Source organism: Nonomuraea sp. NPDC050783 (assembly GCF_040802095.1).
In the GTDB taxonomy this organism is placed as follows: Bacteria; Actinomycetota; Actinomycetes; order Streptosporangiales; family Streptosporangiaceae; genus Nonomuraea.
In genome coordinates, this window is sequence record NZ_JBFAHK010000032.1 from 1 (window position 1) to 57,235 (window position 57,235).

General features: G+C 74.8%; 46 protein-coding genes (1 of these 46 cut by a window edge). 13 read left to right on the top strand and 33 right to left on the bottom strand.

Annotation, left to right across the window (positions count from 1 at the left end; all coding sequences use genetic code 11):
- Positions 1-4,959: beta-ketoacyl synthase N-terminal-like domain-containing protein (locus AB0H75_RS44935; protein ID WP_367807172.1), on the bottom strand; the 4,959-nt coding region annotated here is incomplete at its 3' end.
- Between the two features lie 274 nt (positions 4,960-5,233).
- On the opposite strand from AB0H75_RS44935, the gene AB0H75_RS44940 reads away from it, so the two are divergent.
- Together AB0H75_RS44940 and AB0H75_RS44945 are read left to right on the top strand one after the other, a co-directional pair.
- Positions 5,234-6,646: a condensation domain-containing protein gene (locus AB0H75_RS44940; protein ID WP_367807174.1), complete on the top strand. Its 1,413-nt coding sequence runs from the start codon at positions 5,234-5,236 to the stop codon at positions 6,644-6,646.
- Positions 6,647-6,666: 20 nt separating this feature from the next.
- On the top strand, positions 6,667-8,187 hold the full coding sequence (locus AB0H75_RS44945; RefSeq protein ID WP_367807176.1) for an amino acid adenylation domain-containing protein: 1,521 nt from the start codon (positions 6,667-6,669) through the stop codon (positions 8,185-8,187).
- A 118-nt stretch (positions 8,188-8,305) separates the two neighbouring features.
- Here the strand turns inward: AB0H75_RS44945 and AB0H75_RS44950 are convergent, their stop codons facing one another.
- Entirely contained in the window at positions 8,306-8,557 is a 252-nt protein-coding gene (locus AB0H75_RS44950; RefSeq protein ID WP_367807178.1) for a phosphopantetheine-binding protein, read from the bottom strand.
- A gap of 194 nt (positions 8,558-8,751) precedes the next feature.
- Here AB0H75_RS44950 and AB0H75_RS44955 point away from each other — a divergent pair, with 194 nt between their 5' ends.
- Genes AB0H75_RS44955 through AB0H75_RS44965 form a run of 3 tightly spaced genes read left to right on the top strand, consistent with a single transcriptional unit; the run spans position 8,752 to position 12,506 of the window.
- The gene (locus tag AB0H75_RS44955) at positions 8,752-10,389 is read left to right on the top strand and encodes a condensation domain-containing protein (RefSeq protein WP_367807180.1); all 1,638 of its coding nucleotides are present in this window, start codon (positions 8,752-8,754) and stop codon (positions 10,387-10,389) included.
- A gap of 6 nt (positions 10,390-10,395) precedes the next feature.
- A complete protein-coding gene (locus AB0H75_RS44960; protein WP_367807182.1) occupies positions 10,396-11,301 on the top strand; it encodes an LPD16 domain-containing protein in 906 nt (301 codons plus the stop codon).
- 5 nt (positions 11,302-11,306) lie between these two features.
- Positions 11,307-12,506 (top strand): cysteine desulfurase family protein, encoded by a 1,200-nt coding sequence (locus tag AB0H75_RS44965; protein ID WP_367807184.1) that lies wholly within the window; start codon positions 11,307-11,309, stop codon positions 12,504-12,506.
- Between the two features lie 15 nt (positions 12,507-12,521).
- Here the strand turns inward: AB0H75_RS44965 and AB0H75_RS44970 are convergent, their stop codons facing one another.
- The 19 genes from AB0H75_RS44970 to AB0H75_RS45060 all read right to left on the bottom strand — a co-directional run bounded on the left by AB0H75_RS44970 (position 12,522) and on the right by AB0H75_RS45060 (position 30,518).
- On the bottom strand, positions 12,522-13,355 hold the full coding sequence (locus AB0H75_RS44970) for a hypothetical protein (protein ID WP_367807186.1): 834 nt from the start codon (positions 13,353-13,355) through the stop codon (positions 12,522-12,524).
- Positions 13,352-14,248, bottom strand: a complete 897-nt coding sequence (gene rfbA, locus AB0H75_RS44975; protein WP_367807188.1) for a glucose-1-phosphate thymidylyltransferase RfbA — start codon at positions 14,246-14,248, stop codon at positions 13,352-13,354. The genes AB0H75_RS44970 and rfbA overlap by 4 nt, the downstream gene beginning before the upstream one ends.
- Positions 14,249-14,264: 16 nt before the next feature.
- The gene (locus AB0H75_RS44980; RefSeq protein WP_367807190.1) at positions 14,265-15,524 is read right to left on the bottom strand and encodes an ABC transporter permease; all 1,260 of its coding nucleotides are present in this window, start codon (positions 15,522-15,524) and stop codon (positions 14,265-14,267) included.
- Complete coding sequence (locus tag AB0H75_RS44985; RefSeq protein ID WP_367807192.1) at positions 15,521-16,699, bottom strand: ABC transporter permease; 1,179 nt, start codon at positions 16,697-16,699, stop codon at positions 15,521-15,523. Before AB0H75_RS44985 ends, AB0H75_RS44980 begins: the two co-directional genes overlap by 4 nt.
- Positions 16,700-16,701: 2 nt before the next feature.
- Positions 16,702-17,688, bottom strand: a complete 987-nt coding sequence (locus tag AB0H75_RS44990; RefSeq protein WP_367807194.1) for an ABC transporter ATP-binding protein — start codon at positions 17,686-17,688, stop codon at positions 16,702-16,704.
- Positions 17,685-18,740: a nitrous oxide reductase family maturation protein NosD gene (locus tag AB0H75_RS44995; RefSeq protein ID WP_367807196.1), complete on the bottom strand. Its 1,056-nt coding sequence runs from the start codon at positions 18,738-18,740 to the stop codon at positions 17,685-17,687. The genes AB0H75_RS44990 and AB0H75_RS44995 overlap by 4 nt, the downstream gene beginning before the upstream one ends.
- Complete coding sequence (locus AB0H75_RS45000) at positions 18,737-19,345, bottom strand: hypothetical protein (RefSeq protein WP_367807198.1); 609 nt, start codon at positions 19,343-19,345, stop codon at positions 18,737-18,739. Before AB0H75_RS45000 ends, AB0H75_RS44995 begins: the two co-directional genes overlap by 4 nt.
- Positions 19,342-20,124, bottom strand: coding sequence for an alpha/beta fold hydrolase (locus tag AB0H75_RS45005; RefSeq protein ID WP_367807200.1), 783 nt, complete (start codon positions 20,122-20,124; stop codon positions 19,342-19,344). The genes AB0H75_RS45000 and AB0H75_RS45005 overlap by 4 nt, the downstream gene beginning before the upstream one ends.
- A 62-nt stretch (positions 20,125-20,186) precedes the next feature.
- Positions 20,187-21,029 (bottom strand): ester cyclase, encoded by an 843-nt coding sequence (locus AB0H75_RS45010; RefSeq protein WP_367807202.1) that lies wholly within the window; start codon positions 21,027-21,029, stop codon positions 20,187-20,189.
- A 1-nt stretch (position 21,030) separates the two neighbouring features.
- Positions 21,031-21,624 (bottom strand): hypothetical protein, encoded by a 594-nt coding sequence (locus tag AB0H75_RS45015; protein WP_367807204.1) that lies wholly within the window; start codon positions 21,622-21,624, stop codon positions 21,031-21,033.
- Positions 21,621-22,529 carry an ACP S-malonyltransferase gene (locus tag AB0H75_RS45020; RefSeq protein WP_367807206.1) on the bottom strand — a complete coding sequence of 303 codons (909 nt, stop codon included), beginning with the start codon at positions 22,527-22,529 and terminating at the stop codon, positions 21,621-21,623. Before AB0H75_RS45020 ends, AB0H75_RS45015 begins: the two co-directional genes overlap by 4 nt.
- Positions 22,530-22,546: 17 nt before the next feature.
- The gene (locus AB0H75_RS45025) at positions 22,547-23,419 is read right to left on the bottom strand and encodes an alpha/beta fold hydrolase (RefSeq protein ID WP_367807208.1); all 873 of its coding nucleotides are present in this window, start codon (positions 23,417-23,419) and stop codon (positions 22,547-22,549) included.
- On the bottom strand, positions 23,416-24,663 hold the full coding sequence (locus AB0H75_RS45030) for an FAD-dependent oxidoreductase (RefSeq protein ID WP_367807210.1): 1,248 nt from the start codon (positions 24,661-24,663) through the stop codon (positions 23,416-23,418). Before AB0H75_RS45030 ends, AB0H75_RS45025 begins: the two co-directional genes overlap by 4 nt.
- The gene (locus AB0H75_RS45035) at positions 24,660-25,436 is read right to left on the bottom strand and encodes a nitroreductase family protein (protein ID WP_367807212.1); all 777 of its coding nucleotides are present in this window, start codon (positions 25,434-25,436) and stop codon (positions 24,660-24,662) included. Before AB0H75_RS45035 ends, AB0H75_RS45030 begins: the two co-directional genes overlap by 4 nt.
- Positions 25,433-27,847 carry a beta-ketoacyl synthase N-terminal-like domain-containing protein gene (locus tag AB0H75_RS45040; RefSeq protein ID WP_367807214.1) on the bottom strand — a complete coding sequence of 805 codons (2,415 nt, stop codon included), beginning with the start codon at positions 27,845-27,847 and terminating at the stop codon, positions 25,433-25,435. Before AB0H75_RS45040 ends, AB0H75_RS45035 begins: the two co-directional genes overlap by 4 nt.
- Before the next feature lie 29 nt (positions 27,848-27,876).
- Positions 27,877-28,941, bottom strand: a complete 1,065-nt coding sequence (locus AB0H75_RS45045) for an aminomethyltransferase family protein (protein ID WP_367807216.1) — start codon at positions 28,939-28,941, stop codon at positions 27,877-27,879.
- 2 nt (positions 28,942-28,943) lie between these two features.
- Positions 28,944-29,435: a 3-hydroxyacyl-ACP dehydratase FabZ gene (gene fabZ, locus AB0H75_RS45050; RefSeq protein WP_367807218.1), complete on the bottom strand. Its 492-nt coding sequence runs from the start codon at positions 29,433-29,435 to the stop codon at positions 28,944-28,946.
- Positions 29,432-29,734, bottom strand: coding sequence for an acyl carrier protein (locus AB0H75_RS45055; RefSeq protein WP_367807220.1), 303 nt, complete (start codon positions 29,732-29,734; stop codon positions 29,432-29,434). Before AB0H75_RS45055 ends, fabZ begins: the two co-directional genes overlap by 4 nt.
- Positions 29,735-29,768: 34 nt before the next feature.
- A complete protein-coding gene (locus AB0H75_RS45060; RefSeq protein ID WP_367807222.1) occupies positions 29,769-30,518 on the bottom strand; it encodes a 3-oxoacyl-ACP reductase family protein in 750 nt (249 codons plus the stop codon).
- Positions 30,519-30,661: 143 nt separating this feature from the next.
- On the opposite strand from AB0H75_RS45060, the gene AB0H75_RS45065 reads away from it, so the two are divergent.
- The gene (locus AB0H75_RS45065) at positions 30,662-32,350 is read left to right on the top strand and encodes an FAD-dependent monooxygenase (protein WP_367807224.1); all 1,689 of its coding nucleotides are present in this window, start codon (positions 30,662-30,664) and stop codon (positions 32,348-32,350) included.
- A gap of 258 nt (positions 32,351-32,608) precedes the next feature.
- Here AB0H75_RS45065 and AB0H75_RS45070 read toward each other — a convergent pair whose 3' ends face one another.
- Together AB0H75_RS45070 and AB0H75_RS45075 are read right to left on the bottom strand one after the other, a co-directional pair.
- On the bottom strand, positions 32,609-34,054 hold the full coding sequence (locus AB0H75_RS45070) for a BTAD domain-containing putative transcriptional regulator (protein ID WP_367807226.1): 1,446 nt from the start codon (positions 34,052-34,054) through the stop codon (positions 32,609-32,611).
- Positions 34,051-35,250 carry a macrolide family glycosyltransferase gene (locus AB0H75_RS45075; RefSeq protein ID WP_367807228.1) on the bottom strand — a complete coding sequence of 400 codons (1,200 nt, stop codon included), beginning with the start codon at positions 35,248-35,250 and terminating at the stop codon, positions 34,051-34,053. The genes AB0H75_RS45070 and AB0H75_RS45075 overlap by 4 nt, the downstream gene beginning before the upstream one ends.
- Positions 35,251-35,417: 167 nt before the next feature.
- Here AB0H75_RS45075 and AB0H75_RS45080 point away from each other — a divergent pair, with 167 nt between their 5' ends.
- Entirely contained in the window at positions 35,418-36,518 is a 1,101-nt protein-coding gene (locus AB0H75_RS45080) for a DegT/DnrJ/EryC1/StrS family aminotransferase (protein WP_367807230.1), read from the top strand.
- Between the two features lie 34 nt (positions 36,519-36,552).
- Here the strand turns inward: AB0H75_RS45080 and AB0H75_RS45085 are convergent, their stop codons facing one another.
- The 3 genes from AB0H75_RS45085 to AB0H75_RS45095 are packed head-to-tail and all read right to left on the bottom strand — an operon-like array spanning position 36,553 to position 39,016.
- Positions 36,553-37,122, bottom strand: coding sequence for a dTDP-4-dehydrorhamnose 3,5-epimerase family protein (locus AB0H75_RS45085; RefSeq protein WP_367807232.1), 570 nt, complete (start codon positions 37,120-37,122; stop codon positions 36,553-36,555).
- A gap of 3 nt (positions 37,123-37,125) precedes the next feature.
- On the bottom strand, positions 37,126-38,346 hold the full coding sequence (locus AB0H75_RS45090) for a methyltransferase domain-containing protein (RefSeq protein ID WP_367807234.1): 1,221 nt from the start codon (positions 38,344-38,346) through the stop codon (positions 37,126-37,128).
- Between the two features lie 49 nt (positions 38,347-38,395).
- On the bottom strand, positions 38,396-39,016 hold the full coding sequence (locus AB0H75_RS45095) for a DUF1707 domain-containing protein (protein ID WP_367807236.1): 621 nt from the start codon (positions 39,014-39,016) through the stop codon (positions 38,396-38,398).
- An 88-nt stretch (positions 39,017-39,104) separates the two neighbouring features.
- Between AB0H75_RS45095 and AB0H75_RS45100 the strand changes: the two genes are divergently transcribed.
- Entirely contained in the window at positions 39,105-40,568 is a 1,464-nt protein-coding gene (locus AB0H75_RS45100) for an NDP-hexose 2,3-dehydratase family protein (protein WP_367807238.1), read from the top strand.
- Here AB0H75_RS45100 and AB0H75_RS45105 read toward each other — a convergent pair.
- Positions 40,549-41,400, bottom strand: a complete 852-nt coding sequence (locus AB0H75_RS45105) for a TIGR03621 family F420-dependent LLM class oxidoreductase (RefSeq protein ID WP_367807240.1) — start codon at positions 41,398-41,400, stop codon at positions 40,549-40,551. The genes AB0H75_RS45100 and AB0H75_RS45105 overlap by 20 nt on opposite strands.
- A 2-nt stretch (positions 41,401-41,402) precedes the next feature.
- Positions 41,403-42,119, bottom strand: a complete 717-nt coding sequence (locus AB0H75_RS45110; RefSeq protein ID WP_367807242.1) for a 4'-phosphopantetheinyl transferase — start codon at positions 42,117-42,119, stop codon at positions 41,403-41,405.
- Positions 42,120-42,429: 310 nt separating this feature from the next.
- Here AB0H75_RS45110 and AB0H75_RS45115 point away from each other — a divergent pair, with 310 nt between their 5' ends.
- Positions 42,430-43,395: an aldo/keto reductase gene (locus tag AB0H75_RS45115; RefSeq protein WP_367807244.1), complete on the top strand. Its 966-nt coding sequence runs from the start codon at positions 42,430-42,432 to the stop codon at positions 43,393-43,395.
- Here AB0H75_RS45115 and AB0H75_RS45120 read toward each other — a convergent pair.
- The 3 genes from AB0H75_RS45120 to AB0H75_RS45130 all read right to left on the bottom strand — a co-directional run bounded on the left by AB0H75_RS45120 (position 43,371) and on the right by AB0H75_RS45130 (position 46,129).
- On the bottom strand, positions 43,371-44,039 hold the full coding sequence (locus tag AB0H75_RS45120) for a response regulator (protein ID WP_367807246.1): 669 nt from the start codon (positions 44,037-44,039) through the stop codon (positions 43,371-43,373). The genes AB0H75_RS45115 and AB0H75_RS45120 overlap by 25 nt on opposite strands.
- Positions 44,020-44,805 (bottom strand): sensor histidine kinase, encoded by a 786-nt coding sequence (locus AB0H75_RS45125; RefSeq protein ID WP_367807248.1) that lies wholly within the window; start codon positions 44,803-44,805, stop codon positions 44,020-44,022. The genes AB0H75_RS45120 and AB0H75_RS45125 overlap by 20 nt, the downstream gene beginning before the upstream one ends.
- A 397-nt stretch (positions 44,806-45,202) precedes the next feature.
- Positions 45,203-46,129 (bottom strand): UbiA family prenyltransferase, encoded by a 927-nt coding sequence (locus AB0H75_RS45130; RefSeq protein ID WP_367807251.1) that lies wholly within the window; start codon positions 46,127-46,129, stop codon positions 45,203-45,205.
- A 292-nt stretch (positions 46,130-46,421) separates the two neighbouring features.
- On the opposite strand from AB0H75_RS45130, the gene AB0H75_RS45135 reads away from it, so the two are divergent.
- Positions 46,422-48,290, top strand: coding sequence for a 2-isopropylmalate synthase (locus tag AB0H75_RS45135; RefSeq protein ID WP_367807253.1), 1,869 nt, complete (start codon positions 46,422-46,424; stop codon positions 48,288-48,290).
- A gap of 56 nt (positions 48,291-48,346) precedes the next feature.
- Complete coding sequence (locus tag AB0H75_RS45140; RefSeq protein ID WP_367807255.1) at positions 48,347-51,061, top strand: AAA family ATPase; 2,715 nt, start codon at positions 48,347-48,349, stop codon at positions 51,059-51,061.
- Between the two features lie 57 nt (positions 51,062-51,118).
- Here AB0H75_RS45140 and AB0H75_RS45145 read toward each other — a convergent pair whose 3' ends face one another.
- Positions 51,119-51,403: a DUF5988 family protein gene (locus AB0H75_RS45145; protein ID WP_367807257.1), complete on the bottom strand. Its 285-nt coding sequence runs from the start codon at positions 51,401-51,403 to the stop codon at positions 51,119-51,121.
- 19 nt (positions 51,404-51,422) lie between these two features.
- Positions 51,423-52,898 (bottom strand): acyl-CoA carboxylase subunit beta, encoded by a 1,476-nt coding sequence (locus AB0H75_RS45150; protein WP_367807259.1) that lies wholly within the window; start codon positions 52,896-52,898, stop codon positions 51,423-51,425.
- 175 nt (positions 52,899-53,073) lie between these two features.
- Here AB0H75_RS45150 and AB0H75_RS45155 point away from each other — a divergent pair, with 175 nt between their 5' ends.
- Both AB0H75_RS45155 and AB0H75_RS45160 read left to right on the top strand, forming a co-directional pair.
- Positions 53,074-56,283 carry a GH92 family glycosyl hydrolase gene (locus tag AB0H75_RS45155; protein ID WP_367807261.1) on the top strand — a complete coding sequence of 1,070 codons (3,210 nt, stop codon included), beginning with the start codon at positions 53,074-53,076 and terminating at the stop codon, positions 56,281-56,283.
- Positions 56,284-56,389: 106 nt separating this feature from the next.
- Positions 56,390-57,235, top strand: partial view of a glycosyltransferase family 9 protein gene (locus AB0H75_RS45160; protein ID WP_367807263.1) — the 5' portion only. Its footprint extends 102 nt past the window's final position; the window shows 846 of its 948 coding nt (coding positions 1-846); the start codon lies at positions 56,390-56,392; the stop codon falls past the right edge of the window.

Genomic DNA, 57,235 nt, shown 5'->3' on the forward strand with positions numbered 1-57,235 from the left:
CACCACCTGCGCCGCCACCCCCGCCGCCGCCCACACCCGCGCCAGCGACACCATCACCGCCCACAACACCGGCTGCACCACCGCCGACCCCACCAACTCCGGCGCCCCCGCCTCCCCCCGCAACACCCCGGCCACCGACCACCCCGTCAACGACCGCACCACCGCATCACACCGCTGCAGCGCCTCCCGGAACACCGCACACGAATCCAGCAGCTCCACCGCCATCCCGGCCCACTGCGACCCCTGACCCGGGAACACCAGCACCGTCCCGGTCTCGCCCGAGGTCACGCCCGTGATCACCGAGCCGTGCGGGCGGGCGTCGGTCACGGCGTCCAGCGCGGCCAGCAGCTCCTCGCGGCCGGCGGCGACGACCACGGCCCGGTGGGCCAGTTGCGCGCGCCGGGCCAGCTCCCGGCCGGCCGCGGGCAGCTCGTCGTCCGCCAGGGACGCGGCGTACTCGCGCAGCCGTGCCGCCTGCGCCCGCAACGCCCCCGCGCTCTTGCCCGACACCACCCACACCAGCACACCAGCACCGGCCAGCGGCACCTCCCCCGAACCCACCCCCACCGGCTCAGGCGCACTCTCCACGATCACATGCGCATTCGTCCCACTGACCCCGAAACTCGACACCCCCGCCCGCGCCGGCCCCGCCAACTCCACCGGCTCCACCAGCAACCGCACCCCACCCGCCGACCAATCCACATGCGAAGTGGGCTCCGTCACGTGCAACGTCCTGGGCAGCACCCCATGCCGCAGCGCCATCACCATCTTGATCACACCCGCCACCCCGGCCGCCGCCTGCGTGTGACCGATGTTGGACTTGACCGAGCCCAGCCACAGCGGCCGGTCCGCCAGGCGCTCCCGGCCGTAGGCGGCGATGACGGCTTCGGCCTCGATGGGGTCGCCGAGCCGGGTGCCGGTGCCGTGCGCCTCCACCACGTCCACGTCGGCGGGCGCCAGCCCGGCGTCGGCCAGGGCGTGCCGGATGACCTCCTGCTGGGCCTGCCCGCTGGGGGCGGTGAGGCCGTTGCTGGCGCCGTCCTGGTTGACCGCGCCGCCCCTGATCACGGCCAGGACGGGGTGGCCGTTGCGGCGGGCGTCGGACAGGCGCTCCAGGAGCAGCACGCCGGCGCCCTCGGCCCATCCGGTGCCGTCGGCCGTGGCGGAGAACGCCTTGCACCGGCCGTCGGCGGCCAGGCCGCCCTGCCTGCTGAACTCCACGAACATGCCGGGGCTCGACATCACGGTCACCCCGCCCGCCAGCGCCATCGAGCACTCGCCGCGCCGCAGCGCCTGGGTGGCGAGCACGATCGAGACCAGCGAGGACGAGCACGCCGTGTCCGTGGTGATGGCCGGGCCGCGCAGGCCGAGCGTGTAGGAGACGCGGCCGGAGACGACGCTGAGCGCGGTGCCGGTGAGCAGGTGGCCGTCGGCGGTGCCGGTGGGCTGGTGCAGGCGGGGGCCGTAGTCGGGGGCCATCGCGCCCGCGAACACGCCGACGGGCGCGCCGCGCAGCGCGGCGGGGTCGATCCCGGCCCGCTCCAGCGCCTCCCAGCAGACCTCCAGCAGCAGCCGCTGCTGCGGGTCCATGGCGGCGGCCTCGCGGGGGCTGATGCCGAAGAAGGCGGGGTCGAACAGGTCGGCGTCGTGGACGAAGCCGCCGTGCCGGGTGTCGCTGGTGCCGGTACGGCCGGAGCCGGCGGCGAAGAGCGCGTCGAGGTCCCAGCCGCGGTTGGCGGGGAAGTCGCCGATCGCGTCCGTGCCGGACAGGACCAGCCGCCACAGGTCCTCGGGCGAGGTGACCTGCCCGGGGTAGCGGCAGCCGATGCCGATCACGGCGACGGCGTCACCGCCCGAGGAGTCGGAGTCGCCACCGGAGGAGGAGGCGGCGGCGGAGGCGAAGGAGGCGGCGGAAGCGGTGGCGGAGGCGGGAGCGGCCGACGCGGCTTCGGCGGCGGGTGCCGCGTCCTGGAGGGAGGCGGCGGCGAGCAGGGCGTGGAGGTGGCCGGCGAGCCGGTCGGGGGTCGGGTGGTCGTAGAGCAGGCCGGTCGGGAGCCGCAGCCCGGTCGCGGCACGCAGCCGGTCGCGCAGCTCGACGGCGCCCGCCGACTCCAGCCCCAGGTCCTTGAACGTGCGCCCGGCCGGCATGTCGGCCGGGTCCTCGTAGCCGAGCAGGCGCGCCGTGGCGGACAGGACGAGGCCGCGCAGCTCCTCGCGGGAGCGTGCCGCCGTGGCCGCGCCGTCCTGCACCGGCCCGGCCTCGACCGCCGCGCCGCCGGCCGGTGACGTGCCCGTGCCGGGCACGCGCGGCCTGGGGACGGCGGCCTGGGACGGGGCGTGGTGGCGGCGCTGGAAGGGGTACGTCGGCAGGTCCACGAGCCGCCCCTGCGGGCAGAGCCGCGCCCAGTCCACCGGGGCGCCCCAGGCGTGGGCCTGGGCCAGCGAGCGCACGAACCGGTCCGGGCCGCCGTCGTCGCGCCGCAGCGTGCCGGTGGCGGACACGTCCAGGCCGGCCTCCTCCGCCGTCTCCTCCACGCCCGCCACCAGCACGGGGTGCGGGCTGCACTCGACGAACAGCTCGCAGCCGGCGCCGAGCGCCGCCCGCACGGCCTGGGCGAAGCGCACGGGCCGGCGCAGGCTGCGGTACCAGTAGCCGGCGTCCAGGCCGGCGGTGTCCATCGGCTCGCCGGTCAGGGTGGAGACGAACGTCGTGGCGGTGCTCACCGGCCTGATCGGGGCCAGCGCCGCCAGGACCTCGTCGCGGACCTGCTCGACCTCGGGCGAGTGGGAGGCGTAGTCGACCGGGAGGATCTTGGTGGGGCAGCCGTCCAGCCTGGCCGCGAGCGCGGTCAGGGTCTCGCGCGGGCCGGACACCACGACGGCGCGCGGCCCGTTGACGGCGGCGACGTGCACGGGCTCCGGCAGCCCGGCGGCGGCCTCCTCGACCGCGGCCAGGGGGGCGGCGACGGACATCATGCCGCCGCGGCCGGCGATGCCGGCGATGGCGCGGCTGCGCAGGGCGACGACGCGGGCGGCGTCCGGCAGGGACAGGGCGCCGGTGACGGTGGCGGCGGCGATCTCGCCCTGGCTGTGCCCGACGACCACGGCGGGCTCGACGCCGTGGGCGCGCCACAGCCCGGCCAGGCCGACCATGACGGCCCACAGGGCGGGCTGGACGACGTCCACGCGGTCCAGGCCGGGGGCGCCGGGGCGGGCGCGCAGGACGTCCAGGAGGGAGAAGTCGGTGAAGGGGGCCAGCGCCTCGGCGCACTCGGTCAGGCGGGCGGCGAACTCGGGCGAGGACGCCAGCAGCTCGCGGGCCATGCCCGGCCACTGCGAGCCCTGCCCGGGGAAGACGAACGCGTGCCCGCCGCCGGTGGCGGTCCCGGTCACCAGGGCGTCGTGGGGCTGCCCGGCGGCCAGCGCGCGCAGGGCGGACAGGCGCGTCCCCCGGTCCGGCGCGAGGACGACCGCGCGCCGCTCGAACGCGGACCTGCTGGTGGCCAGGCTCAGGGCGACGTCGTCCGGCCCGGCGCCGGGGTCCGCGGCCAGCGCGGCCAGCCGGCCGGCCTGCTCGCGCAGCGCGCCCTCGGTCCGCGCCGACACCACCCACGGCGCCCGCCCGGGGGCCTGCGCCTCCGGGTCGGTCGCGGGTGTCGCGGCGGGGGGCGGGGGCTCGGCCAGGAGGAGGTGGCAGTTGGTGCCGCCCATGCCGAACGAGCTGACCCCCGCCACCGCCGGCCGTCCCGCGCCGCCGGGCCAGGGCCTGGCCTCGCGTACGACGTCGAGGCGCAGCTCGTCCAGGGGGATCTCGGGCGGCGGCGTGGTGAAGTGCAGGCTGGGCGGCAGCTCGCGGTGCTTGAGCGACAGCACCACCTTCAGCAGCCCGGCGACGCCGGCGGCGCCCTCCAGATGGCCGATGTTGGTCTTGACCGAGCCCACCAGCAGCGGGTCGCCCGCGGGGCGGGCCGAGCCGTAGGCGGCGCCCAGGGCGGCGGCCTCCACCGGGTCGCCGACCTTGGTGCCGGTGCCGTGCAGCTCGACGTAGCGCACCTGCTCGGGCCGCACCCCGGCGCGGGCGCAGGCGAGCGTGATGACCTCCCGCTGGGCGGGGGCGCTGGGCACGGTGAGGCCGTCGCCGCCGCCGTCGTTGTTGACCGCGCCGCCGAGGATGACCGCGTGCACCGGGTCGCCGTCCGCCAGCGCGTCCGCCAGCCGCCGCAGGACGACCAGCGCGCCGCCCTCGCCGCGCACGTACCCGTTGGCGCGCTCGTCGAAGACGTGGCAGCGGCCGTCGGGCGACAGCGCGCCGAAGTTGCCGATGGCGGTGGTGGTCTCGGGCAGCAGGTTGAGGTTGACGCCGCCGGCCAGGGCCAGGTCGCTCTCGCCGCGGCGCAGGCTCTCGGCGGCCATCCAGACGGCCACCAGTGACGACGACTGGCCGGTGTCGAGGGTGAGGCTCGGGCCGCGCAGGCCCAGCACGTACGACACGCGGTTGGCGATCATCGCCCGGTTTGCGCCGGTGTAGGCGTGGCGGCCGAGCGCTTCGGGGCCGAGCCGGTCCTGCAGGGCCGCGTAGTCGTTGGAGATGGCGCCGAGGAAGACGCCGGCGGCGCTGCCGCGCAGCGTGGCGGGCACGGCGCGGGCGCTCTCCAGGGCCTCCCAGGCGAGTTCGAGCGCCAGCCGCTGGTGCGGGTCCATGACGGCGGCCTCGTTGGGGGAGATGCCGAAGAAGGCGGCGTCGAAGCCGTCCACGTCGTCGAGGAACCCGCCGCGCGGGTAGGCCGTGCCGGGCCCGCGGCGGCCCTCGGGCGCCTCGGTGACCGCGTCCACGCCCGCGCGCAGCAGCTCCCAGAAGCTCTCGGGGCCGGCGGCACGCGGCAGCCGGCACGCCATGCCGACGACCGCGACGGCGGCCGGCTCGTCCTGTACGGCCCGCTGCGTCGACTCACCAGCCATGAATGCGCCACCTCAAAAAGCCTCGGGAATCGTCGTTTCACGACGCCGACGGTTTATCCGGACGGCTGCGCGCAATTACTCGACAGCCGTGGAGTTCGCGGCTATTACATAGACAGTGCGACCTTAAGGTGGCGGTCCGCCCCGGCACACGCCCGCGCCAGCGGCATGAAGTTGCCACCATTTGTGGCCACCGTCCGCCGCCGCGCCGGCCTTGACCCCGGCCATTCACCTCCGCGATGAATGACGGACGGAGAAAGCTGCGGAGGGGGATGACATGGCCGTCGAGGCGCGGCTCAGCCACGGCCAGCTCTTCAGCTGGCGGGAGGTCGAGCGGTATCCGCGGGACTGGCTGGCGGAGGCCAACCTGCCCAGCACCTGGGACCTGCGCGGCGCCTCCACGGACGGGGTCATGCGGGCGCTGCGGCGGCTGGCCGAGCGGCACGAGGCGCTGCGCACCACCTACCACGAGGTCGGCGGCACGCCGGTGCAGCGGGTGCACGAGGGGGCCGAGCCGCCGGTCGAGCTGGACGACCGGGTGGTCACCGACCCCGGCGAGCACGAGCGGGTCAAGAACGAGATGCTGGCGGTGCCGTTCGCGGTGGAGGGCGACTTCAACTGGCGGGCCCGGCTGGTCAGCTCGCGGGGCGCCCCGCTGTACATGGCGCTGACGTTCTCGCACCTGATCGTGGACCTGTGGTCGATCCACCACCTGCAGGACCAGTTCAAGGCGCTGCTGGCCGACCCGGGGGCGACGGCGGTGACCGGGCCCGCGCCGCGCGAGCTGGCGCGGCGGCAGCGGGAGGAGCCGTGGCGGGCCCGGCAGGAGGGCTCGGAGCGCTATTGGCGCGGCGTGCTGGCCGAGGGGCTGATGGACGCCCTGCCCACGCTGCCGGCCCGGGTGAAGCGCGACCGGCTGGAGCTGACGCTGCACTCGCGCGCCCTGGGCGGGTACGCGGCCGAGGCCGGCCGGATGCACGGCGTGACGGCCCCGGCGGTGCTGATGGCGTTCGTGGCCGCGGGCCTGGCCCGCCACCTGGACACCGAGCGGGTGACGTTGAGCCTGATGTCGTCCAACCGGTTCGCGCCCGAGGACCAGCACAACGTGGGCACGATGAACCAGCTCATCCCGTTCGTCGCGGGCGTGGACCCGCGCGCCACGCTCGCCGAGCACGTCAAGCGCCTGCACTGGGCGAGCGCCAGGGCCTACCGGCACTCCAGCTACGACTTCGACCGGATCGCCGTCATGGCGGGCGAGCTGGGCGAGCGGCCCGGGCACGACTGCTGGATGAACCACCTGTTCCGGGCCTGGTTCAACTACATCCAGGTGGACCGCAGACCGAGCGACGCCCGCGACCCGGCCCCGGCCGAGCTGGCCTGGACGCCGCTGGCCCAGCAGTACGGGCAGGCGTTCCGGGTGCGGGTGGAGGTGCGCGGCGGCCGGACCAGCGTGCTGCTGCTGGCCGATCCCGAGGTGCTGCCCGCCGCGGCGATGACCGACATCATGCGGACGGTCGCCGCCGGCGTGCGGCTGGCGGTGACCGACCCGGGGCGCGCATTGAAGGACCTGTGGGGCGCGGGCACGGCGCCGCCCCCCACGCTGTTCCCGCCCGACGTCCCCGATCCCCACGCCCCCGATCACGGCGTCCCCGATCCCCCCGCCCCCGATCCCGACGTCCCTGACCAGTGAGCCCGCATCGTGGAGGGGCCATGCCACGCACGCTCTACCGGTGGTTCGCCGACTCGGCGGCCCGCCACAGCGACCGGATCGCGCTGGAGGCGGGCGGCGGCCGGCACAGCTACGCCGAGCTGGACGCGCTGTCGCGGCGGCTGGCCGCGGAGATCGCCGGCGCCTGCGGCGGCCCGCCCGCCCGGGTGGGCCTGTACGCGGCGCGCGGCCTGTTCGCCTTCGCCGGCTACCTGGCCGTCCAGCGGCTCGGCGCGACCGCCGTCCCGCTGAACCCGGCCGCGCCGGACGCCCGCAACCGGGCGGTGGCCGCGGCCGCCGCGCTGGACCTCGTGCTGGCGGACGCGGCGCTCCCCCCGTGCGTGCTGCCGGCCGCGACGCTGTCGGTGCGCCTCGACCGGCTGGACGCCGGGCCGCGCGGCGTCCCCGACACCGGTGACGCCGACCTCGACGCGCCCGCCTACGTCCTGTTCACCAGCGGCTCCACCGGCGTGCCGAAGGGCGTGCCGGTGCGGCACCGCAGCGTGGACGCGTACCTGTCGCACGTCGTCCCCCGCTACGGGCTGGGGCCGGGCTGCCGCCTGTCGCAGACCTTCGACCTGACCTTCGACCTGTCGGTGTTCGACATGTTCGCCGCGTGGGGCGGCGGCGCGACGCTGGTCGTCCCGGGCCCGTACGACCTGCTCAAACCGGCCACGTTCGTGGCGCGCGAGCGGCTGACGCACTGGTTCAGCGTGCCGTCGGTGGTGTCGCTGGCCGCGCGGCGGCGCCGGCTGGCGCCGGGGTCGATGCCGTCGCTGCGCTGGAGCTTGTTCTGCGGCGAGCCGCTGACGCTGGAGCAGGCGCGGGCGTGGCGGGCCGCCGCCCCTGGCGGCGTGCTGGAGAACCTGTACGGCCCGACGGAGGTCACGATCAGCTGCACGCAGTACCGCCTGCCCGCCGAGCCGGAGCGCTGGCCGGAGACGGCCAACGGGACGGTGCCCATCGGGCTGCCCTATCCCGGGGTGGAGCACCTGGTGCTGGACGGCGCCGGCCGGCCCGCGGCGGAGGGCGAGCTGTGCCTGCGCGGCGTGCAGCGCTTCCCCGGCTACACCGACCCCGAGGAGAACGCGGGCCGCTTCGCCCGCTCCGACGGCACGCCCGCCGAGCCGCCCGAGGACGGCCGGGTGCCGCCGGAGCTGTGGTACCGCACCGGCGACCGGGTGGCCTGGCGCGACGGGCTGCTGGTCCACCTGGGCCGCCTGGACCAGCAGGTGAAGATCTCCGGCCACCGGGTGGAGCTGGGCGAGGTCGAGGCGGCCCTGCGCGGCCGGCCGGGCGTGCACGAGGCGGTGGTGCTGGCGGTGCCGGACGCCGACGGCGAGCCGCGGCTGGCCGCGGCCTGCACGGGCACCGGGCTGGACCCGGCGGCGCTGGCCAGGGGCGTGGCCGAGGTGCTGCCCGGCTACATGGTGCCGCGCTCGATCACCCTGCTCGACGCGCTGCCGCTGAACGCCAACGGCAAGGTGGACCGCCGCGCCACGGCGGCCGCCCTGCGCCCCTGACCCCGGCCTGCTCCCCGCACCCCGCACGCCGGACGGCCGCCCCCGCGAGGGTGGGGCGGCCGTCCGGGATCGGCGTGCTCAGCGCAGCGTCGGCGTGCTCAGCCCAGCGTCGGCGTGCTCAACGCAGCGGCGGCCACACGGTGGCCAGCGTCTGCCAGAGCGAGCCGACCGTGGCGAAGGTGGACTCGTTCAGCAGCTCGTCGGGCAGCTCGATCCCGTACGCGTCCTCGACGTCCACCAGCAGCCGCACGACCCCCATCGAGTCGAGCCCGAGCGCGCCCAGCTCGTCCTGCGGGGCCAGCGTGCCGGAATCGGCGTACGGCAGATGCGTCCGCAGAATGCTCTGAAAACCGTCGGGTATGTCCAGCATGGCCCAGCCCCCATCTCCAGGATCAACCCTTTTTATCGAAGGCTGCCGAAATCCAGGGGCCCCGGTCAATATGCCGGCCGCTGACAGGTTGTGCCGTGCCGAACCGGCCATCGCGCACCCGTTGCCCCGGGGCCGGGTGACGGCCAATTCTCGTGGTATTCGGATAGCGCGAATTCCGCTGGGGTGAATGCCTGATGAAATCCGCGAGCCTGTGCTGGGGGCAGCGCTACATGTGGCTGCGCGTCCATCAGCTCCCGCCCGAGCACCAGCACGAGACGCACGTGGTGCTGCGTTTCGAGGTGCCCGCCGGGCTCACCGTCGTCCAGTGCCGGGCGCTGCTCAGCCATCTCGCGCGCCGCCACGAGATCCTGCGCACGACCTACCACCTCGACCCGGAGCCCGGGCAGCGGGTGGACCCGCCGGGCCCGCTGCCGGTGACCGTGGTCACCACGGAGCGGGACGGCACCCCCGCCCCGGCCGGCGTGCTGGACGAGCTGGGCCGCCGGCCGTTCGACCTGTCCCGCGAGTGGCCGGTCCGGGCCTGCCTCGTCACCACCGGGGGCGTGCCCCGGCAGTGCGTGCTGGTCTTCAACCACCTGGCGGTGGACGTCTGGACGCTGGGCGAGATCAAGCGGGAGCTGCGCGCGCAGTCCACCGGCCTGGCCGCCCGCCGCCCGGCCGCGCTGGCCCCGGTCCGCGCCCAGCCGTCCGACCTGGCCCGCCACGAGGCGTCGGCGGACGCGGCGATCGTCGCGGCCCGGTCGATGGCGTACTGGCAGGAGGGGGTGGCGCGGCTGCCGCGCGACCCGTTCGCCCGCCGGCGCCGGCCCGCCGAGGGCGCCGGCCACGCGACGCTGGTCTCGCCCGCGCTGCTCGCGGCCGGGCGGCGGGTGGCGGCCCGGCACGGCGTGTGGCCGTCGCTGGTGCCCGTGGCGGCGTACGCGGCGATGATGGCGCTCTACACCGGGCAGCGCACGGTCGGCTGCCAGGTGTTCGCGGGCAACCGCGAGGCGCATCCCTACCCGGACGTGCTGACCTGCATGTTCTCCCCGATGCTGGTGACCGTGGACGCCGCGGGCGACCCGCCGTTCGGCGTGCTGCTGCGGCGGCTGGCCGAGGGCTTCGAGCGGGCGAAGGAGCACTCGTACGTGCCCTACGACAAGGTCGTCGAGATGATCTCCCGCGAGGGCTCCCGGCGCGGCGGCGAGGTGCGGCTGGGCTCGGAGGTCAACTTCATCAAGCAGCGCACCAAGGAGTACCGCGGCCGCCGCACCGCCTTCACCTGGAACCCGGCGCCGCTGTCGTGGGCCCGCTGCGGCCTGGACACCTACCTGCGCGTGGACGAGTGGTGCGACGCGGTCTCCCTGTCGCTGCACGCCGCCGCGGCGGTCATGGGCCCGGCGGACGTCGAGTGGTTCCTGCGCGGCATGGAGTCCCTGGTGCTCGCCCACGACGCCGCCGCGGGCGACGAGACCGGGGCCGCGGCGCGGGCCGCCGGGCCGCCCCCGCCCGCCCCTCCCCCGCTTCCCGGGCACCCGGACCCCGCCGCCCCCGTCCCCGTCCCCGCCCCGGACGCGGCCCTGCGGGCGCTCACCGACGCCGTACGGGAGACGCACGGCCTGTCCCGCGTCGATCCGTCCGACAGCTACGTCCTGGCCGGCGGCCAGGCCCTGCGCATCCCGCAGGTGCTGGCCCGCCTGAGCGGCCTCGGCTGGGAGGGCCTGACCCTCCACCAGCTCAGCGGGCCCACCCCGCTGGGGGTGCTGGCCACCCGGCTGGCGCCGGGCCCGCGAAGCCCGTCCTCCACCCAGATCCCTAGCAACTCGGAGTAGATGGTCATGGACAACACCCTTACCGGCCAGGTGGCCAAGAGCCGCCGCCTGGTCGCCTCGGAGCAGGAGCTGCGCCAGGCGATCGCCCGCGAGCTGCCCGCCGGTGACCTCGGCGACCTGGTGGTCATGGGCGGCCACTTCATGCTGTTCGAGGACCCGTCGTCCGGCCGGCTGACGCCGGGCGTCATCGAGGAGCAGCAGGACGAGACCATGCGCGGCCGGATCGCCGGCCGGGTCGGGATCTTCCCCGGCTACACCTGGCGGATGTCGATCGAGCTGCTGAACGAGTACGCGGCGGCGGGCGCCGACGCCCGGCTGCTGCTGCTGATCAACGACTGGCAGTACGTGCCGACGGGCGGCCGCCCGGCCAGTGAGCTGCGGGCGGAGTTCTTCGAGGGCCTGACCGCGCTGCCCGCCTCGTACGAGAAGGCGCTGTGCGAGGCCGGCCTGTCGCAGGAGAGCGTCCTGCCCAGCAGGAAGCATCCGCTGGCCTTCCCCGAGACCTGGCTGAAGTACCGCTTCCAGAAGGCCGCCGACCGCTTCGTCAAGGAGGGCCGGCTGGAGAAGCGTTACCTGGACCCCGGCCCGCGCGAGACCGGCTCCCGGGACACCGAGGTGGCCTTCCTGGACGCCGACGGCAACTACCGCACGCTGATCAGCTGCGGCATCACCGGCTGCGCCGGCGAGATCACCGAGATGGTGTCGGAGGTGTACCGGGCGGGGCACCGCAACCTGCTGATCTTCGCGCCGGGCGAGTGCCTGATGCCGGTGGAAACGGGCGTGGACATCGCGCTCAGCCTGTACGACCTGCCCGGCATGCGGGTGGTGATCGCCGACCCCGGCGGCAGCGGCGAGATGTCCGCCGACGAGATCTACGGCAACCTCGTCACCGTCAGCACCTTCCGGCGGTGACGGCGATGACGGAGACGACAGGGACGACGGGGACGACGGGGACAAAGGTCATCTACCTGGACGGCTGCGCCACGACCCGCGTGGACGACGAGGTGCTCGACGCGATGCTGCCGTTCCTGCGGGAGGAGTACGGCAACCCGGCCTCGCCGCACGTGCTGGGCAAGCGGGCCCGGCGCGCGGTGGACGGCGCGGCCGAGTCGGTGGCCCGGCTGATCGGCGCGGACCCCGGGGACGTGGTGTTCACCTCGGGCGCGACGGAGAGCAACAACATCGCGCTGCTCGGCGCGTTCGGCCACGACGAGCGCGCCCCGGTCAACGCCTTCTTCTGCCCCATCGACCACAAGTCGTCGCTGGCCGTCGGGCAGGCGCTGGCCGCCCGCGGCGTCGGGGCGCGCACGATGCGGGTGCGGCCCAGCGGGCAGGTGGACCTGGACGACCTGGCCGCCCGGCTCGACCTGCACACCCGGCTGGCCACGGCCGCCTGGGTCAACAGCGAGATCGGCGTCGTGCAGCCGGTGGCGGCGATGGCGGGCCTCTGCCACGCCGTCGGGGCCCTGCTGCACGCGGACGCGGCGCAGGCGGCCGGCCGCATCCCGATCGCGGTGCGCGAGGCGGGCGCCGACACGCTGGCGCTGTCGGCTCACAAGATCCACGGCCCGAAGGGCGTCGGAGCGCTGTACGTGCGGCCGGAGGTCCGCCACCGGCTGCGGCCGGTGACGTACGGCGGCGGGCAGCACGCGCTGCGCAGCGGCACCGTCCCGACGCATCTCGTGGTCGGGATGGGCAAGGCGTGCGAGCTGGCCGCGGCCCGGCTGGACGCCGAGTGGCGGCGGGTCAGGGAGCTGCGCGCGACGGCGCTGGACGTGCTGGCGGCCGGCGTCCCCGGCCTGCGGGTCAACGGCGACCCGGACGCGAGCGTGCCGCACGTGCTGAACGTGGTGCTGCCCGGCGTGCGGGGCGAGAGCCTGGTCTCCAGCCTGCGGACGGTGGCGGTCTCCACCGGGTCGGCGTGCAACTCCGGCTCGCAGGAGCCCTCGTACGTGCTGACCGCGATCGGCGTCCCGGCCGAGGACGCCAACTGCTCGGTGCGGATCTGCCTGGACCCGGCGATGAGCTTCGCGGACCTGGTGCTCGGGGTGGAGCTGCTGGTGGAGCGGGCCCGCGCCCTGGCCGGCGTGGCGGTCGCGACGCGCGGCCGGGCGTGAGCGGATGCCCGGGGTTCAGCCCCCGCCGGGGCCCCCGTTGAGGAAGGTCCTGGCCGCCTGGACGCCCGCCTGAAAACGGCTGGTGGCGTCCAGGTCGCGCATCATGGTCGCGATGTGGCGGCGGCAGCTCCGTACCGACATGCCGAGCTTCCTGGCCACCACCTCGTCGGTGTACCCCTTGGCCATCAGCGCGGCGATGGACTGCTGCAGGTCGTCGGCGACGCCCGCGTAGCCGAAGTCGATGCCCTCCAGCGGCGTGGCCGTCTCCCACAGGTGGGTGAACAGGTCCAGCAGGAACTGGGCGATGCCCTGGTTGTGCACGCGGGCCACGTTGGCCTCGGCCGCCTCCCCCACGCCGAACAGCACGACCAGCGAGCGGTCGAACACGATCGCCGACCTGGGGACGTGGCTGACGGTGTAGATGATCGCGCCGGCGTCGGTGAGGCGCTTCAGCCGCATCCGGGTGGCCACGTCGGCCCGGTTGCGGTGCTGGCAGATGATGCGGACGGTCACGCCCCGGGCGACCAGCCCGACGTAGGTGTCCGACAGCTCCTCGACCACGCCGCCGGCCTGGAGCACCAGCACCTCCTCCCGGCAGCCGTCGGAGGCGGTCTTGAGGAAGCCGCGCACCTCCAGCGTGCCCGCCAGGTACTCCACGGTGCCGCCGGCCTCCCCCTCGCCGCCCTGCCGGGGCCCGAACAGGGTGATGCGCTCGCGGATCTGGTCGATCAGCTCCCGGCGGCGGTAGATCTCGTGCTCCAGGTCCTGGACCGCGCGGCGCAGCTCGGCCGTCCCGGACTCGCCCTCTCCCGCGGGCGGCCCGCCCGTGTACGGCATGGTCAACGTCATGGTCGTGCCTCCTGCTTTCTGTTCCCGAACTGCTCGGCCACCGAGATGACGTACTGGCCGTAGGCGGATGAGCCGAGCGCGACGCCGAGCCGGTGGCAGTCCTCGGCGCCGATGTAGCCCATGCGCAGGGCGATCTCCTCCAGGCAGGCGATCCGGACGCCCTGCCGCTGCTCCAGGAGCTGGACGTACTGGCCGGCCTGCAGCAGGGACTCAGGCGTCCCGGCGTCCAGCCAGGCGAAGCCGCGGCCCAGGTGGACCAGGCTCGCCTTGCCGCGTTCCAGGTAGGCGCGGTTGACGTCGCTGATCTCCAGCTCGCCCCGGCCGGAGGGGGCGAGGTTCTTGGCGATGTCCACGGCGTCGTTGTCGTAGAGGTAGAGGCCGACGACGGCCAGGTTGGAGCGGGGGGCGGCGGGCTTCTCCTCGACCGACAGCAGCCGCCCGGCGGCGTCGGCCTCGGCGATGCCGTAGCGGTGCGGGTCGCTGACCGGGTAGCCGAACAACACGCAGCCGTCCACGTCGCGGCAGGCCTGCCGCAGCAGCTCCTGGAAGTTGTGGCCGTGGAAGACGTTGTCGCCGAGGACGAGCGCGACGGGGTCGTCGCCGATGTGGTCGGCGCCGATGACCAGCGCCTCGGCGATGCCGTTCGGCTCGGGCTGCTCGGCGTAGGAGATGGACAGGCCCAGGTGGGAGCCGTCGCCGAGGAGCCGCTGGAGCTGCGGGGCGTCCTCGGGCGTGGTGATGAGGAGGATGTCGGTGATGCCGGCCAGCATGAGCACCGACAGCGGGAAGTAGACCAGTGGTTTGTCGTTGACGGGCAGGAGCTGCTTGGAGACCGCCAGCGTGGTGGGCAGCAGCCGCGTACCTCTCCCCCCGGCGAGCAGGATGCCCTTCATCGTGTCCCCGTCCTTTCTAGATCACGGTCAGTGCGCGCCGGCGGAACAGGGCCAGCGCGGCGCCCAGCAGCAGCGCGGCCATCCCGGCCAGCACGGCGAGCTGGGGCAGGATGGCGGCCGGGCCGGTGCCGGGCTGGGCGAGGGTCAGCAGCGCGTCCATGCCCCAGGCGTGCGGGAACAGGTGGCCGATGGCGTTGATGACCTCGCCGGACGACTCGCGCGGCCACAGGCAGCCGCCGAGCATGCCGAGGACCACGCCGAGCGGCGGCCCGATCGCGGGCGCCTGGTCGGGGCTGCGCAGCAGCGTCCCGACCAGCAGCGCGGCGCCGGTGGCCACCAGCGAGAACGTCACCACCACGGCCGCCACGCCGACCGGGTCCCCCCAGGAGACGCCGAACGCGGCCGCGCTGACCACGACGATGAGCCCGGCCTGGGCGAGCGCCACGAGGAAGCGGCTCAGCGCCTCGCCGAGCAGCACCGACGAGCGCCGCACGGGCGCGGTGAGCGCGCGCTGGAGCAGGCCGAGGCGGCGGCTCTCGACGAGCGCGGCGGCCACGGCCATGGAGTTGATGAAGGTGAACAGCAGCAGGTTGGCGGGCGCGGTGTAGGCGAAGCCGCGCGGGTCGGCGGCGCCGGCCGCCGAGCCGGTCACGGCGACCCGGCCGGACCGCTCCTGCGCGCGGCGGACCAGCTCGGCGGCCTCGGCCGGGCCGGCGCCCGCGGCCTCGGCGGCGCGGGTGGCCTCGCGGACGGCGGCCACCTTGCCGACGGCGACGTCGAGCGCGCTGCGGGCGGCCAGGCCGCTGCCGTTGGTCTGGGTGACGACGAGGCCGAGCCGGGTGGAGCCGGGCGGGATCACCAGCCCGGCGGCCAGCGCGCCGGAGCGCACGCCCGAGCGCAGCTCGGCGGCCGAGCCGGCCGGGACGACCTCCAGGTCGGGGCGGGCGCGCAGCTCGGCCAGCAGGGCGGCGGTGAGGGGGTCGGAGCCGGGGGCGACCACGCCGACCGGCAGCCGGTCGGTGGTGTTGCCGATGGCCATGCCGACGAAGACGATCGAGACGAACGGCATGACGACCATGAAGAACAGGCCCACCCGGTCGCGGGCGTGCCGCCGCAGGTTGGCGGCCACCAGCGCGAGCACGGGCCGGGGCGTGCCGGGCCTGGGCGTGCCGGGCCTGGGGGCGGCGGGCCCGGAGGCGGGCCCGGAAGTGGGCCCGGAAGTGGGCCGGGGAGTGGGCCCGGAAGTGGGCCGGGAGGCGGGCCGGGGAGCGGTCACAGGAGCATTCCCTTCTTCAGCCCGGCCACGGCGAGCCCGCCGGCGGCCAGCGCGATCGCGCACAGGACGGCGATCGGCCCGGCCACGTCGGCCAGGCCCGTCCCGCCGCCGGCCAGCTCGGTCAGCGCGGCCGAGGTCCAGCCGTTGGGGGTGAGCCGGGCCGCGGCCTGGAGCACGCCGGGCAGGTTGTGCATCGGCACGAGGCTGCCGCCGAGGAAGGCCATCACGAACGAGACCACCATGATCACGCCGTCGGCCTGGGCGTCGGTCCGGACGCGGGAGGTCACCAGCATGGTGATCGCCGCGGCGGCCAGCACGTGGGCCACCAGCACGGCCAGCACGGCCGGCGGATCGCCCCACGTGGCGCCGGAGACCAGGACGGAGGCGGCCCAGGTGACGCAGACGCTGACCAGGGCCAGCGCGAAGCCGACCACGGCCTTGCCGGCGAACGGCACCCAGACGGCCAGCGGCCCGGCCCGCATCCGGTCGAGCGTGCCGAGCTTGCGCTCGGTGAGCAGGCCGCGGAAGGAGGCGCCGACGACGAAGAACGCGAACAGGGCGGCCATGCCGGAGCCGTAGTAGACCGACAGGTCCACCTTGCCGCCGGCCAGCGGGTCGCCGCCGAGCGTCAGCGCGGGACCGGCCGCGCCGTTGCGCTCCACCAGCTCCTTGACCTGGCCGCCGGGCACCCCGGCGAGCAGCACGGCCCGCACGGCGAGCGTCCTGGCGTCCACCAGGGCGGAGATGCGGTCCACGACGGCCCGCGCCACCACGCCGGCGAGCGGCGAGCGGGGCGAGGTGAGCACGTCGATCCGGCCGCCCTCACCGGCGCCGACGCTGCCGCTGAACCCGGCGGGGAAGACGATGGCCGAGCCGATCTCGTCGGCGTCGAGGGCGCGCGCGGCGGCGTCCCTGCTGGGCAGGTCGCGCAGCGTCACGCTGCCCTTGAGCTCGGCCGAGGCGGTGACCTCGCGGCGCACGCTGGCCGGGAACTCGCCGCGGTCCAGGTCCACGATGCCGACGGTGGCCTTCAGCGGCGGGTCGTCGCCGCCGAGGGCGAGGCTGAACAGCGTGGCCAGCGCCACCGGGACGACCACGGCGATGACCAGGGCCGTGCCGTCGCGCAGCCGGGTGCGCAGCTCCAGCGCGGCGATCGTGAGAAGGGCTCGTCTCATGGTCAGTCCCGCAGGGTGCTGCCGGTGAGGTGCAGGAACGTGGCCTCCAGGTCGGGTTCGATGACCCGGGTGGCGGTCACGGTGGCGCAGCCGTCCACGGCGGTGATGAGCGAGGGCAGCAGCCTGCGGCCGCCCTCGGTGATCAGCCGGATGGAGGTGCCGCCGGTCCTGGCGCCCTCGACGACGCCCTCGACGGCGCGCAGCTTGGCCAGGGCGGTCTCGACGTCGCCGTCGAGCGACAGCTCCACCTTGTCGTGGCTGCCGACCAGGCTGATCAGCTCCTCGCGGGTGCCGTCGGCGATGATGCGGCCGTGGTCGATGATGGCCACGCGGTCGCAGACCCGTTCGACCTCCTCCATGTAGTGGGAGGTGTAGAGCAGCGACATGCCGCCGGCGACCAGGCGCTCGACGCCCTCCAGGATGGCGTTGCGGCTCTGCGGGTCCACGCCGACGGTGGGCTCGTCCAGGATCAGCACCTCGGGCCGGTGCAGCAGCGCGGCGCCGATGTTGATGCGCCGCCGCATGCCGCCCGAGTACGTGCCGAGCTTGCTGTCGGCCCGGCCGGCCAGCCCGACCAGGTCGAGCACCTCCTCGATGCGGCCGGGCAGCTCGCGCCGGGACAGGCCGAACAGGCGGCCGAAGAAGCGCAGGTTCTCCCGGCCGGTGAGCTCCGGGTAGAGGGCGACCTCCTGCGGGACGTAGCCGAGCCGGGCCTTGGCCCGCATCGGCTCGGCGGCCAGGTCCACGCCGCCGACGGTGACGCCGCCCGCGTCCGGGCGCAGCAGGCCCACCAGCATGGAGATGGTGGTGGTCTTGCCGGCGCCGTTGGGGCCGAGCAGCCCGTACGCCTGGCCGGCCGCGATCGAGAAGCCGACGTCCTGGACGGCGACCAGGTCGCCGTAGCGTTTGGCGAGGCCCTGACAGGCCAGCGCGGGCGTGGTCACGGTGGTCGCGGTGGTGCTCGTGGCGGTGCTCGTCGGGGGGGTCATCGCCGCCACCCGGGGGTGTCGGGCGGGTCGCCCTTGCCTGCGGTGTTGGCGGCGAAGCACTGGCGGGCCAGGTCCGCGCCGAGCTGGTGGTCGAGCGGGGTGTTGTCGTGGACGCGGTTCCACAGCGCGTGGGTGTCGAGGACGTCGTCGCCGCCCCACTCCCTGGAGCTGCCGAGGACGAGGCCGGCGCCCATGACGGACTCGCCGCTGGGGTGGTTGTCGTGGATGTGGTTGTCGACGACGGCGACCCGGTGGGTGCCGATGAGGGCGAGGCCGACGCCGGAGATGGGCGGACCGGCCGCGCCGAGGCCGTCGGGCTCGGCGCCGGCGGCCAGGTCGTTGCCGTGCAGGTCGTTGCCGGCCACCAGGCAGTCGGTGACGCCGCCCGGCGGCTCGCCCTCGTAGACCTGGTTGAGCAGGAGCATGCCGATGGCGTTGCCGTGGCAGGTGTTGCGCACGGCCCGGACGCCGGAGGAGTTGTCCACGAACAGGCCGAAGGCGTTGCCGTGCAGGTCGTTGCCCTCCACCAGGTGGTCGGACAGGGGGCAGAAGCTGAGGGCGGCGCCGGCGTACTGGCTGCCGCGGGCGCGGCAGGCGGTGATCCGGCAGTCCGTGGACTCGCGCAGGTAGACGCCCCAGACCGCGTTGTCCTCGGCGGCCACGTCGTGGACGGTGACGCGGGCGGCGGAGTGGGCGTACACGCCCGCGCCGGTGAAGCCGCGCACGGTGAGGCCCGCCACGCGGACGTCGGCGACGCCCGCGCCGTGCCCCTTGGCGGGCCCCTTGCCGTGATCCTTGCTGTGGACGGTGACGCCGCTGACCACCTCGGGCCCGGCGTCGTGGAGGCGGGGCACGTCCGGTGCCGCGCCGGACGGGGCGTCGCCGGGGACCAGGACGGTCCGGCCGGGGCCCGCGCCGGTCAGGGTCACGCCGGGGTGCCCGATCCAGACGGCGCCGGCGTGGACGCCCTCGGCCAGCTCGACGTGCGCGCCCGGCCCGGCCTCGTCCAGCACCCGCTGGACCGGCTCGCCGGCCGCCACTTTGATGGTCATGAGGGGGTCCCCTCCTCCTCGACGTAGACGATGGCCAGCGAGACGAACAGCCCCCCGCCCTCGCCCCAGCGGGCCGCACCCGCCACCGGGCCTGCCGTGGGGCCGGGGGCGAGCCTGGCGCGGGCGGCCAGGGCGCTGGCGCCGCGCACGGCGTAGGCGGTGCCGGCGTCCAGCGGCACGCCGGTGGAGCCGGCGAGCTCGCCCGCGGCCTCCTCCAGGAGCCGGGCCGCCCAGCCGGACGGCGGGACGGGCAGGGCCTCGAAGTCGTGCCAGGTGAAGCCGGGCGGGCGTACCCCCACGGCCTTGATCAGGCTCTCCTTGACGGAGAAGGCCGCCACGCCGGGGCCCCGGCCGCGCTCGGCGGGGGTGGTCAGGCGGCGGGCGAAGACGGAGCCGCCGCGCGCCGCCGCCCGGGCGAGCCGGTCGCCGTCCACGATGTCCACCCCGACGAGCACGGTGTCCGCGAGCAGGGTGTCCATGAGCACGGTGTCCGTGAGCGCCGGGCCCGCGAGCGCCGGGCCCGCGAGCGCCGGGCCCGCGAGCGCCGGGCCCGCGAGCGCCGGGCCCGCGAGGCCGCCCTCGGGGGCGCTCGCCAGGGCGCTCATGCGAGCGCTCCCGCGCAGCGGCCGGTGAAGTCGCGCAGCGCGGCGGTGTACTGCTCGGCCCGCTCGACCATCGGGATGTGACCGCTGCCCTCGACCACCAGCACCTCGTTGTCCGGGTACGCGGCCAGCAGCTCCAGCCACGGCCCGACCGGCGTCATGCGGTCGTGGCGGCCCCATACGAAGAACGCCGGGCAGCTCACCCGCTCCAGCGCCGGCCTGACCTGGTAGCGGCGGGTGGCCTTGAGGCTGCGGGCCATGCTGACCATGGACTCCGGCTGCCGCAGCAGGTCCCCGGCCTCGGCCATGCGCTCGGGCGCGAAGTGGCTGCGGCCGCTGTGGAACAGGGCGGCCACCATGCGCTCGCCGAAGTCGTCGCCGAAGGGCCGCACGCTGCCGCGCCGGTCGAAGCTCAGCCCCACGTCGGGGTCGGCGGTCAGGCCGGGCGCGCCGCTGACCACGATGCCGCGCACCCGGTCGGGGCAGCGTCCGGCCAGGTCGATGGCGACCAGGCCGCCGAGCGAGTTGGCGCACACGACGGCCTCCCCGACGCCCGCCCGGTCGCAGGCGCGCAGGAAGGCGTCGCCGAGGCGTTCGATGGAGCCGGCCACCTGGCGGTCCAGCGCGCAGATGGCCTCGTTGGTCCGCAGCACCGGCAGGCCGTCGGCGGCCAGCGCGTGGAAGGGGTGGTCCCAGATCCAGCCGCCGGCGAACAGCGCGGACATGAACACCACGGCCGGCCTGTCGTCGCCGGGCAGGTGCTCGGCGGTGAACTCGTGCATCGGATCTCCAGTCCAGGTTCGCGGGTCGCGGGGTCGCGGGCGCCGGGGGGCGCTGGGGGCGGTCAGAGGGTGGGGACGGCGGCGGGGGTCCAGCCGCAGCCGCAGGCCGCGTCCGTCCGCACCGGGGTGGCGCACTCCGGGCAGCGGGCGTAGTCGCGCGCGCTGACCGGACGCCAGACGCTGGTGTGGACGCGGGTGCACAGGCCGGACTTGAAGAACCGGCGCATGGCCCGCTGGTGCGGCCGGGCGTGGACGGCCCGGACCGACTCCAGGCGGTCGTAGGCGCTCAGCGTGTACTTGCGGTCGCCGAGGTCGAACGTGGTCACGCCGAGGAAGCCCCGGGCGGCGCGCAGCGACTTGACGATCTCGACGCTGAGCAGGTCCACCTCGGCGGCCTCGGCGTCGTCGCGCACCTCCAGCCAGGTCAGGACGAGCGCGCCCGGACGCTCGGTGCGGGCGGTGCCGGCGCGGGCGCTGACGCCGAACTCGCGGGTCTCGTCGGCGGCGGGGACGAAGCGGGCGGTGTGGCCCAGGGAGCCGGCCAGCGCCAGCCGGTCGTAGGAGCGGCGCACGTGGGCGCCGGCGGCGTCCACGGTGACCAGGTCGGTGCCGGTGACCTCGGCGCGGCCGCCGGTGGCGGGCATGCCCAGGTAGGCGGCGCGGTGGTCGGCGCGCAGCGTCCAGCGGACGGCGGCGGCGTCCGCGTCGCCGATCACGCGCTCCACCTCGAAGCCCGGGTCGCGGAAGCGGTCCAGCGTCGCGGCGGCGTGCGCGGCCAGGTCGGGGCCGGTCAGGACGCCGCCGGAGTCGGGGTCGGCGTAGCTGGCGGCGGTGGCGGCGACCGCCTCGGGGTCGCCGTCCCGCCATGCCTGCAGGTGGTCCTGGGCGAGCTTGCGGGCGTCCATGTCACCGTCCTCCTCGCGACTCGAACAACATGACGGGCGGGAGCACCACGCCCTCCCGCCCGGACCCGCCCTCCGGCGAGGAAGGCTTGGGCCCCAGGACAGGGAGCGCGGCCGCTTCGGCGGGCGCGGGTCCCGCGGGGCGGGGCGTGGGCGGGGCGTGGAGGGCGACGGCGAGGGCGTGGGCGGCGGTGTGGCTGAGGGACAGCCGGATGTGCTCCCCCGCTCCCGCCAGGCCGGCCAGCTCGCCGGTCAGGCGGACGGCGGGCGGGTGGCCGTCCAGGCAGGCGGCGTCGCCGCGGCAGGCGCGGGTGGGGCGCGGCAGCACCTCGACCAGGCCGAGCCGGCCGGGCGTGGCGGGCAGGCCGAGCAGCCGCAGCACGGCCCGCTTGCCGGCCAGCCGGCCCGCCCAGTGCTGCAGGGTGCGGCCCCGGGCGGAGCGCACGCGCTCGGCGACGGTGAAGACGTCCCCCAGCGGCACCCTCCCGGGCGGACCGCCATGAAGGTCGCCATGAAGGTCGCCGGGCAGGTCGCGGAGCAGGTCCTCCGGCCGGGCCAGCCCGGCGTGGCCGACGACGGCGCTGCCCCAGCGGTTCACGCCGCCACCGCCTTGGCCAGGCGGCGCAGGGTGCCGGGGTCGGACATGCTCAGGCAGCGGGCCTCGGCCCGGCGCGACAGCCCGGTGAGCACCTTGCTGTCGCCCACCTCCACGCCGGTGGCGATCGCGTCCACGGCGGCGACCGTACGGGTCCACAACACCCGGCCGGTGAGCTGGCCGATCAGCGCCTCGCGCAGCGTGGCCACGTCGGTGGTGGGCTCGCCGGTGACGTTGGGGACGACGGGCACGCGCGGCTCGCGCAGCGTCGTGGCGCGGACCGCCTCGGCCCAGCCGGGCAGCGCGGGGGCCATGAGCGGCGAGTGGAAGGCGTTGCCGACCTGGAGCGGGACGACCTTGGTCGCGTCGGTGGCCAGCGCGGCCAGCCGGTCCAGGGCGAACGGGACGCCGGAGACGACCACGTGGCCGGGGGCGTTCTCCAGCGCCACCACGACCGGCTCGCCGGGGACGCTCGCCGCCTCGGCCAGCTCCTCGACCCGCTCGACGGGCAGCCCCATGACGGCCCGCATGCCGCCGCGCTCGCCGACCGCGGCCATGAGCGCCGCCCGCGTCCCGACCAGCCGGACCGTGTCGGCCAGCGTCAGGGCACCGGCCGCGTGCAGCGCGCTCAGCTCGCCCACGCTGTGCCCGGCCACCACGGCGGCGCGGTGGCCCTCCTCCTCCAGGACGGCCAGCGCGGCCAGGTTGCAGGCCGTCACCGCCACCTGGGCGTGCTCGGTGGCGACCAGCCGGTCCAGCGGCCCGCGGGCGCACAGCGGGGTGATCGGCCGGTCCAGCAGCGTGTCGACCAGGTCCAGCCGGTCCCGCGCGACGGGCCTGCGGCGCAGCCAGGCGCCCATCCCGACGCGCACGGTCCCCTGTCCGGGGAAGAGATAGCCGAGCTTCACGACGCTTCCTCCGGGGGTCAGAGCCGGCGCCGCGGCCGGCGTTCCTCGTGGGCGGGCCGCTCGGTGCCGAGGAAGCCGAGCAGCAGCTTGTTGACCTGTTCGGGAGCGTCGAGCGGCAGCCAGTGTCCTGCGCCCTCGACGCGCTCGTAGCGCCAGGGGCCCTTGACGAACTTGCCGGAGCCGGTCATGCCCTCCTCCAGCAGCGCCTTGTCACCGTCCCCCCAGATGCCGAGCGTGGGGGCGAGCACGGGCGGGAAGGGCCGCGCGGGGCGCAGCTCGGCGGCCGGGGAGCGGTTGGCGCGGTACCAGTTGAGCCCGGCGGTCAGCGCTCCTGGCCGGGCCAGGTCGCGCAGGTAGCGGTCGTGGTCGCCGTCCCGGCCCATGATCTCCTTGAACAGCCGCCAGCCGTTGCGGCGCAGCAGCTCCTCGCTCACGCCGGGGAACTGGTAGAAGAGCATGTACCAGGAGGCGGCCCGCTGCTCGATGGAGGGGGTGGCGAAGACGCCGGGGTGGCCGACCGACAGCACGGCCAGGTGGTCGATCCTGCGGGGCATGAGGAAGGCGTACATCCAGGCGATGGCTGCGCCCCAGTCGTGGCCGACGAGGTGCGGGCGCTTGACGCCCAGCTTCATGGTGAGGGCGACGACGTCGTTGACGATCGTCTGCATGCCGTACGCCTCGATCTCCTGCGGCTTGCCGGAGTCGCCGAAGCCGCGCAGGTCGGGCGCGATGACCCGGAAGCCGCCCTCGACGAGCGCCGGGATCTGGTGCCGCCACAGGTAGGAGGAGTCGGGGAAGCCGTGGAGCAGGATGACGGGGTCGCCCTCGCCCTCGTCCACGTAGGCCAGGTCCACGTCGTTGACGCGGACGACTTTCTTGTCGGTGGTCATGCTGTCTCCCTGAACAGCCGCTCAGCGAAGAACTCGCTGAAGCCGAACTCCGGTACGTCCTCGGGGGCGACCATGTTGAGCAGCCCGGTCACCTGCGCGGCGAAGTTGCGCGCCATGAGCCGGCGCACCCGGCGCCTGCGCTCCAGCGCGGCCGGGCCGAACTCGACGTGCAGCCTGCTGACGATGGAGGCGCCGAACGCCAGCCGCTCCAGCCGGAACTCGCGCTCCTCCACGTAAGGGGCGAACGCCGGCGGCGACCAGTCGGCGGAGGTGAGCAGGATGTCGCAGACGATCCTGGCGTCGCGCATCGCGCAGGACAGGCCGGTGCCGAGCACGGTGTCGGCGTTGCCCGCCTCGTCGCCGATCAGCACCACGCCCTCGGCCAGCGGCGGCCCCTCGGGGACGCTGGAGACCGACGGCCACACCGACAGCGGCCCGGCCGGAATCGCCTCGGTGACCGCCTTGCCCCGGTCGGGCAGGCAGTTCAGCTCGAACGCGGCCAGGAACCGCTCGACGCCGCCCGGCCCCCGGTAGCGGTGCTTGTTGGCGACGGGGAAGTTGAGGTAGAGGCGGGCGCGGCCGTACCCCTGGGGGAAGACCATGAACATGACGTCGCCCTCGGTGCCCATGGCCTGCACGTCCTGCGGCCAGTCGTCGAGGCCCTCGACCATCATGCCGCCGCCCCAGTGGTGCATGGAGTTGCGCATGGTGACGCCGATCTGGCGGCCGATCGTGTTGCCACGGCCGGTCGCGCCGAGCACGATGCGCGGGCGCAGCTCGTGCTCGCCCTCCGGGGTCCGGTACGTCACCACCGGCCGCGGCCCGGCCCGGACGCCGATCCTGGCGGCGTCCATGACCAGGTTCGCGCCGCCGGCCACGGCCTGCTCGGCCATCAGCTCGCACACCTGGTGGTGCGGGAAGGACATCGGGCCGCCGATGCCGGGGATGAAGCGGGTCATGTCCACCGCCTCGACCTCGTCCTCGGTGACGGCCTCGTCCCAGGTCATCCACTCGCGGATCTCCCAGGCGCCGCCGGCGGAGAAGCAGTCGTCCACGCCGAGGCGCTGGGCCTCCCTGATGCCCCACGGGGCCAGCCACTCGCCGCGCACCAGGTCCCGGTAGGCGTCCTGTTTCTCCAGGAGCGTCACCGACAGGCCGCCGGCGACCAGCCGGCAGGCGGCCGACGCGCCCGAGATGCCGCCGCCCACGATGACGACGTCGGGCTGTTCGGGTCGCTGGGTCACGTGCCCCACCTCTCCCAGTAGGTGCGCTCCTTGGCGCTGTAACGGTCGGCGGGGCGGAAGTCGGTGCCCACCGTGTAGGCGACCGGGATCATGCACACCTGCGTGACCCCGGAGGGGATGCCGAGCAGCCGCCCTACCTCGCGCTCGTGCGGCACGTGCAGGCAGGTGATGGTGCTGCCCAGGCCCCGGCTGCGCAGGGCGAGCTGGAAGGACCAAATGGCCGGGAAGATCGAGCCGTAGAAGATGCTGGCGCGGGTCTCGCCGTGCTTGACGAGGTGGCCGGGGTCCTCGGCGACCTTGTCGGCCATGCGCCGCCGCCACGCCTCGTTGATCGCGGCGATGTCCGGCGGGCGGCCGAGCACGCACGGGATCACCAGGGCGGGCACCGCCGCGATGGTCTCGGTCAGCGCCTGGGCGGAGGCGTGGTTGCGGCGGGCCTGGGCGTCGTGGCGGCGGCGTCCCGCCCTGGTCCAGATGTCGTTGAGGTGGAACTGCCAGGACGAGCGGATCATCGCGGCCAGCCGGGCCTTGGTGGCGGGCTCGGTGAGCACCAGCCAGCGCCAGTTCTGGTGGTTGTTGGCGGTGGGGGCCTGGACGGCGACCTCCAGCGCCTCCTGGATGACCTCGCGGGGGACGGGCCTGGCCAGGTCGAGCCGGCGGCGGACGGACCGGGTGGTGGTCAGCAGCCGGTCGGCCTCGGCGACGTCGAACGGCGTGCCGGCCCCCGCGGTGTCCAGGGGTGTGGCGGCCTCGGGCTCGCGGACGGCGGTCATATCGCCTCCAGCAGGACGGCGCCGCGGACCGAGCCGGGGGCCGCGGTCAGCGCCAGCGCGCGGCTCGCGGGCCCCGGCAGGTCCGGCAGGCCGGGGGCGATCCCGTCGCGGACGGCGAGCGCGGCCAGCGCCACGTTGAGCGCGCCGGTGGCCGCCTGGCAGTCGCCGGTCAGCGCGGCGGTGCCGGTGAGCGGCGCGTCAGGCGCGGCGGCGAGCACGGCGGCGGCCTCCTCGCCGCCCGGCGGCAGGCCGGGGGACGTGCCGATGACCAGCTCCGGCGGCCGGCCGGCGAGCAGCGCGAGGCTGTCGGCGAGCGGTCCTGGGCCGTCGCCGGCGGCGTGGCGGGTGGCGCCCACCTTCGCGTACGGGGTGCCGCCGCGCTCGGCGCAGTGCTCGGCCGACTCGACCACGAAGGCCACGGCGGCCGATCCCTTGACCGGCTCGGCGCCGCCGTCCCCGTCCGGCGAGGGCGGGGCGGATCCGTCCGGAGCAGGCGGGGCGGATCCGTCCGGAGCAGGCGGGGCGGATCCGTCCGGAGCAGGCGGGGCGGATCCGTCCGGAGTGGGCGGGCCGGACGCCTCGTCGGCGGCGACGACCAGGACCACCTCGGCCTTGCCCGCCCGGATCATCTCCAGCGCGCAGTCCAGGGCGATCGAGGCCGACGCCCCGCCGTTGCAGATCGTGGTGGTCGGCCCGCGCAGGCCCAGGGTCTGGCAGACCGCGCCGCCGGTGGCGTTCAGCACGACGTTGGAGAAGCTGAGCACGGCCGGCTTGTTGGGGTTGGCCGCGATGCTCTCGTCGAAGCCGCCGGTGCTCTCGGCCGACCCGGCGCCGGTGGCGAAGACCAGGCCCACGTCGTCCAGCGCCTTCCTGGGCAGCTTCAGCCCGGCGTCCTCCCAGGCCAGGCGGGAGGCGGCGATGGCCATGCGGGACAGGTGGTTCATGTGCCGCCACAACGAGCGCGGCGCGTACGTGCGCCCGTCCAGCGACGGCGGCCGCCCGGGGGCGCGGCGGCCGGTGGCGAGGGCCTCGGCGACCTCGGCGATGCCCGCGCCGACGCCGGTCACGGGGCCCAGCCCGGTGATCACGGCGGTCCGCTCCGGCAGCTCCGCGTACGGGCGGGGGCCGCGCGGCGCGGTGAGCACGAGCGAGACGTTGTTGCCGCCGAAGGCGTAGTTGTTGGACACGACGGTGTCGATGGGCATCGGGCGGGCCCGGTCGGGCACGAAGTCCAGGTCCGCCGCGCCGGCGGCGCCGCCGTCGAAGCCGATGGTGGGCGGGGCGGTGGCGTGGCGCAGGGCCAGCACGCTCGCGACCGCCTCGACCGCGCCGGCCGCGCCCAGCGTGTGGCCCACGAACGACTTGATGCTGCTGGTCGGCACCTGCCCGGCCCGCTCGCCGAAGACCAGGCGCATGACCTTGGCCTCCATCGCGTCGTTGGCCGGCGTGCCGGTGCCGTGGCCGCTGACGTAGTGGACGTCGCTCGTGGTGAGCCCGGCGTCGGCCAGCGCCCGCCGCACCGCGCCGGCCCCGCCGCGGCCGGTGGGGTCGGGGGCGGTGGCGTGGTAGGCGTCGGCGGACAGGCCGTAGCCCGCCACCTCCGCCAGGGGCGTGGCGCCGCGGGCCAGCGCCAGGTCCAGCGGCTCCAGCAGCAGGAACGCCGCGCCCTCGCCGAGGTTGAGGCCGTCGGAGCGGCTGTAGGGGCGGCACGGGCCGGTGCTCAGGGCTTGCAGGCCGGCGAAGCCCGCGTACGTGCCGAACAGCAGCGGGTCCACGCCGCCCGCCAGGACCGCGTCCGCCTCGCCGGTGAGGATCTTGTCCTTGGCCAGGCCGACGGCGTTGCCCCCGGCCGCGCAGGCCGTGGAGACCAGGACGCGCGGGCCGAGCAGGCCCAGCCGGGTGGCCACCACGTCGGCCGTGCGGTGCATCGGCTGGTAGCGGCCCGCCGCGTCGGGGGTGGCCTGGCACTTGCCGAGGATGATCCCGAACCGGCCCGGGGCCGGGCCGCCGCCCGCCGGGCCCGTCCCCGACCGGTCCTGGCCGGGGCCGTCGCTCGGCGGTCCCGTCCCCGACCGGTCCTGGCCGGGACCGCCGCCCGCCGGACTCGTCCCTGACTCGTCCTGGTCGGGGCCGCCGAGTGGCAGGCCCGCCTGCTCGATCGCCTGGCGGGCGGCGACGAGGGCGAGCTTGGCCGTGCGGTCGTGACCGGTGTCCTCGGGGGGCAGCTGGCCGTCGATCCAGGCGTCCGGCACCTGGCCGGCGTGCCGGGCCGTGAACACGGCGAACGCCTCGTCCTCGATCGGGGTGAGTGCGCCCTGGCCGGCCACGAGCCGGCTCCAGAACTCGGCGGGGTCGCGCCCGGCGGCGCAGATGATGCCCAGGCCGGTGACCACGACGGGCCGCAGCGCCATGCTTGTCTCCTTCTCCGCGCGCCGGCCGATCAGATGATCGGGATGCTCCAGCTCTTGGGCACGATGTAGGGGCTGGTCAGCGTGGTCACGGTCTGGCCGGCGACGGTGAGGTCCAGCCCGGCCGCGGCCAGGTCGGGGTCCACCCGGGCCAGGCCGAGGGTGGCGCCGAGCCCGACGCTGTGCACGGCGTGCACGATCTCGCCGACGTCCTGGCCGCCCGCCTGCACGCGGGTGCCGGGCGTCGGGATGCCCGCGCAGCCGGTGAAGCCGATCGTGCGCCGGCCGCCGCCTGCCTCGAACGCCTCGACCACGGCGTCCTTGCCGACGAACTCGTCCTTGGTGACGTCCACCAGCCAGTTGGCGCCGATCTCGATGACGGTGGCGCCGGGGGTGGCCTCGTGCCGCGGGATCGGCTGGCGGACCTCCAGCATGGCCAGCTCCAGCGCCTCCAGGCCGGCCGGGGTGGCGTGCTCCAGCGCGCGGGCCCACAGGGTGGCGGCCGCCTCGATGGGGACGATCACCTGGTAGCCGTACTCGCCGGTCAGGCCGGTACGGGCGAAGACGATGTCCACGCCGTCCCAGGTGGCCTCCGCGACCGACTCGAACGGCAGCGAGGCCAGCTCGGCGTCGATCAGGCGGCCCACGACGCCCCAGGCGTAGGGGCCCTCCAGGCCGATGGCGGTCAGGTCGCCCGAGCGGTCGGTGATCTCGACGCCGTCCTCCTGGTGCGCCCGCAGGTGCTCCAGCAGCCGGTCGCCCGCGCCGCAGGAGCTCTCCAGGAGCAGGCCGTCCTCCCGGCCGAAGGCGACGACCTGGTCCACGACCTGGCCGTCGTCGTCCAGGACGAGGCTCATCATGCAGCGGTCGGAGGTGAGGTACTCGACGTCGCGGGCCAGCAGGCGCTGGGCGAAGTCCACGGCGGCGGGGCCGGTGATCTCGATGAGACGGTGCCCGCCGAGGTCGAGGAGGGCGGCCCGCTCGCGCAGCACGCCGTACTCCTCGCCGGTCGAGGCGAAGCGCAGGGGCACGGTGGCGTCGCCCACCTCGCCGTACACGGTGTCCGTCGGATGCGTGGTCGCGAGGACGCTTGGCATGTTCACACCTTTCGCGAAGTGCGTTGCGACGCCGGATCGGCGATCGTGAGGTTTCCTTCGGCGGCGACCTGGCCGTCCACCCGGGCGCAGACCCGGAACTCGGCGAACCCGCCGCCGCCGGCGGTCCGCTCGGCCGTGAGGGTGACCTGGTCGCCCGGGACGATCGGGCGGCGGAACCGCATCGAGCGGACCCCCGCCAGGTAGCTGATCTCGCTGGCGCCCGCCAGGGCGAACACCACCCCGGACAGCTGCGCCAGGGCCTCGACGATCACCACGCCGGGCAGCACGGCCTCGCCGGGGAAGTGGCCCTGGAACCACAGCTCGGTGCCGGCGACGTTCTTGGTGGCCGTGCCCTTGACGCCGGGGACCACCGCGCCGACCCGGTCCAGCAGCAGCATGGGCCAGCGGTGCGGCAGCACCTGCCGCACCTGGTCGTGGGTGAGCCCGGCGACCGCCTTCGGCGCGGGCGCCGGTGCCTGCTCGGCGACCGTCATGCCGTCGCCCGCAGCGCCGGGTTGACCTCGTCGGCCAGGCGCGACACCGAGCCGAACACCGCCATCTCGCTGTCGTAGAGCGCCACGCCGAACTCGGCCTCGATGGCGACGTACAGCTCCAGCACGTCGAGGCTGTCCAGCTCCAGGCCGCGGCCGAACAGCGGCTGGTCGTCGGTGATCCAGTCCGGCTCGATCTCCAGGTCGAGCCTGGAGACGATCATCTTCTTGATCTGGCTGCAGGTCTGCTGCCGTTCGGCCGCCTTGGCGCGCAACTCGTCGGCGGTCATGGCGTGGGTCATGGCGTGCTCCTTGTACGGGGGTGAGTGGGGGCGCTCAGCCGAGACCGCCGCCGTGGGCGACGACCACGGAGCCGGACATGTAGGAGGCTTTGTCCGAGGCCAGGAAGCTGACGATGGAGGCGATCTCCTCGGGCCGGCCCATGCGGCCGAGCCGGATGCGGGACTCGTACTGCTTCTTGAGGTTCGCGGGCACCTTGCGCGTCATGTCGGTGGCCACGAAACCGGGGCACACCACGTTGGCCCGCACGCCGTGCGGGGCCGCCTCGTTGGACAGGGCGTGGGTGAAGGCGACGATCGCGCCCTTGGAGGCCACGTAGTTGGTCTGGCCGGGGAAGCCGCCGTCCAGGCCGCTGGAGGAGGACAGGGTGACGATCGCGCCGCTGCGCTGGTGCTGCATCAGCTTGAGCCCCTCCCGGCAGGCCAGGAAGGTGCCGATGAGGTTGGTCTCGATGGGCGCGCGGAACTGGTCCAGGCCCATGGCGATGAGGTAGCGGTCGGCGGTGATGCCGGCGCTGGTCACCAGCACGTCGAGGCGCCCGTGCTCGGTGCGCACGAGGCGGAACATCGCGCGTACCGACTCCTCGTCGGTCACGTCCGCGCGGACCGCCGCCGCGCTGCCGCCCTCCTGCTCGACGAGGGCCACCACCTCTTTGGCCTCGCGCTCGGAGCGCGCGTAGTTCACCAGGACGTGGGCGCCCTCCCTGGCCAGGTCGAGCGCGACGGCACGGCCGATCCCGCGCGACCCGCCGGTCACCAGCGCCACGGTGCCCTGCGCAAACAGCATGATGGACTCCAGGAATTCGACATTCGCCGATCGGCGCGAATCTGAATCTGCCTCCACAAGCTACTAAGTCGCGTTATCACGCCTGTATCACGCGGTTATCCCGGCATTGACCGGAACAATCGCGATATATGACTCTGGGCCTCATGAAAGAGCTCGAGGTCGAGGTTTTGGTGGTCGGCGGCGGACCGGTGGGGCTTTGCGCCGCCATCGAGCTCTCCCGTCTCGGAATATCGACGTTGCTGGTCGAACGGCACCCGGGAACGTCGATTTTCCCGAAGGCCCGGCTGGTCACCACCCGGACGATGGAGCTCTTCCGCGCCTGGGGGATCCAGGAGGAGGTGGAGGCCGCCGGCATGCCGCGCGAGGAGTACCTCGCGGTGGGCGTCGGCAGCTCGCTGAGCGCGCCCGACTTCGTGCGCGCGGCGGCCGAGCTGGACCGGGACGCCCCGCAGAGCCCCACCTACACCTTCCTGTGCGCCCAGGACGTGCTGGAGGTCATCCTGCGGCGCCTCGCGACCGCGCGGGCCGACGTGCGCTTCGGCACCGAGCTGACCGACGTGCGCTTCGGCACGGGGCCGGCCGGCGTGCGGTCCTCGGCCGGCGGCGGGGTGGCGGCCGTCGTGTCCGGGCCCGGGGGCGAGGAGACCCTGGTGCGCTGCCGCTACCTGGTGGCCGCCGACGGCAGCCGCAGCGGCGTCCGCGACCGCCTCGGCATCGCCTGGGAGGGCCCGCCGCCGCTCGGGCACATGATCAGCATCATGTTCGAGGCCGACCTCGGCTTCCTGCCCGCCGACCGGCGCGCCGCCCTGTCCTTCCTGACCGACCCGCCGTGCGCCGTCGAGGCCGTGGACCACCGCGAGCGCTGGATGGTGCAGACCGGCTACGAGCCCGAGCAGGGCGGCAGCCCCGAGGACTTCACCGAGGAGGTGTGCCTGCGCGCCGTGCGGGACGCCGTCGGCGTGCCCGGCCTGCCGGTGCGGCTGCTCGGCGTGCTGCCGTGGCTGCAACAGGCGATGCTCGCCGCCGCGTTCCGCGCCGGGCCGGTCTTCCTCGCGGGGGACGCGGCGCACGTGGCGACGCCGCAGGGCGGGTTCGGGATGAACTGCGGCATCCAGGACGCGCACAACCTGGCCTGGAAGCTGGCCGCCGTGCTGCGGTGGGGGGCCGGGGAGGAGCTGCTGGAGACGTACGAGGCCGAGCGGCGGCCGGTCGCCCGGCGTACCGTGGACGAGAGCCTGGCCAACGCGCTGATCACCTGGCAGATGATGGAGGGGCGGCTGCCCATGGCGGAGGCCATCAGGCAGCAGGCCGGGCGGCGCAGCTCCGAGGGGCTGGTGCTGGGCTTCCACTACGACTCGGCGGCCGTCGTACCGGACGGCACCGCGCCGCCGGCGATCGACGACCCTTACCGGACGTACGTGCCGGTCGCCCGCCCGGGACACCGCGCCCCGCACGTGTGGCTGTCGAACGGCTCGCCGGGCGGCGCTCCTGGCGACGGGCGCGTCTCCACCCTCGACCTGCTGGGCCCCGGCTTCACGTTGCTGTCCCCAGCGGGGAGCGGCTGGGCCGAGGCGGGCACGCGGGCCGCCGCCATGACGGGCGTCCCCCTCACCGCCGTGGAGATCGCCGGCGACGACACGCCCGGCATCCCGTCCTCCCCCACCTGGGCCAAGGAGTACGGCCTGGGCCCGCAGGGCGCGGTCCTCGTCCGCCCGGACGGCCACGTCGGCTGGCGCACCCCGGCCGCCGCCCCCGCCCCCACCGCGTTGACCACGACCCTCACCACCCTCCTGTCCCACCCCTCCCCCACCCCGGCATCCCCCTCTCCCTGACCATCGCCACCCCTACCGACACGGCATGGCCGCTCAGAGAAAGAGGCGACCGAGCCCCTCCCCCACCGGTGCCGCGCCCCGACGATCGGAGGGGGTGCGGGCGGGCCAGGTGGAGGCGCCGACAAGCCCTCCCTGGTCGGCGCCGCGCCCGAGCGCCGCGGCGTGGCCGTTCGGAGGGAAGGGCGGACGGAGCAGGCGGGCGTGCGCCCCTCCCCCACTGGTGCCGGAGCCGAGCGGGGGGGTGGAGGGGTGCCCGGGTCAGGCGGCCGGGGGGCGGGAGTGGAGGCGGGCGGCGGCCAGGCGCAGGGAGAGGGGGTTGCCGCAGGAGGCGGCCACCAGGTCGCGGACCGCGTCGTCCCCGTGCGGCGCCGCCCCCACCAGCGGCCCCACCAGCAGCCCCGCCAGCTCCCTGGCCGCGTCCTCGGGCAGCGGGCGCAGGAACGCGCGGTGCGCCCCCTGCCTGGCCACCAGCTCGTCCAGGGGACCAGCGGCGGTGACCACGACGCGGCAGCGCGCCCCGCCGGGCAGCAGCGGCAGCACCTGGTCGCCGTCCCGCGCCCCGTCCAGCACCACCAGCAGCCGCCGCGAGGCGGTGCAGCTTCGGTAGAGGGCGAGCTTCTCGTCCGGGTCGGCGGGCAGGTCGGAGGGGGGTACGCCGAGCGCGCGCAGGAACCGGTCGAGCACGGCGTCCGGCGCGGCCCCGGCCATGTCGGCGTGGAGCTGGCCGTCCGGGAAGGCGTCGAGCCGGGCGTGCGCCCAGTGCAGCGCGAGGCTGGTCTTGCCGACCCCGGCCGGACCACTGATGATCATGAAGGGGGCGGCCCCGTCGTCGCCGAGCAGGGCCGCGTCCAGGGCGGACAGCTCGCCCGACCGCCCCACGAACGGCAGGACCTGCGGCGGGAGCTGGCAGGGCACCACCCCGGCCGGCCTCGGCGCCGCCGCGGGCGGGCGCATCAGGTGGGACTCGTCCCGCAGGATCTGCTCGTGCAGCCGCCGCAGCGCGGGCCCGGGCTCCAGGCCGATCTGTTCCAGCAGGTAGCGGCGCGTCTCCTGGTACGTCCGCAGCGCCTCGGCCCGCCGCCCCGCCCGGTACTGGGCCAGCATGAGCTGGGCCCGCACCCGCTCGCGCAGCGGCCACTCCGCCACCAGCGCCAGCAGCTCGGGGATCACCTGGTGGTGGCGGCCGAGCCCGATCTCCAGCTCCAGGCAGGTCTCCAGCGCCTCCAGCCGGGACTCCTCCATGCGCGCCGCGTCGTAGCGCAGCCCTCTGATGTCCTCGAACGGCCGCCCCTGCCACAGCGCCAGCGCCTCGCGCAGCAGCAGCACGGCGGCCTCGGCCTGGCCGTCGCCGGCCAGCGCGCGGGCGCGGGAGACCTTGGAGGCGAAGCGCAGCCAGTCGATGCTGTCGGGCGCGGCCCGCAGCAGGTAGCCGGGGCTGGAGGTCTCGATCACCCCGGCGCCGAGCGTGCGGCGCAGCCGGGAGACGCAGATGGCGACCTGCCGCCAGGCGCTGGGCGGCGCGGACCCGGCCCACACCGCCTCGATGAGCCGTTCGACGCTCATGACGCGGTTGGCGTTCAGCAGCAGGCTGGCCAGGATGACCAGCTCGCGGTTGGCGCTCATGGGCAGCTCGACGCCGTCCTTGACCACTCTGAGCGGCCCCAGGACGTGGAAGGCGTACGCGGGCGCCGGGGCCGCCGTCACGCCGCCGCCCGGGACGGGAGGCGTTCGAGCACGTCGGCGGCGCGGGCGGCGCCGCCGCAGGCGCGGATCTCGGCGCTCATGGCGGCCGTGGCCCGCCGTACCCGGGAGTCGGCGACGACGGCGAGCACCTGCTCGGCCACGTCGGCGGCGGTGAGCCCGGCGGGGTCGAGCACGCGGCCGAGGCCCAGCTCGCCGATGCGGCGGGCGACCGGCCGGTCCATGGCGGTGGTGGGGACGACCACCACGGGGCGGCCCCGGTACAGGGCCTCCATGATGGTGCCGAGCCCGCCGTGGGTGACGGCCACGCTCGCGTGCCGCAGCACGCTCAGGTGCGAGACCCGCCGGAGTGGCTCGACGGTGGGCGGCAGCGGGCCGAGGACGGCGGGGTCCACGCCGTCGGGCAGCGTGACCACGGTGCGCCAGGGCAGCCCGGCGAGGGCCTGGGCGCAGGTACGCAGCAGCTCGGGCCTGGTGGTGCCGACGCCGCCGAACGACAGCAGCGCGACCGGCAGCCCGTCGCCGGGCGGCTCCCACTCGGCCAGGAACCGCCGCTCGCCGATGCAGGGCCCGACGAAGGTGAACCGCTCGTCGAAGGTGTCCCCGGCGTACTGGAACGAGCGCGGCAGCGCGACCAGGTTGGAGTCCTGGACCTGCCACCACAGCTCGGCGGGGTCCTCGTGGACGCCGTGCGCCCGCGCCAGCGCGCCGATCCTGGCCACCATGCCGTCCGCCCAGCCGGGCAGCTCCCGGTCCAGGCGGCCGGCGTCCCCGCCCTCGTAGGTCGAGGACAGGACGGAGTAGTGGGCGTTGGAGGCGAAGATGGGGATGAGCTGGGTCGCCGGCAGGCCGGTGGCCCTGGCCAGGATGCGGCCGGCGTGCAGGGTCGAGATGTCGTAGGCGATGGCGTCGGGCCGCTCCGGCAGGCGGGCGGCGGCGGCGAGCATGGCCTCGCTCTCGTCGAGCAGCAGCGACAGCAGCGCGAGCAGGTCGTCCTCGGCCGCGCGGGAGCGCACCCGCTGGTACGGCGAGTCGTAGGTGACGACCTCCGCCCCGGCCCCGGCGACCGCGGCCGCCATGCTCGCGCCGGTGAGATAGGTGACGCGGTTTCCCCGTCGCGTCAATTCGGCGACCACGGCAAGTGTCGGAATGACATGCCCGTGGTCGGGAAAACACATGAAAAGCTGATGCCCCGTCATGGTTATTCTTCCGGTCCATTCGCGTCATTCGTGCCATCGTCACCGTAATGAGCGTGGCGATCACTCGTCACCCCCTATTCCTCCCCTCATGAACGGCCGCGCATCTAGGGGTTCCGCGGCGCGGCGGCAGGGTTTTCACTGGGGCCGGAGTCTCTAGGAGGACGACGATGCCCACCCGTGTCTGGGACTATCTGCCGGAATACGAAACAGAGCGCGCCGACATTCTGGACGCCGTCGAGACGGTCTTCCGCTCCGGCCGGCTCATCCTCGGCGAGAGCGTGCGCGGCTTCGAGGAGGAGTTCGCCGCCTACCTCGGCGTGCGGCACTGCACCGGCGTGGACAACGGCACCAACGCCGTCAAGCTGGCCCTGCAGGCGCTGGGCGTCGGCCCCGGCGACGAGGTGATCACGGTGTCCAACACGGCCGCGCCGACGGTGGTGGCCATCGACGCCGTGGGCGCGAGGCCGGTGTTCGCCGACATCGACGCGGAGACGTACCTGATGGACGTCTCCCAGGTGGAGGCGCTGATCACGCCGCGGACGCGGTGCCTGCTGCCGGTCCACCTGTACGGCCAGTGCGTGGACATGGCGCCGCTGGAGCGGCTGGCCGCCGCGCACGGCCTGGTGATCATGGAGGACTGCGCGCAGGCGCACGGCGCCCGCCACCACGGCCGCACGGCCGGCTCGATGGGCCACGCGGCGGCCTTCTCCTTCTACCCGACGAAGGTGCTGGGCGCGTACGGCGACGGCGGCGCGGTCGTCACCGGCGACGACGCCACCGACCAGGCGCTGCGCCGGCTGCGGTACTACGGGATGGAGCAGACGTACTACGTCGTGGAGACCCCGGGCCACAACGCCCGGCTGGACGAGGTCCAGGCCGAGATCCTGCGCCGCAAGCTGACCCGCCTGGACGCCTACCTGGCCGCCCGCCGGGCCGTCGCCGACCGTTACGCCGAGGGCCTGGCGGGCACCGATCTCGTCCTGCCCGCCACCGCTCCCGGCAACGAGCACGCCTACTACGTGTACGTGGTGCGCCACCCCCGCCGCGACGAGATCATCGAGGCGCTGCGCGACCACGACATCCACCTCAACATCAGCTACCCCTGGCCGGTGCACACGATGTCAGGCTTCGCCCACCTGGGCTACGCGCCGGGCAGCCTGCCGGTGACCGAGGCCCTGGCCGGGGAGATCTTCTCCCTGCCGATGTACCCGTCGCTGCCCGCCGGCCTCCAGGACAAGGTCATCGCCGCGCTGCGCGACGCCTTGTAGATCGTCGCGCCGCGCGACGCCTTGTGAGCAGCCCTCAGCCGTCGTAGCGGGGCAGCAGGCCCTGGGCCGCCGCCTCGGCCAGCGTGGGGGCCCGCCGGTCGCGTTCGGACAGCACCGGTGGGCCCGGCGGCAGCCGCAGCCCGAGCTCGGGGTCGAAGACCGACAGCGCCAGCTCGTGCTCCTTGCGGTACTCCTCCGAGAGCATGTAGCAGACGACCGTGTCGTCCTCCAGCGCGGCGAAGGCGTGGCCGACGCCGGGCGGCAGGTAGACGGCGGTGCCGCTCGCGGGGGTCAGCTCCAGCGCCTCCCACCGGCCGAACGTCGGCGAGCCCGCCCGCAGGTCCACCACGTAGTCCAGCGCCCGCCCGGCGGCGCAGTAGACGTACTTGGCGGTGCCGGGCGGTACGAGCGTGTAGTGCACGCCGCGCACCACCCCGCGCATGGAGACGCTCCTGCTGGCCTGCGCGACGGGGAACAGCCGCCGCCCGGTCGCCGCGGTGAAGGTCTGCTCCTGGTAGGGGGAGGCGAAGTCGCCGCGCTCGTCGGCGAAGACCTGGGGGAAGAACGCGTGGGCGCCGGCGACGGCCAGTTCGCGGTGCTCCATCGGTCAGGCCCGCACCAGGTGGACCTCGGGCACGTAGAGGATCCACGTGCCGCCGGCCGCCGCGAAGCCGGTCTCCTTGGCCATGATCTCCTCGGCGTGGTTCCACGCGAACAGCACCGCGTAGTCGGGGTAGGGGTCGGCGAACGCGCCGGGGTCGCGTACCGGGATGCGCGAGCCGGGCGTGAGCCTGCCCTGCTTGGCGGGGGTGGTGTCGCTGACGAAGGTGATCAGGTCGGGGCCGATGCCGCAGTAGTTGAGCACGGTGGCGCTTTTGGCGGTGGCGCCGTAGCCGTAGACGCGGGCGCCCTGCTCGCGCAGGCCGGTGAGGAGCTCGACCAGGCGCTCGCGGGTGGCGGCGACGCGGTCGGCGAAGCGGTGCAGGGTGGCGGGCTCGTGCAGCGCGGCGGCCTCCTCGGCGGCCAGCAGCGCGGCGACGGCCGGGGTGGGCTTCCTGGCGCCCCGGCGGGCGAGGGTGTAGCGGACCTCGCCGCCGTGCACGGGCAGCCGTTCGACGTCCACGAGCTCGAAGCCGTGCCTGCGGGCCAGGCCGCGTACGGTGGTGGCGCTGAAGAAGTAGAAGTGCTCGTCGTAGATCTGGTCGAAGGAGGCGCGCTCGACGATGTCGCCCAGGTAGGGGTCCTCGAAGACGAACACGCCGCTCGGCCGCAGCAGCGCGTCCAGCCCCTTCATGATCGAGTCGAGGTAGGGGATGTGGCACAGGGTGTTGGCCGCGTACACGACGTCGGCGGGGCCGTCCTCGGCCAGGATCGCGGCGGCGGTGGCGGCCTCGAAGAAGTCCTTGCGGACCCGCACGCCCTTGGCCGCCGCCACGTCGGCGACCCCGCCGGACGGCTCGACGCCGAGGTGCCGCACCCCGGCCCGGGCGATCGCCGCCAGCATGGCGCCGTCGTTGCAGCCCAGCTCCACCACGAACGGGTCGGGCCCGGTCAGCTCGGTATCCAGCAGCCGCCCGGCCAGGCTCTCGAAGTGCGCGCGCATGACCGACGAGCCGGAGGACAGGTACGGGTAGTCCGCGTGGAACATGCGCTCGCGCGGCACCTCCTCCAGCAGCTGCACCATCGAGCAGCCGGTGCACACGCCCACGGCCAGCCGGAAGGCGAACGGCTCGGGCGGGCCGCCGGGGGCGGCGAAGGCGTCGGAGAGCGGCTGGCTCCCGAAGTCGGCGAACGGGTGGAGACGGCCCGAACAGATCCGGCACGCCATGCGATCCTCCTCAGGTTGACGGGCTCAGTGGCCGCTCAGGTGGCCGCGTTCAGCGGGCCGGGCGGCGGTACCTCACCCAGACGTCGCCCGTCTGCACGTAGCCGGTGAGGCGCACCGTGACGCCGTCGGGGGCGAGCGGCACGGGCGGATGGTTGTGGACGGCGCCCATCCAGCGGCGCAGGACGTCCTCGTCGCGGACCCGCCAGCCGCGCGGGACCACGACGACGATGTCACCGAACCAGGAGGTGATCTCGACGTCCAGCACGACCTCGCGGTACGGGCAGTCGGCGCGGGTGAAGTCGACGCGGACCTTGCCCCAGCGGCCCGCCTTGGCGCTCAGGTGCGCCGGGACCGTCCAGCGGCCCGCCTGTTCCACCCGCCCGCTGACGGTGTGCAGCTCCAGCACGCCGCCGCCGTCGGGGAGCGCGGGCAGCCCGGCGGTGGCGGTGACGGTGACGGTGGCGGGTACGGGCGGGCCGGATAACTCGGGCACGGGCAGGTCGGCGATGACCTCGTCCAGGTCGCCCAGCGTGCGGGCGGTGTAGGCGCGGTCGACGCGCTCGTGCAGCTCCTCCAGGGTGATGCGCCCTTCGGCGACCGCGACGCGGAGCATCTCGGCCACCCGTTCGCGGTCGCGGTCGCCGGCCCGCACTTCCCGATGATCGGTCATGGCGTCCACATTAGAAGGCTAAGGAGGCCCGGCCCACCCGAAGAACCCCTAACCCCCGGTCAGGGGGCACGACCGGGACGAGCAGGGGTTGAGGCCCCTGCCGCCCCGTGACAGCTTCGGCGGCATCGGACGGCCGCGACGCTGTGAGGGGTGTGTCATCATCGACGTTCACGACTGGCTGCGCGCGGTCGCCGGGCTGACGTCCATGCGGGTGACCCGGGTGCCGCTGGAGGAGCTGGCCGGCTGGCGGGCCGACCCGGCGACGGGCGACCTGCGCCACGCCAGCGGCGGCTTCTTCGCCGTCGAGGGGCTCGACGTGCGCCGCCCGGGATGGGCGGTGCCCGGCTGGAGCCAGCCGATCATCAACCAGCCCGAGGCGGGCATCCTGGGCATCCTGCTGCGCCGCGTGGACGGGGTGCCGCACCTGCTCATGCAGGCCAAGAACGAGCCGGGCAACCCGGAGGGCGCCCAGCTCTCCCCCACTGTGCAGGCCACCCGCAGCAACTACACGAGGCTGCACCGGGGGCGGGCGGTGCCGTACCTGGAGCTGTTCCGGCGGCCGCGCGGGCGGGTGCTGGCCGACGTGCGGCAGTCGGAGCAGGGCGCGTGGTTCTACCGCAAGCGCAACCGGAACATGGTCGTGGAGGTACGCGAGGACGTCGAGGCCGCCGAGGGCTTCCGCTGGCTGCCGCTGGGCCGGGTGCGGGAGCTGCTGTCGGTGCCCGACCTGGTGAACATGGACGCCAGGACGGTCCTGGCCTGCCTGCCCGACCTGGACGGCGGCGAGCCCGGCCCGCGCTGGGACGACGAGCCCGGCCCGCGCTGGGACGACGGCGGCTTCGGCGCGGCGGTCGCCCGCTCCCGCGATCCGCGCGCCGGCGCCCGGCACGGCCTGCCCGAGCTGCTGAGCTGGCTCAGCGGCATGCGCTCGACGGTGGACGTGCACGCCAGGCCCGTGCCGCTGAACCAGGTCCGGCGGTGGCGGCGCGCCGACGGCCGGATCGCGCACGAGAGCGGCCGCTTCTTCGAGGTGATCGGGGTGCGCGTGGAGGCCGGCGGCCGCGAGGTGACCTCCTGGTCCCAGCCGATGATCGCCCCGGTCGGGACGGGCGTGGTCGCCTTCCTGGTACGCCGCATCGACGGCGTGGTGCACGCGCTGGCGCACGCCCGCGTCGAGCCCGGCTACACCGACGTGGTGGAGCTGGCCCCGACCGTGCAGTGCACGCCGGGCAACTACGACCACCTGCCGCCCGCGGCCCGCCCGCCGCTGCTGGCGGAGGTGCTGGCCGCGCCGCCCGGGCGGGTCCGCTTCGACACGGTCCTGTCGGAGGAGGGCGGGCGGTTCTACCACGCCCGCAACCGCTACCAGGTGATCGAGGTGGACGACGACCCGCTGCCCGGCCACCCGGCCTTCCGCTGGATCGCCCTGCACCAGCTCGACGAGCTGCTGCGGCACAGCTACTACCTGAACGTGCAGGCCCGCACGCTCAACGCCTGCCTGCACGCCCTGGCGCAGCCGGTCCGCGAGCCGGTCATCGCAGGCGTTCGATGACCTTGCCGAAGTCGTCCATCGCCGAGTCCATGACGGTGACGTAGGAGAAGCCGAAGCGCTCCTCGTCCATGCGGATCTGCTCGGCGATCTGCGCCGGCGTGCCGACGTGCAGGGTCGGCACCTCCAGCAGCTCCTCGGTGGTCAGGTCGGGGGCGTAGCGCCGCAGGCTCTCCACGCCCGCGCGCCGGTCCCCGGTCAGCACCGTGGCCTTGGACAGCACGTTGAGCCGGGGCCGCGCCGCCCGCCCGCCGGCCCCCGCCCGCCCGCCGGCCGCCGCCCGCGCGTACGCCACCCGCTCCAGCAGCGCGCCGGCGGTGACCAGCGCGGTGCGGCCGTACTCGGGACGGTAGGGCGCGCCGGTGAAGGAGATCGTGTCGGCGTGGCGGGCGGCCAGGCCCAGCACCCGGTCGCCGTGGCCGCCGATCAGGAGCGGCGGCCGGACGGGCAGCCGCTCCAGCGCGCCGACCAGCTCCGCCAGCCGGGCGACGCGGGTGGCCGCGTCGAAGGGCAGCCCGGCGGCGGCGAACTCGGCCCGCACGTAGCCGGTGCCGAGCCCCAGCTCCAGGCGGTCGCCGAGCAGGCCGGCGGTGGTGGTGACGTCCCTGGCGAGCAGGGCGGGGCGGTGGAAGCTGGCGTTGAGCACGTACGTGCCGATCGTCGGGCGCTCGGTGGCCTCGGCGGCGAGCACCGCGGTGGGGAAGGGCGACAGGAGGTTGAGGTGGTCGGGCACCGCGATCACGTCGAAGCCCAGCGACTCGGCGCGGCGGCACCGGCCGAGCCATTCCTTCCTGGTGGCGCCCTCGGCGATGAGCACGACCCCGAACGTCGTCATGGTCAGGCGGCCTTTCCTGCGGCGGGCTTTCCTGCGGCGGGCTTTCCTGGGGCGGGCTTTCCTGCGGGCGGGACGGTCACGGCGATCGCGGTCAGCACCAGGCCGCGCCCGGCCATCCACCGCCCGCCGAAGCCGCTCACCCGCCTGCCCTGCCACCGGGGGCCGGTGACGAGAAGGCGGGCGTCGAACGTGCCACGCTCGGGATCGAGGTCGATCACGGCGTCATGGAAGTCGAGCCAGCGCCGCGCCAGGGGGTACCACGCCTTGTAGACCGACTCCTTGGCGCTGAACAGGACGCGGTCCCAGCTCGTGCCGGGGTGCTCGGCGGCCAGCCGGCGCACCATCTCGCACTCCTCGCGGACGGCGACGGCCTCCAGCACGCCCGGCGGCAGCGGCCCCTCGGGCTCGGCGTCGATGCCGATGGCGCCGGGCGCGGCGCTCACGGCGGCGGCGCGGTAGCCGGCGCAGTGGGTGATGCTGCCGACCACGCCGGGCGGCCAGGCGGGCTCGCCGTGCGGGCCGGTCAGCACCGGGACGGGGGCCACGCCGAGGCGTTCCAGCGCCCGGTGGACGCAGTGGCGCGCGGTGGTGAACTCCCTGCGGCGTTTCTCGGCGGCCCGCCGGACCAGCTCGGCCTCCTCGGGGAAGAGCGTGACACCGGGCGGGTCGGTGAAGGTGTCGAAGGTCATGACGGTGGCGGGCAGGATCTCCTCGATCACCCAGACCTCCTCTCGCTCGGCACAACACCGGCACAACACCGGCACATCACCGGCACAGTAACCAAAACGGATATTTTACGAATAGACCATTACGGGAGTTCTGTGGCCTGAGCACCGAGAATTAGGGGTTCGCATAGGGGCCGAGAACGCCTACCTTCTTGCTGTGACCCACCGGCGATGTCCTACGATCTCGTCGGGGTTTGCGGCGATATGCCACTAGCCCCTTTACCCGCGATGAGGATGACAGTAAATTTGCACGCACCTTGACTGCTTCTGTTGAGCGACACACTCGCGGCGCGAAGGGGATTTCGTGCGATACACGAGGCTGGGTCCGGCGGGGCCGGTGGTCTCCGCCATCGGGCTCGGCTCGCTCGCCCTCTGCGGTGCCTACGGCCCGGTGGACCACGACGAGGCCGGCCGGCTGATCCGCCGCGCGCTCGACGCGGGCGTCACCCTGCTCGACACCGCCGACTTCTACGCCGCCGGCGAGGTGGAGAGCCTGATCGGGCGCGCCCTGGCCGGCCGGGCCGACCAGGTGGTGGTCGCCACGCGGGGCGGCGTGCGCCTGGACGACCCGGCGGGGCCGCTGGTCTTCGACGCCGACCCCGACCACCTGGAGAGGTCCTGCGACGCCTCGCTGCGGCGCCTGCGCACCGACTGCATCGACCTGTACTACCTGCACTGCCGGGACGACCGGGTGCCGCTGGAGGCCAGCATGGCCCGGCTGTCGGAGCTGGTCATGGCCGGCAAGATCCGGCATCTGGGCCTGTCCGGCGGCACGCCCGAGCAGATCAAGCGGGCGCACGCGGTGCACGAGCTGTGCGCGGTCGGCGTCGAGTACTCCCTGTGGGGGCCGCCCCCGTCATCCGTGCTGCTCGACACCGCCCGCGAGCTCAACCTCGCCGTGGTCGCCGCCCGCCCGCTCGGCCGGGGCTTCCTCGCCGGGCGCATGCGCCAGCAGGACCAGCTGGCCCCCGGCGACTGGCGGCACGCCGACCCCCGCTTCCGGCCCGAGCACCGGCGCGTCGCCGACCGGCGGCTGCGGGCGCTGGAGACCGTGGCCTCCCAGCTCGACCTCGGCACCGGGCGGCTCGCGCTGAGCTGGCTGTTCTCCCAGGGCGAGCACGTCGTGCCCGTCCCCAGCACCCGCGACCAGGTGCACCTGGAGATGAACCTGGCGGCCGCGTCGGTCCGGCTGCCGCCCCACGTCCTCGACATGCTGGCCGGCCCGCTGCCCGCCGGCCACTACGCTCAGTCGCCCTCGGCCCTGGTCTGAGGCTGGATCAGCGACGCGGCCACGGCCTTGTTGACCGCGTCGATCCGCGAGACGGCGTTGAGCTTGACGAAGATGTTGCGCATGTGCCGCTTCACGGTGGCCTCGGCCAGGCCCAGGCGGCGGGCGATCTGCACGTTGCTCAGCGCCTGCGCGGCGAGCTGCAGCACCTCCACCTCCTTCTCCGACAGGACGCCGTTCCTCGGCGACTCGACGCGGGCCAGGCTGTGGGTGGAGACGGCGAGCACGATGCGCGAGGCGTCCTCGTGGACGCTGTGCACCGCGGCGATCAGCTCGTGCCGGTGCACGCTCTTGAGCAGGTAGCCCCGGATGCCGGCGACCAGCAGCCGGGACAGCAGCTGCGGGCCGTCGTACATGCTGAGGATGATGATCCGGGTCTGCGGCGAGAGCCTGCGCATGCGGGCGACGGTCTCGGTGACCTCGTCGCCGGGGATCTCGACGTCGAGCAGGACGACGTCGGGCTGGGTCCGGGCGACGGAGGAGACGGCGCCCTCGGAGTCGCCCGCCTCGCCCACGATCGCTATGTCGCCGTCGGACTCCAGGATCTCCCGCAGCCCCTCGCGGAACAGCGCGTGGTCGTCCACCAGGACGACGGAGATCGGGGCCTCAGAGGTCGGTGCGGCCACGGGACTGCCTCGCGAGGGGGATGAACAGCTCGACGAGACACCCCTGCCCCGGCTCGCTGGAGACGATGGCGCGGCCGCCGAGCAGCTCGGCGCGCTCGCGCATGGACGCCAGGCCCACCCCGCCGCGCCCGCGCACGGCGGCCGGGTCGAAGCCGCGCCCGTTGTCCTGCACGGAGGCGAACAGCTCGTGCGGCGCGATGTTCACCCGGACCAGGACCATCGCCGGGCAGCCGTGGGCCAGCGCGTTGCGCACGGCCTCGCGCACGATGAGGAAGGCCTCGTCCAGCACGCGGGGGTCGGCCCACGACTCGTCGCCGCTGACGGTGAGCGCGACGCTGACGCCGTCGTCCTCGACCGCCTCCAGGAAGCCCATGAGCGCCTTCTCCAGGCCCCGCAGCGGGGTCTGCGGATGCAGCTCGGAGGTGAGCTGCCGCAGGTTCTCCATGGTCTCCAGGATGGCCTGCTGCACCACGCTGATCTTGGCCGTGGCGCGGGCGCTGTCGGACATCCGGTACGCCTCCGACAGCGCGAGCTGCTGGTGGGCGACGCTGATGCCGTGGCCGATGCGGTCGTGCAGCTCGCGGGCGATGCGCCGGCGCTCCTCCTCCTGGGCCCGGTGGACCTGGTTGAGCAGGAAGCTGTGGTAGCTCTCGGCGGACTCGCGGATGCGCCGCGACAGGCTCTCCTCCATGCCCGCGATGGCCAGCACGAACAGCTCCCCGGGGCCGTCGGACTCGGCGGCTATTCGCCGCGCGATATGACGCATGGCGCAACGGAAAAAAAGTGAGCCCGCCTCAAGTGAGGCCTTGGGGTGAGCGCCGTCCGAGGCCCGGACATTTCCCAGTTCCCATGCTTGAAATTTGTACAGTTCACTTACCTGAACCTTGCCGGCGCGTAGCGTGGCCGCGACGTCGTCCAGGACATGCCCGGCAGTGGCGAGAGCCTGGTCCCTGGCGCGCTGATCTGCGAAAACGACGCTACCGGCGGACTGGAGGACGGACTCGAACTCGGCGAGGATTTCGTCTCGACATAATTCGACAAATCTCGCCGGATCCCCCGCCGCCCCGTGTACCGCGTTCAATGTCCCCCCTCCGCCGCCGCGGGACGAGTGTCCGAACGCCCCTAACTATCCCCTGCCCTGAGCAACGGCGCAACATTTGTGGTCATATGTGGCACACAAGTGCGGTCAGGTGAACGAGGTGTTGCGTGCCCATGAACGCGCCGTAAGAGCGGCGCCGGCGGCTGCGTTCCTCCACCGCCGCGCTGCCGTCCGGACCGGGCACCGGCACGGGCGCGGGCGCGAGCAGGCCCGTCGTCGTCACGGCGGCGACGCCCACGGCCAGCGCCAGCGAGACGCCCACCAGCGGCACCCTGAACAGCACGACCGCCAGCGCGAAGAAGGTCAGCAGCGCGAACGCCGCCACGATCATCACGCACCGTGAGCGCCGCTCCCCCACCCGGACGCCGAGGGTGCGCCGCCCGGCGGCGGCGTCGCCCTGGATGTCGGACAGGTCCTTGGCGGGCACGCCGACGAACATCATCCAGCAGATGGCCACGGCGGCGAAGAGCATCAGCGCGGGCGGCAGCGCGACGTCGGCTCCCCCGGTCGCCACGACGAACCCGCCGAGATAGGCCAGCATGCCCGACAGGCACAGCACGCCCATCGTGCCGCCCGCGCTGCCCTTCAGCGGCACCGGCGGCCCCGAGTACAGGTAGCCGAGGACCAGATTCCCGGCGATGATCCAGAGCATCGGGCCGGGCAGGCCGAGGGTGGCCAGCAGCGCCACCCAGGCCGCCACGGCGGCGACGGCCATGGCGTGCGCCGGGTCGAGGTCGCCGCGGGCGATCGGCCGGCCGGAGGCGTTGATGCGGTCCTCGACGACGTCGGTGACGCCGTTGAAGAGGTAGACCGCGAGGATGGACAGGACCCAGGCGAGCGCGCCTCGCAGGATCGTGAGCGGATGGTCGTGGGCGGCCGCCACGGGCAGGGCGAGGGCGACGCCGGTGAGGAAACGGAGAAGGGAGACCCCCAGGACCAGCGGGCGGGCCTCGACGACACAGAGCACGGCAACACGCAGGATGGCCGTCATGAGCGGAGTGTGGCCCGCCTTACGGATCACGTTAAGAGGCGGGATCCGAAAGGGGTAGCGGGGGTGCGCCTTTCGATACCCCTCCCGTGCTCACCCCGGATATCCTGCCCGAACTCCTGACCCCTGGTCTTGTCCGGGTCCCGGACCCCCTATAGCTTCGGCCGTTGTCAGCCGGATTTCCACTGTCACCGCCGGATTCCTCGGGTACGGATCGGCCGGCCGCGCGAGCCGCGGCGGTTTCTCATTTCCGCGCCCTGCGATGACGAGGTCATTCAGGAAAGGAAAGGCGAAGATGCACGGCGCCGAACGCTACGCGGAATTCCGCCCCATCGACCTGGCCGACCGGACCTGGCCCGGCAGGCGGCTGCGCACGGCTCCCCGCTGGCTGTCCACCGACCTGCGCGACGGCAACCAGTCGCTGGCCCGGCCGATGTCGCCGCAGCGCAAGCTCATGATGTTCGAGCTGCTCGTGGGCATGGGCTACAAGGAGATCGAGGTCGGCTTCCCCGTCGCCAGCCAGGACGACCACGACTTCGTGCGGCTGCTCATCGAGGACGACCTCATCCCGGACGACGTCCGCATCACCGTGCTCACCCAGGCCCGCGAGGAACTGATCAGGGCCACCCTGGACACGCTCCGGGGCGCCCCCCGCGCGACGGTCCACATCTACAACGCGACGTCGCCGCTGTTCCGCAGGCTCGTCTTCGGCATCGGCCGGGACGGCTGCCGCGACCTGGCCGTCCGCGCCACGCAGGTGATGATGGAGCACGCCGAGCGCACCCTCGGCGACTGCGACCTGGGCTACCAGTACTCCCCCGAGCTGTTCAACGAGACCGAGCTGGACTTCTCGCTGGAGGTCTGCGAGGCGGTCATGGACGTCTGGCAGCCCGAGGCGGGCCGCGGCATCATCCTCAACTTCCCCACCACCGTCGAGCGCTCGCTGCCCAACGTCTTCGCCGACCAGATCGAGTGGCTGGACCGCAACCTGTCGCGCCGCGAGCACGTCTGCCTGTCGATCCACCCGCACAACGACCGCGGCACCGGCGTCGCCTCGGCCGAGCTGGCCATGCTGGCCGGGGCCGAGCGCGTCGAGGGCTGCCTGTTCGGCAACGGCGAGCGGGCGGGCAACGTCTGCCTGGTGACGCTCGGCATGAACCTGTACGTGCAGGGCGTCGATCCCGGCATCGACTTCTCCGACCTCAACGCGGTACGGGACACGGTCGAGCTGTGCAACCAGCTCCCGGTGCACCCCCGCCACCCCTACGGCGGCGACCTCGTCCACACCGCCTTCTCCGGCTCCCACCAGGACGCCATCAAGAAGGGCTTCGACGAGCGGGAGCGGCGGGCCGCGGCGGCCGGGACGCCGGTGGACGAGCTGCCGTGGCGGATGCCGTACCTGCCGGTGGACCCCCAGGACGTGGGCAGGACCTACGAGGCGGTCGTGCGGGTCAACAGCCAGTCGGGCAAGGGCGGCGTGGCGTACGTGATGAGCGCCTGGCACGGCCTCAACCTGCCCCGCGGCCTGCAGTGCGACCTGTCGGCGCAGGTCCAGGCGCGGGCCGACGCCGAGGGCGGCGAGCTGCCGCCGGAGCGGATCGGCGCGCTGTTCCGGGAGCGCTACCTCTACCACGGCGACCCGGCGCGGCCGCTGCGGGTGGGCGCCGAGCCGATCCTGGCCACCCTCCACGTGGACCGCGGCAGCGCCTCCGGCGGCGAGCCGGCGGCGGCCGTGCGCGCCCTGGGCGAGCTGCTGCGCCCCTGGGGCATCGAGGTGCGGGCGGTGTACACGACCGCGCCGCCGCTGGACGGCGCCGGGGTGACGTCCGGGCGGCCCCTGTCCGGCCGCCGCGCGCCGGAGGAGATCGCGATCTACGCCGAGTGCGACACCGGCGGCGGCACGGGCTGGGGGGCGGGGATCGACACCGACGTCGCCGCCTGCGCCTTCTCCGCCGTCCGCGCCGCCGTCGAGCACGCCCGCGCGACCGGCGCCCCCGCCGCCCCCACGGGCCTGCCCCTCGCCCCCGCCCCGCTCGCCTCCACCGGTGACCCTCTCGCGCCCGCCGGTGGCGCCCTCGCCCCTGCCGCGCCCGCCGAGGTCCCCGCCGGGGCCGGCGCCGTGCCGCGGCAGCGGTCCCGCCCGCGCCTGGCGGCCGCGGGCTGACGCGCCCGCCCCGCCCCCGATCCGACCCCACCCGGCACGCACGAAGGAGGGCCGTCATGGCCGAGCACAACCAGCGGCAGGGGATGACCCTCCTGCACGGGCTCCTGGACGAGGCGGTGGCCGGCCGGGGCCGGATCGCGGTCGTCACGGGCGCCATCGCGACCGGCAAGAGCCACCTGCTCTACAGCCTCACCGAGCAGGCCTTCGACCACGGGGCGCTGCCGCTCGCCGCGACCGGCTCGCGCGCCGAGCGCGACCTGCCGCTCGGCGTGCTCTCGCAGCTCGTCCACAACACGCCGATGATGGAGCAGCACCGCGCGGTCACGCTGGGCCTGTTGCAGGAGGGCGCCCGCGCCGAGCTGGCCGGCGACACCCTGGACCACGTGGACGTGCAGATCGTGGACGCGCTCTGCACGGTCCTGCTGGAGCTGTCGGAGCGCTGCCCGCTGCTGATCGCCGTGGACGACGCCCACCACGCCGACCGCGCCTCCCAGCTCTGCCTGACCTACCTGGCGCGCCGGATCAAGTACGCCAAGATCATGCTGGTCTTCGCCGCGCCCGACCACCACGCCCACCAGCGCTCGCTGCTCCACGCCGACCTGCTGCGCCAGCCGCACTGCCGCCCGGTGCGGCTGGACCACCTGTCCGCCGAGGCCGTGGCCCGGCGGCTGGCCGAGCGGGCCGGCCCGGAGGCCGCCGGCCGGTTCGCGGCCGCCTGCCACGAGCTGAGCGGCGGCAACCGGCTCCTGGTGGACGCGCTGCTGGAGGACTTCCAGGCCCGGGGCGGGCCCGGCGAGCGCTACGCCGAGGCCGTGCTGAGCTGCCTGCACGGCACCGACCCCGAGCTGCTGCTCACCGCCCGCGGCCTCGCGGTGCTGGGCGAGCCCGAGGGCGTGGCGCGGCTGCTGGGCCGCGGTGCGGCGGCCACCGCCCAGTCGTTGCAGGCGCTGAACCGGGCCGGCCTGCTGGCCGACGGCCGCTTCCGGCACGAGGAGGCCCGCGCCGCGGTGCTGGCCGCGCTCGACCAGGAGGACCGGACCGACCTGCACCGCCGCGCCGCCGAGCTGGCCCACGACGAGGGCGCCCCCGTCGCGGTGGTGGCCGGCCACCTGCTGCTGGCCGGCCGCGCGGAGGACCCGTGGGCCCTGTCGGTCCTGGAGGATGCAGCCGGCCAGGCGCTGCGCGACGGCGGCGTGGAGGCCGCGATCGGCTACCTCAAGCTGGCCTGGCAGGGCTGCGGCGACGAGCGGCGGCGGGCCAGGATCGCCACCAAGCTGGTACGGGCCGCCTGGCGGATCAACCCGAGCACGCCCGCCGGGCACCTGGCCGAGCTGACCGCGGCCCTGCACAAGGGCCACCTCGGCGGCGGCGACGCGGTGGTGCTGGCCAAGGCGCTGCTGTGGCACGGCCACACGAGCGACGCCAGGGACGTCCTGCGGCACCTGCCGGAGCTGGACGGGCTGGACCGGGAGGGCCTGGCCGAGCTGGCCGTGGCGCGGGCGTGGCTGCGCGGCGCGTGCCCGTCGTTCCTGTCCCACCTGCCCGAGCCGCGCGCCGAGGAGGCCAACAGCGCCGCCTGCTCGCTCGGCGTCAGCCGCCGCATCGAGTCGGCCAACGCGCTGGTCCGGGCGCTGACGGAGGCGCCGCGGCCGGAGACGGTGGCCGTCGCCGAGCGCGTGCTGCGCGGCTCGCGCCTGGATGAGATGTCCATGGACACGGTCGAGAGCGCGTTGCTGACGCTGACCTACTCCGGCCGTTCCGACCGGGCCGCGCCGTGGTGCGACGCCTTCGTCGAGGAGGCCGCCACCCGCCACGCGCCCAGCCGCCAGGCCAGGCTCTCGGCCATCCGCGCCGAGATCGCGCTGCGCGCCGGCGACCTCGCGGCGGCCGCGCGGGACGCCCGGCGCGCCCTGGAGATCATCCCGCCGGGGAGCTGGGGCGTGGCCGTCGGCGGCCCGCTGGGCACGCTGCTGCTGGCCGGGGCGGCGATGTCCCGCCACGAGGAGTGCCTGCCGTACGTCACCCAGCCCGTGCCCGAGGCCATGCTGGAGACCCGTTTCGGCCTGCTCTACCTGCACGGCAAGGCCCGCTTCACGCTCACCGCCGGCCAGGCCGAGCAGGCGCTGCGGGACCTGCGGCTGTGCGGCGAGCTGATGGGCCTGTGGCGGCTGGACGCGCCGGAGTTCATCGCCTGGCGGGTGGACGCGGCCGAGGCCCTGGTCCGCCTCGGCGAGCAGGAGCAGGCGCGGCTGCTGCTGGAGGAGCAGCTCGCCCGCAGCGACCGGCGCTCGAAGCGGGTGCACGGCATGGCCATGCGGGTGCTGGCCGCCACCGGCGAGAGCCGGCACCGGGTCCTGCTGCTGCGCCGCTCGGCCGAGCTGCTGCAGGCCGGCGGCGACCGCTACGAGCTGGCCCGTACGCTGTTCGACCTCATCGAGGCCTACCACGCCATCGGCGAGTACCGGCGGGCCGGCATGCTGACCCGCCGCGCCCGCTCCCTGGCGATGGAGTGCCACGCCGACGGGCTGAGCCAGGCGCTGTCGCCGGACGGCGAGCACGACGGCGACACCGCGAGCGTGCAGCCGATCCTCAGCGACGCCGAGCGGCGGGTGGCCGCCCTGGCCGCCGACGGCTACTCCAACCGCGACATCTCCGCCAAGCTGTTCATCACGGTCAGCACGGTGGAGCAGCACCTGACCCGGGTCTACCGCAAGCTGAGCGTCTCCCGCCGCTCGGACCTGCCGGCCAAGCTGGTCGGCGAGCAGGCGTGAGGCCGCGGGGCCCCCGGCCGAGGTCGCGGGGCCCCGAGCGGGGCCCCGCCCCCTTGCTCACTCGGCGATGGCGGTGTGCATCACCCAGCGGTAGACGAGCGCCTGCTCGCCGTCCACGACGGTGCTCTCGCCCTGGTGCCGGAAGTGCTCGTACCCGGCGCCGAGCGGCAGCTTGAGCGTGTCGCCCGTGGACCGCACGCTCTGGACGCGCCGCTCGGCGGTCAGCGCGGCGGGCCCGCCGACCAGGACGGCCCTGAGCTCCGCCACGGCGGCTCCGGGCAGGGCGACTCCGGGTACGGCGACTCCGGGTACGGCGGCTTCGGGCACGGTGTTGTCGGGCATGGGTGCGCCTCCTCGTCTGTCACAGCGGGATGTTGGAATGCCTGCCGCGGGCGCGCGGCGCCCGGGCCAGCGCCTCGGCGACGCGCAGCCGCGAGGTCTCCGGCGCGATGACCTCGTCCACGACGCCGAGGGCCATCGCCCGCTCGACCCCGCCGGCGACCCGCCGGTGCTCCTCGGCGAGGCGGGCGCGCAGCTCCTCGCGCTCCTCCTCCGGCGCCGCGGCCAGCGCCCTGCGGTGCAGGACGGCGACGGCCGACTCCGCGCCCATCACCGCGACCTCGGCCCCGGGCCAGGCGAAGGTGGTGGTCGCGCCGAGCGAGCGGGAGTTCATCGCGATGTACGCCCCGCCGTACGCCTTGCGGGTGATGAGCGTGACCCGGGGCACCACCGACTCGGCGAAGGCGTGCAGCAGCTTGGCCCCCCGGCGGACGACGCCGCCCCATTCCTGGCCCACGCCCGGCAGGTAGCCGGGCACGTCCACCAGCACCACGAGCGGGATGCCGTGGGAGTCGCACATCCGCACGAAGCGGGCGGCCTTCTCCGCCGACAGCGAGTCGAGGCAGCCGCCCTTGTGCAGGGGGTTGTTGGCGAGCACGCCGACGGTGCGGCCGCCGAGCCGGCCGAGGCCGGTCAGGATGTTGGCCGCCCAGCGGGGCTGCAGCTCCTCGAAGCCGTCGGCGTCCAGGATCCGGCGGACCAGCGGGCGCACGTCGTAGGCGCGGCGCGGCGAGTCGGGCAGCAGGGCGCGCAGGTCCCGCGGCTCGGCCAGCGCGGCCAGGTCGAACGCGCCCCGGTGGGTGAACAGCCCGGTCAGGCGGCGGGCGCGGCGCAGGGCGTCCTCCTCGCCGGCGGCCACGAGGTGGGCGACGCCGGACTTGCGGCCGTGCGCCTCGGGCCCGCCGAGCCCGGCCATGTCGATGGTCTCGCCGGTGACGCTGCGCACGATGTCGGGGCCGGTGACGAAAACGCGGCCCGCGTCCGCCATGATCACGAGGTCGGTGAGCGCCGGGCCGTAGGCGGCCGCGCCGGCGGCCGGGCCGAGGATGACCGAGAGCTGCGGCACCACGCCGGAGGCCCAGGTCATGGCGGCGAACATGCGGCCGACGCCGTCCATGGACTCCACGCCGTCGGCGAGCCGGGCGCCGCCCGAGTGCCACAGCCCGACCACCGGGCAGCCCTCGCGTACGGCCGTCTCGATGCCGGTCACGATGTGCCCGGCCCCCGCCGCGCCGAGCGCGCCGCCCATGCGGCGGGCGTCGGTGCAGTAGGCGACCGCGGGGGCGCCGCCGATCGTGCCGTGCACGGCCAGCACGCCGCTGTCGTCGGCGGGGTGCAACGGCACGGCCGAGCCCGGGTCGAGCAGCCCGGCGAGCCGGAAGGAGGGCTCCCGCGGGTCGGCGGGCACGGCCTCCGCAGGCACGGCCTCCGCGGGCACGCCCGCTGGCACGGTCCCTGCTGGCACGGTCTCCACGGGAACGGGGGACACGAGGGTCATCGCACTTCCTCACGCCGGCTGACACGGGTACTTGCGAATGTGGCAACCGCGCGCGGGCCCGCCAACCCCTATTCCGGCCGTCCGCCATGACAGCTTCCGGCCGTCGTTTCTGCTCGTTGACCCCCGCCCGCCGCCCCGGTTTCGTGGCCTCGATCACACCCTTTGGAGGACTGCCGTGTCTGTTTGGTCCTTACCCGCCGTCGCCGCGCTGGTCGTGGGCGCGGCGTTCCCGCCGGGAATGGCGACCCTGACCGCCCAGGACGTCGAGATGGTGCGCGATCCGGCCGCGCTGGTCAACGTCTTCCACGGAACCAAGGAGGCGGCGGCCGACTTCGGGCACGGCGGCGGGGGCGGCATGACCTTCCCCGGCGCGGTGCTGCCGTTCGGGATGATGCAGTGGAGCCCCGACACGGTGGCCGACGCCGGCGGCGGCTACCGGTACGAGGACGACCGGCTGCGCGGCTTCTCCATGACACACCTGTCGGGGGCGGGCTGCACCGGCGCGCAGGACTTCCCGGTGATGCCGTTCTCCGGCGCGATCGGCCGCTCGCCCGCCACGCACGGCGAGGACTACGTCCAGACGTTCAAGCACGCCAACGAGACGGCCTCGCCCGGCTTCTACAGCAGCACCCTGGACACCGGGATCAGGACCGAGCTGTCGGTCAGCGCCCGCGCGGGCGTGGCCCGCTTCACCTTCCCGCAGGGCAAGCCCGGCACGGTGCTGCTCAACACCAGCGGCTCGATCAACGGCGTGGACGACGGCGAGACCAGGATCCGCGGCAACACGGTCGAGGGCTGGGTCCAGACCGGCGGCTTCTGCGGCCCGCCGATGCGCTACAAGGTCTACTTCCACGCCACCTTCGACCAGCCGGTCACCGCCTCCGGCACCTGGAAGGACGACGAGGTGCGGCCGGGCGCGCTGACGGTCGCCAACGCCGGGCGGGCCCGGGTGCGCGGCGACGTGGTCACCCAGGACGACGTGGTCGTCAACGGGCCGGGCTCGGGGGCGTACCTGCAGTTCGACCCGGCCCGGCCGGTGCAGATGCGGGTCGGCCTGTCGTACGTGAGCGTCGAGGGCGCGGCGCGGAACCTGGCGGCCGAGATCGCCGGCAAGAGCCTCGACCAGGTGCGCGCGGAGGCCGCCGCGGTCTGGGACAAGCGGCTCGGCCAGGTGCGCGTCGGCGGCGGCACCGACGCGCAGCGGCGCGCCTTCTACAGCAACCTCTACCACACGCTGCTGCAGCCGTACGTCTTCGAGGACGTGGACGGCACCTACACCGGCATGGACGGCAAGCCGCACACCGTCCCCGCCGGCCGCCACCACTACGCGACCTTCTCCGGCTGGGACATCTACCGCAGCGAGGTCCAGCTCCTGGCCCTGCTCGCACCCGACGTGGCCGGCGACATCGCCCAGTCCATGTACGACAACGCCCAGGCCGTCGGCAACGTCTGGGACCGCTGGTCGCACCAGACCGCGATCACCGGCGTCATGGTCGGCGACCCGTACCACGTGATCCTGTCCACCATGTACGCCTTCGGCGCCCGCGGCTTCGACTACTCCTCGGCGTTCAAGGCGATGGTGGAGGCGGCCCGCCGCACCGGCCCGAAGGACATCGGCCACCCGCTGCTCGGCTACGACGAGCGTCCCGGCAACGCCGCCTACATGAGCACGGGTTACGTCCCCTCCGACCCGTCCGCCACGCTGGAGTACGGTGCCGCCGACTTCGGCATCGCCCAGCTCGCCACCCGGCTCGGCGACCGGGCGACGGCCGGCGAGTTCATGAAGCGGGCCCAGGCGGCCTGGCAGAGCCTCTACAACCCGGGCGAGGACTGGATCCAGCCGCGCATGGGCGAGGGCTCGTTCAAGGCGCCGTTCGACCCGGGCGCGCCGGACGTCTACATGGAGGGCAACGGCGCCCAGTACCACTGGATGGTGCCGTACAACCCGCAGGGCCTGATCACCGCGATGGGCGGCGCGGCCAAGGCGGGCGCCCGGCTGGACGCCTACTTCAAGGAGCTGAACGCCGGCCCGGCCCAGCCCTACGCCTACCTCGGCAACGAGCCGGGGCTGGCCTCGCCGTGGCTGTACGCCTGGCTGGGCAAGCCGTACAAGACGCAGGAAGTGGTGCGGCGGGCGCAGAAGGAGCTGTTCGGGCCCGGCCCGGACGGCCTGGTCGGCAACGACGACCTCGGCGCGATGGGCTCCTGGTACGTGTGGTCGGCGATCGGCCTCTACCCGGCGATCCCGGGCCGCGCCGAGCTGCTGGTCAGCACGCCGCTGTTCGACCGGATCACGATCGCCCGCCCGGCCGGCGACATCACGGTCAGCGCGCCGGGCGCGGCCGGCGGCTACGTGCGGGCGCTGCAGGTCAACGGCGTGGCGACGACGAAGGCGTGGCTGCCGGAGTCGTTCGCGACGGCGGGCGGGCGGCTGGACGTCACCGTGGGCACGTCGGCGAGCACGACGTTCGGCGCCGCCGCGGCCGACGCGCCGCCCTCCTTCAAGGACGGCTCGCGGCCGTACCTGGCGGGGGCGGCGCCGGGCAGCGGGCCGGTGGAGCCGGGCGGGGTGTTCAAGGCGGAGCTGGCGGTGCGCTCCCTCGGCTCGGCCGCCACGGTCGCCTGGCAGGCCAGGCCCCCGGCGGGGGTCACGGTGTCGCCGGCGAGCGGCACGCTCAACGTCGCCGCCGCGGGCCAGGCCCGGGTCGCGCTGACCGTCACGGTCTCCTCCTCGCTGGCTCCGGGCTTCCGCACGGTCCCGATCACGGTGGGCGACACGGCGGCCTCCGTCCGGCTCAACGTGGCCAGGCGCGGCACCCCCGAGTGGCACCACAACAACGCCGGCATCGGCGACGACGCCTCCCAGGGCGAGGCCAACCTCGACGGCACCGGCTTCAGCTACTCGCCGCAGGGGCTGGCGAACGCGGGGCTGCGTCCGGGCGAGCCGGTCACCTGGAAGGACTTCCGCTTCACCTGGCCGGCCCGGAAGAAGGGCGAGTGGGACAACATCCGCCCGGACGCCCGGCCGCTGGAGGTGGCGGCCCCGGCCGGCGCGAGCAGGATCGCCTTCCTCGGCTCGGGCACGCTGGGCGACCCGCAGTCCAAGGTGACGATCACCTACACCGACGGCACGACGAGCACCGCCACGCTCGGCTTCAGCGACTGGATCCTCGACTGGAACCACGACCAGCCGGGCTTCGGCAACGAGATCGTGGCCACCACCCCCTACCGGCTGTACTGGGGCTCGTGGGCGCTGCACCCGATCAACGCCTACGTCTACGCCTCCCAGCCGATCGCGCTGGACCCGGCGAAGCAGGTCAGGAGCCTGACCTTCGGCCCCGTGGACGAGGGCCAGATGCACATCTTCACCTGGGCCTTCGCGTAGGCGCCCCGAATCCCCGTCCGCCCTCGGCTGCCATGGTCCGGGGGCGGGCGGTCCCTTTTTGCGGCCGTCCGGGCTTGCCTTGACCGGCGGGCGGGCAACCAGGAGTGTGACCGTTCCGCAGGACGCGCGGCCCCTCCTGCTGGCGCTGCGCGCGCTCAACCTCGGGGACCTGCTCGTGGCCGTGCCGGCGCTGCGCGCGCTGCGCCGCCGTTACCCCGGCCACCGCCTGCTGCTGGCCGTCAACCCGGCGCTCGCGCCGCTGGTGCGGCTGACCGGCGCGGTGGACGAGCTCGTCCCGCACCGTAGCCTGCGCCCGCCGCCGGTGACGGCCCCTGACGTGGCCGTGGACCTGCACGGCGTGCTGCCCGACAGCGTGCGGGCGCTGCGCGGCACGCGGCCGGGGCGGCTGGTGGCCTTCGCCTGCCCGGAGCACCGGGACGGGCCCGCCCTGCGGCCGGTGGAGCACGAGGTGGCCAAATGGTGCCGGCTGGTGCGCTCCGACGGCGCCGACCCCGACGAGGCCGACCTGCTGCTGGCCCCGCCGCCGCGGCCCGGCCCGCGGCCCGGCGCGGCGCTCGTGCACCCGGGCGCCGCCTACGGCAGCAAGCGGTGGCCTCCGGCGCGGTTCGCCGCCGTCGCGGCGGCGCTCGCGGCCGACGGCCACGACGTGGTCGTCACCGGCACGGCCGCCGAGCGCCGCCGCGCCGCGCGGGTGGCCGCCGCGGCCGGGCTGCCGCCGGAGGCCAACCTGGCCGGGCGGACCGGCCTGGAGGAGCTGGCGGCCCTGGTGCGCGGGGCGTCGCTGGTGGTGTGCGGGGACACGGGGGTGGCGCACCTGGCCAGCGCGTACGAGCGGCCGTCGGTGGTGTTGTTCGGCCCGGCCTCGCCGCGCATCTGGGGGCCGCCCCGCAAGCCCGTCCACGCCGCGCTCTGGCACGGCGACGGCGAGCGG

Coding starts and splice junctions, on each gene's coding strand:
- AB0H75_RS44940 (WP_367807174.1), top strand. CDS start 5,234: ATGGCCGTCGAGGCGCGGCTCAGCCACGGCCAGCTCTTCAGCTGGCGG.
- AB0H75_RS44945 (WP_367807176.1), top strand. CDS start 6,667: ATGCCACGCACGCTCTACCGGTGGTTCGCCGACTCGGCGGCCCGCCAC.
- AB0H75_RS44950 (WP_367807178.1), bottom strand. CDS start 8,557: ATGCTGGACATACCCGACGGTTTTCAGAGCATTCTGCGGACGCATCTG.
- AB0H75_RS44955 (WP_367807180.1), top strand. CDS start 8,752: ATGAAATCCGCGAGCCTGTGCTGGGGGCAGCGCTACATGTGGCTGCGC.
- AB0H75_RS44960 (WP_367807182.1), top strand. CDS start 10,396: ATGGACAACACCCTTACCGGCCAGGTGGCCAAGAGCCGCCGCCTGGTC.
- AB0H75_RS44965 (WP_367807184.1), top strand. CDS start 11,307: ATGACGGAGACGACAGGGACGACGGGGACGACGGGGACAAAGGTCATC.
- AB0H75_RS44970 (WP_367807186.1), bottom strand. CDS start 13,355: ATGACGTTGACCATGCCGTACACGGGCGGGCCGCCCGCGGGAGAGGGC.
- rfbA (WP_367807188.1), bottom strand. CDS start 14,248: ATGAAGGGCATCCTGCTCGCCGGGGGGAGAGGTACGCGGCTGCTGCCC.
- AB0H75_RS44985 (WP_367807192.1), bottom strand. CDS start 16,699: ATGAGACGAGCCCTTCTCACGATCGCCGCGCTGGAGCTGCGCACCCGG.
- AB0H75_RS44990 (WP_367807194.1), bottom strand. CDS start 17,688: ATGACCCCCCCGACGAGCACCGCCACGAGCACCACCGCGACCACCGTG.
- AB0H75_RS44995 (WP_367807196.1), bottom strand. CDS start 18,740: ATGACCATCAAAGTGGCGGCCGGCGAGCCGGTCCAGCGGGTGCTGGAC.
- AB0H75_RS45000 (WP_367807198.1), bottom strand. CDS start 19,345: ATGAGCGCCCTGGCGAGCGCCCCCGAGGGCGGCCTCGCGGGCCCGGCG.
- AB0H75_RS45005 (WP_367807200.1), bottom strand. CDS start 20,124: ATGCACGAGTTCACCGCCGAGCACCTGCCCGGCGACGACAGGCCGGCC.
- AB0H75_RS45010 (WP_367807202.1), bottom strand. CDS start 21,029: ATGGACGCCCGCAAGCTCGCCCAGGACCACCTGCAGGCATGGCGGGAC.
- AB0H75_RS45025 (WP_367807208.1), bottom strand. CDS start 23,419: ATGACCACCGACAAGAAAGTCGTCCGCGTCAACGACGTGGACCTGGCC.
- AB0H75_RS45035 (WP_367807212.1), bottom strand. CDS start 25,436: ATGACCGCCGTCCGCGAGCCCGAGGCCGCCACACCCCTGGACACCGCG.
- AB0H75_RS45040 (WP_367807214.1), bottom strand. CDS start 27,847: ATGGCGCTGCGGCCCGTCGTGGTCACCGGCCTGGGCATCATCTGCGCC.
- AB0H75_RS45045 (WP_367807216.1), bottom strand. CDS start 28,941: ATGCCAAGCGTCCTCGCGACCACGCATCCGACGGACACCGTGTACGGC.
- fabZ (WP_367807218.1), bottom strand. CDS start 29,435: ATGACGGTCGCCGAGCAGGCACCGGCGCCCGCGCCGAAGGCGGTCGCC.
- AB0H75_RS45055 (WP_367807220.1), bottom strand. CDS start 29,734: ATGACCCACGCCATGACCGCCGACGAGTTGCGCGCCAAGGCGGCCGAA.
- AB0H75_RS45060 (WP_367807222.1), bottom strand. CDS start 30,518: ATGCTGTTTGCGCAGGGCACCGTGGCGCTGGTGACCGGCGGGTCGCGC.
- AB0H75_RS45065 (WP_367807224.1), top strand. CDS start 30,662: ATGAAAGAGCTCGAGGTCGAGGTTTTGGTGGTCGGCGGCGGACCGGTG.
- AB0H75_RS45075 (WP_367807228.1), bottom strand. CDS start 35,250: ATGACGGGGCATCAGCTTTTCATGTGTTTTCCCGACCACGGGCATGTC.
- AB0H75_RS45080 (WP_367807230.1), top strand. CDS start 35,418: ATGCCCACCCGTGTCTGGGACTATCTGCCGGAATACGAAACAGAGCGC.
- AB0H75_RS45085 (WP_367807232.1), bottom strand. CDS start 37,122: ATGGAGCACCGCGAACTGGCCGTCGCCGGCGCCCACGCGTTCTTCCCC.
- AB0H75_RS45090 (WP_367807234.1), bottom strand. CDS start 38,346: ATGGCGTGCCGGATCTGTTCGGGCCGTCTCCACCCGTTCGCCGACTTC.
- AB0H75_RS45095 (WP_367807236.1), bottom strand. CDS start 39,016: ATGACCGATCATCGGGAAGTGCGGGCCGGCGACCGCGACCGCGAACGG.
- AB0H75_RS45105 (WP_367807240.1), bottom strand. CDS start 41,400: ATGACGACGTTCGGGGTCGTGCTCATCGCCGAGGGCGCCACCAGGAAG.
- AB0H75_RS45125 (WP_367807248.1), bottom strand. CDS start 44,805: ATGCGTCATATCGCGCGGCGAATAGCCGCCGAGTCCGACGGCCCCGGG.
- AB0H75_RS45130 (WP_367807251.1), bottom strand. CDS start 46,129: ATGACGGCCATCCTGCGTGTTGCCGTGCTCTGTGTCGTCGAGGCCCGC.
- AB0H75_RS45135 (WP_367807253.1), top strand. CDS start 46,422: ATGCACGGCGCCGAACGCTACGCGGAATTCCGCCCCATCGACCTGGCC.
- AB0H75_RS45140 (WP_367807255.1), top strand. CDS start 48,347: ATGGCCGAGCACAACCAGCGGCAGGGGATGACCCTCCTGCACGGGCTC.
- AB0H75_RS45145 (WP_367807257.1), bottom strand. CDS start 51,403: ATGCCCGACAACACCGTGCCCGAAGCCGCCGTACCCGGAGTCGCCGTA.
- AB0H75_RS45150 (WP_367807259.1), bottom strand. CDS start 52,898: ATGACCCTCGTGTCCCCCGTTCCCGTGGAGACCGTGCCAGCAGGGACC.